We start from the raw sequence: 57,671 nt of genomic DNA on the forward strand, positions 1-57,671 counted from the left end.
CGGTACCGAGGACATGCCGTGGGTGAACCTGGGCATCTTCGACGTCCGTCACGTGGGCATCACCAAGTAGTCGCACCGAACACCGACACCTGCCGAGAGGCCGAAGATGCTGCGCTATGCCGGAAAACGGTTGCTGGCGGCGATCCCGCTGCTGTTGGTCGTGCCGTTGCTGATATTTCTGTTGATCGATCTGGCGCCGGGTGATCCGGCGGTGATTCTGGCGGGGGAGGATCCGACGCCGGAGCGGCTCGAGCAGTTGCGGGCGACGTTGGGTTTGGATCAGAACGTGTTCGTCCGCTACCTGGACTGGGTCGGTGGCGTGCTCCAGGGTGATCTCGGGGTGTCGCTGCTGTCGGATCAGTCGGTCGCCGAGTTGTTGTTCCGGCGCATGGCGACCACGCTGTCGCTGGTCGGGTTCGCGATGGTGCTGGCCGTGGTGATCGGTGTGATCCTCGGGGTGTCGGGGTCGCTGCGCCCGGGCGGCGTGGTCGACCGCGGCATCAATGTGCTGGCGTCGATCGCGATCGCGATCCCCGCGTTCTGGTTCGGTCTGGTGTTGGTGTCGTTGTTCGCGGTGTCGAACCAGATCTTCCCCGCATTCGGCTATGTCCCGCTGTCGGACGGTGTGGTCCCGTGGTTCCAGCACCTGGTCCTTCCAGGTGTCGCACTGGCGTTGCTGCCGGCGGCGGAGGTGACGTTGCAGCTGCGGTCCGCGCTCGGTCAGGTGATGGGCAGCGACTACATCCTCAACGCGAAGGCCCGCGGGTTGGGGCGGGCCAGTGTGGTCCTCAAACACGGCCTGAAGAACGCCTGCATTCCGGTGGTCACCGTCCTCGGCTTCCGGGTCTCCGAGGTCCTCGGCGGTGCGGTGACGATCGAGATCATCTACAGCATGCCGGGGATGGGGTCGCTCGCAGTCAACAGTGTTCAGAACCATGACGTTCCGGTGCTGCTCGGGTTCGTGTTGTTCACCACGTGCGTGGTGGTGATCGTGAACCTGTTGGTCGACATCTCCTACGGTTACTTCAACCCGAAGGTGCGCGCATGACAACGACTGGAACGACACTGCCGTCCGAAATCTCCGCCGACCGTGCTCCCGGTGCTGTCGGGCGGGCATGGGGTGTGGTGCGGCGGCGTCCGGCTGCGGTAGTGGCCGGGGTGTTCGTGCTGCTGCTGGTCGTCATGGCGGTGTTCGCGCCGTGGCTGGCGCCGTACGACCCGTATGCGCAGGATTTGTTGACCAGGTTGCAGTCGCCGTCGTCGGCGCACTGGCTGGGTACCGACGACTACGGTCGGGATGTGTTGAGCCGTTTGATTTTCGGCGCCCGGATCTCGTTGTCGGCGTCGTTGCAGGCGGTCGCGCTCGCGTTGGTGCTGGGGTTGCCGTTGGGGGTGCTCGCCGGCTACATGGGCGGCTGGGTCGATGCGGTGTTGACGCGAATCATGGATGCGTTGATGAGTGCCCCGTCGTTGGTGCTGGCGATCACGATCGTGGCGGTGCTGGGGTCGGGGATCACCAACGCGATGCTCGCGGTCGGTCTGGTGATGGCGCCCCGCTTCTTCCGGGTGGCCCGGGCGTCGACGATGGATGTCCGGGGCGACACCTATATCGAGGCGTCGGTCGCTTTGGGTTGCACCACTTCCCGCACCATCGTCCGGCACATCCTGCCGAACGTGATGCCCCCGATCGTGCTGGTGATCTCGGTGTCGTTGGGTACGGCGGTCGCGGCCGAGGCGAGCCTGAGCTTCCTCGGGTTGGGTGCGAAGGCCCCGGCGGCGAGTTGGGGGTCGATGCTCTCGACCGCGGCGTCGAACATGCAACTCGCGCCGTATCTGGTGTGGCCGCCCGGCGTGATGATCTTCTTGACCGTCCTCGCATTCACCTACCTCGGCGACGGTGTGCGCCGTGCTCTGACGAGGAGTCGCAATGGCAGCAACTGACACCCTCACCCGTCCGGGCGGGGCGCCACTGGACCCGGCCGCACCTCTGCTGCGGGTCCGGGACCTGACGGTGCAGTTCCCGGCCGGCCGCAAGGACTGGGTCACCGCCGTGCAGGACGTCTCGTTCGACGTCGCTGCCGGTGAATCCGTCGCCCTGGTCGGTGAATCCGGGTCCGGGAAGACCGTATCCTCGCTCGCGGTGATGGGCCTGACCCCGGACACCGGGGGCCGGATCTCCCGGGGCAGTGTCGAATTCGACGGCCGAGATCTGACGAAGCTCCCAGGTAAGGCGTGGCGGGAGTTGCGCGGCACCGGGATGGGGATGATCTTCCAGCAGCCGATCCGGTCGCTGAACCCTGCCTATACGGTCGGCGATCAGATCGCCGAATCGGTGCGTAGACATCTGGGTCTGGATCGCAAGGCGGCGATGGCGCGGGCGGTGGAGATGCTCGAGTTGGTGCAGATCCCGAGGGCGGCGGAGCGGGTGCGGGAGTATCCGCACGCGTTCTCCGGTGGCATGTGTCAGCGGGTGATGATCGCGATGGTGATGGCGTGCAATCCGCGGTTGCTGATCGCGGACGAGCCGACCACCGCGTTGGATGTGACGGTGCAGGAGACGATCCTGGATTTGTTGCGTGATCTGCAGCAGCAGACCGGGGTCGCGCTGTTGTTCGTCACCCACGACCTCGGTGTCGTCGCGGAACTGTGCGAGCGGGTCGTGGTCATGTATGCCGGGGAAGTGATCGAGGACGGCCGCGCCGACGAGGTGTTCTTCCGCCCCCAGCACCCCTACACCTCCGGGCTGCTCGCCTCGATCCCGAGGCCGGGCCTGTCCGCCGACCGCCGCCTGACGGCGATCCCGGGCCGGATCCCCGCCGCCGGGGAGTGGCCGGCAGGCTGTCACTTCCACGACCGCTGCACCCACGCCCGGGCGGGTCTGTGTGACGTGACGCATCCCGCGATGACCGGCATCACGGCCGGGCGGGCCGCCCGCTGTCTGCTGACCGCTGATCTACAACTGCGAGGAATCGAGGCGCCGTGAGTCTGCTCGAGGTCACGAACCTGACCAAGTCGTTCTCCACCCGCCGCGACTTCCTCGGCCGGAAGACCGGGTGGACCCACGCGGTGAAGGATGTGTCGTTCACCCTCGAGGCCGGTGAATGCCTTGCCGTGGTCGGGGAATCCGGCGCAGGGAAGTCCACAGTCGGCCGGATGGTGTTGCGGCTGATCGAACCCGACACCGGCACCATCGTCTTCGACGGCGAGGACGTCCGCGCCGCGAAATCGGCCCGGCTACGCGAGATGCGGCGCGGCATGCAGATGATCTTCCAGGACCCCCACAGTTCACTGGATCCCCGGATGACCGTCGCGGACGCGGTCGCCGAACCGCTGATCGTGCACACCGACCTCGACCGCGCGGCCCGCGCCCGTCGCGCGCAGGAGTTGCTCGACAAGGTCGGTATCGGCTCGCGTTATCTGGGCCGGTATCCGGCCGAGTTGTCCGGCGGCCAGCTCCAGCGGGTCGCGATCGCCCGCGCGCTCACGCTCGAGCCGAAGATGATCGTGTGTGACGAACCCGTTGCCGCCCTGGACGTGTCGGTGCGTGCGCAGGTGTTGAACCTGCTGCGAGACCTCCAGGAAGAACTCGGCCTCGCCTACCTGTTCGTCTGTCACGACCTCGCGCTCATCGAGGTCATCGCCGACCGGGTGATGGTGATGAAGGCCGGCGAGGTCGTCGAGACCGGCACCGTCACCGACATCTACGACACGCCACGACAGGGCTACACCCGGACACTGCTCGAAGCCATCCCCATCCCGATCCCACGATCGGCACGCGTCGTCTGACCGTCACCCGCTCGGCGAGTTGTCGATCGAAATCGTAGTGTTCCGTGGATCATCCGGTGAAGACATAGAGACGGCGAGGAGCGTGGGAATGGGCACCGATGAGCGAGGGACAGGTCTTCCCTGGGTCGAGGCAATCGCGGATTCGTTCCCGCGGTACTCGTTTGCCGAGTTCCACGCGACCCGGCTTCCGGCACTGAATTCCCGGAACGCCGCGCTGCTGGTCGACGATCTGGCGGGTGTGCCGCCGTTGGCCTTCCGCGTTCCCGGCGGCGGGGCGTTCACCTGGACCGCCACGGCCGACGGCATTCGTGCGGCGGAGGGCGAGGAGAACGCCGAGACTATCGTCGAACTCGACGAGTCGACGTTCTCGGCGTACCTGAACGAGCTGTTGACGGCGAGTGGTTCCGTGCGCACCGAGCGCGCGAAAGTGGTGCGGGGCAACCTGGACGGCTGGAAGCGATGGCAGCCGGCCACCCGTTCGCTCGTCTCGGGACGACCGATCTACACCGTCGCCGTGTGGGACACGCTGATCGGATCGGACGGCGAGCCCCTCGACCTGTGTCGTAGCTTCCCGGCCGACGGTGATCACGACGAGATGAGGCATTTCCTCGACACTGCCGGATTCCTGCACATCAAGGGGGTCTACTCACCGGACGAGGTCGCCACGTTCCGCGACGAGGTGGAGTTCGTCCGGTCCCGGACGACCCCCGGTGATCCGTTCTCCTGGTGGTCGCTCAATGCCGGCGGAGACGAGGTGGTCACCCGGATCAACTACCTCGGTCGCCACTCGAAGGTGTTGCAGGATCTCTGTTTCGAACCCCGAATGACCGAGTTCGCACGCCTGGGCAACCCGGGCTTCCGTGTGTGCGACGACCGCCTGGACGGGCCGATGGTCTTCGTCAAGTCCTCCGACATCGTCAAGGGCGACGGCGACCTCGGGTGGCACACCGACGACGGCATCGGTGGTCACCCGGTCCTGTGCCCGCTCATCCAGGCGGGAATCCAGCTCGACCACGCGAACCCCGAGAACGGTCAGCTCATGGTCCTGGCCGGCTCGCACCGCTACACCAACCATTGGCTGCAGTGGGGCGAGGAGGGCAGCCTGCCGGTCGTCAGGATCGAAACCGAGCCGGGCGACCTCACCCTCCACTTCGGCGACATCATGCACAGCACCCCGCCACCCGTCGGTCCGAACGCGGGTCGGCGGGCCCTCTACTACAAGTTCTCCGAGGAGAAGACGTTCCGGCGGGTGCCCCGGGGATGCCACTACAACGACGCACTGTTCCACGCCGACGCGGCCGGCAAGGTGTCGGCGCGCGCCGCCACCCACTGAGCCCCGGGGCGGCGTCCGATCAGTCGACCTCGGCCAGCACGTCGGTGTGCGCGGGTTCGGGTGCGGTCGCGATGCCGCGTCCGCCCGGCGCCCACACACCGAGCACGACGGCGGTGACGAACAGGACGCCGGCGAGCACGAACGAGGCCTCCTGCATGCCGTGCAGGAAGGACTCCTTCGCGAAGTCGGCCAGCTGATCTCCCTGCGGGCCCGCGAGTTCGGAGACCTCGAGCGCGGCCGCGAGCGAGTCGCCGACAGGCTGCTTGGCCTGCTCGGGGACGGCGTCGACTGCGGGCTGGATGTGGCGTCCGTAGCCGGCTGCCAGGATGCTGCCCGCCAATGCCACGCCGATCGCGGCACCGATCTCGCGGGTGGCGTCGTTCACCGCAGATGCGACGCCCTGATTGGCGGTCGGGGTGTTCTGCACGATGGCCGTGGTCGCGGGCGCGGTGCACAGCCCGAGCCCGAATGCGGCGACCACGAGTGGCACCGCGACGTCGAGGTACGTGCTGGTCGCGTCGAGCCTGCCCAGCAGGACCAGCGAGGTCGCCATGACCGTCAGGCCGACGAACGTCATCGCGCGCAGTCCCAGCAGCGGGATCAGGACCGGCGCCAGCACCGACAGTGCGAGCACGACGACGGCGATCGGCGCCAGCGCGAGGGCCGACTGCAGCGGCGAGTAGTCCAGGACCAACTGCAGGTGCTGGACGATGAGGAAGAACAGCCCGAACGTCGCGAAGAACTGCAGCAGCAGGGAAGTCGCGCCCACACCGAAGGTGCGGTTACGGAACAGTCGGACGTCGAGGAGCGGGTGTGCCACCCGCAGTTCGACCATCGCGAAGACAGTTGCCGCGGCAAGTCCACCGACGATCGCGGCGAGCACCAACGGGTCGAGCCAGCCCCGCTGCGGTGCCTCGATGATGCCGAGCACGAACAGCCCGATCGCCCCGACGATGAGCACTCCCCCACGGATGTCGAACGCCGACGGATGTTCGTCGCGGGACGACGGGATCGTGAAGGACAGGGCGAACAGGACGGCCGAGACGACCGCGAGCCCGATGAAGATCGAGTGCCACGACCACTGCTCGAGCAACAGCCCGGAGCCGATGAGGCCGGCGATGCCACCGGATCCCGCGACACCGGACCAGATGCCGACGGCCTTGGAGCGCTGCGCCGCCGGGAAACTCGCGGTGAGGATGGACAGCGTCGCCGGCATGACGAATGCCGCGCCGATGCCCGCGGCCGCGCGGGCGCCGATCAGCCACTCGGGGGCGTCGACCAGGATCGGCACAGCGGAGGCGGCCGCGAACACGAACAGGCCGAACACCAGTACCCCGCGGCGGCCGTAGTGATCGCCCAGCGCGCCGGCCGGCAGGAGCAGGCACGCGAGGGTGAGGGTGTAGCCGTCGACGATCCAGGTGAGCTGGGACTGGGTGGCACCGGTGTCGCGGGCGAGGTCCGGCAGCGCGGTGTTGAGGGCGGCCATCGCCGCCACGACCAGCGCCACCGCCGCGCACGACACGGTGAGCGTCCAGATCTGGCCCCATGTCATCCGCCCGGCGTTTCCGGTGTACTTTCCAGCCATGCGGGCCTCCCCGTAGGAAACAAGACTGTAAGTATCGTAGGTGAACCGACGGTTCCACAAGAGGTGATGACGGATGGGTAGTGACGCAACCGAAGTGGCGGAGCCGGACCAGGATCCGCGAAAGGCGCGTTCACGTGCGCGGTTGCTCGACGCCGCGACCACGCTGCTCGCGAAGGGCGGCACCGATGCCGTCACGATCGATGCCGTCACGAAACTCGCGAAGGTGGCACGGGCGACGCTGTACCGGCATTTCGACAGCGGCACGGAATTGGTGGCCGCGGCCTTCGGACGGTTGATCCCGCCGGCCCCGGCGGTCCCGTTGTCGGGTGATCTGCGGACGCAACTGATCGAGTTGATGGTCAGCCAGGCCCGGTTGATCGAAGAGGCGCCGATGCACGTGACCGCGCTGTGCTGGCTCGGGATGGGACCGGCGCTCGACGACTACTCCAGTGCATCCGATCTGGAGGGTGTGGACCAGCCCCACACGGACAAGCCGGAGCTCAGATCGCTGCGCGAGCACGTCGTGGTGCAGTACCGCACCGCCTTCGATCGCGTGCTCGGGACCGACGAGGCGCGAAAGATACTCGGCGACTTCGACTACGACCTCGCTCTTGCACAACTGGTCGGTCCGCTCGTGTTCACCAAGCTGGCAACCCTCGCCCCGCTGGGGTCGGATGCCTGCGTGCGGATCGTCGACGACTTCCTCGCCGCCCGGGGTGCGCGGGACGTGGACAGCTCGTCGGCTGTCGGCTGACCCGCGTCACGCAGTGTCCGGGCCCCGGACGGGCCGCAGCGCGAACGCCCGCAGCCGCGAGTACCCGCGGACTCGGAGCGGCCGCAACGACCTGAGGGTGACGTCCTCGTCGTCGGCGAGCATCGCAGCCAGCTCCGCGTCGACCAGGACCGTCCCCGGTCGGGCCGCGCTCGTCAGTCGCGCCGCGATGTTGACCGCCTCGCCGAACAGGTCGCCGAAGCGCAAGAGTACCGATCCCGCCGCCAGCCCCACCCGGAGATCGGGCCGATCCGGGTCGGTGTGCGCCGCGTGCTGCAGCGCGAGTGCGATCCGCGCCGCCTCGGTCGCCTTCTCCGCCGCGAACATCACCTCGTCGCCGACGTTCTTGACCACCCATCCACCGCCCTGCGTGATGATCGACGTCGTCTGCGATTCGAACTCCTCGAGCAGCTCGCTCAGGTCGTCGACGCGGATACGCCGCGTCAGGCTCGTGTACCCGACCATGTCCGCGAAGCCCACGACGAGCGCCCGGTTGCTGGTGTCCTCGCCGACGCTGCCGGCCCGGCGCGCGGTGGCCGCCGCCAGGTGCCGTCGCCACACGTACGACTGCAGTTCCTCGACGGTGGGCAGCAGTTCCGACGTGAGCGTCCCGACCGCGGTCCGCAGGGCCTGCTCGTCGAGCGCGCCGGACCGTGCGTGGGCGGCGGCCAGTTCGTCGGCGAGGTGCGAGTTGAGTACGGCAACCTGCCACTCGGCCAGCCTGGACATGGACTGCCCCAGCGCCCGGGTGGCGGCGACCGCCGCATCGGGTGCCAGCGCTCCGCCGTCGACGAACCCCACCAGAGCACGCAGGGCGGCGACGTCGCCGTCGGTGAACATCACGGCGTCGGGATCCGCGTCGATCGCGAAGCCCATCGACACCCACAGCCGCTGTGCGCGCTCGAGCGGCACGCCGGCGAGCTCGGCGATCCGGTCCCGGGTGTACCGCCGCGGGCCACCGAGCAGTGTCTGCTCGACCTCCGACTGGATCACGCCGAGCACACCGGTATCGAGATTCTCGGAGATCTCCACGGCAGACACCTTTCGCGACGATTGGTCCCCAGAGTGAATCACCGATCCGGGGCGAGTCGTCGCTTCCGCCGGACTGCGGGTCGTGGGGGCTGTCGGAGGCCTGTGCCAAAGTAGCGGGGTAAGAATTCTGTGTTCTTGTAGGTATTCAGGAGGACCCTCATCATGCCGCCCCGCAGACGTTCCGGCACTGGCTCGTCACCGGAACACCTCACCGCGGAGAACCTCGAGGCGCTGGCCGCGGCCGTCGCCGAAGGCAAGCGCGCCACCGTATACCTCAATGAAGCCACGCCCAGCCTCGGGATCGAGGCGGGATGCTCGGCCAAAGTTGTTTCGGTGGAAGGAAATACGGTCATCATCCGCCCCAAGGGGGTCAACGACGAACTGCCGTTCGAGGCGGAGGAACTACGCATGACACGCAAGGCTCCGGAGCCTTCCGCCAAGGCGGCAGCCAAGCCGGCCGCCGCCCGCAAGGTCGCGGCGGCCGCTCCGACCCCGGTCTCCACACCGCGCCCCACTGCGCCGCGACCCACACCGGCCACGGCAACCGCCCCGGTGCGCGCGACCGTGTCCTCCGCGCCGTCGGTGTCGCCGGCGTCGCGAGAGCCCGCGTCGGCCCCCGCGGTCGCTACGGCTCCCGCGCCGTCGCCCAGCGCCGCACCGGCTCCTCGGCGCGCCAAGAAGGTGGCGGCGGGCAGTGTGAGCGTGACGATTCACGCCGGCCTCGAGAACGAATGGACGGTCACCGTCGCGCACGGTGCGAAGCGCCCGAGCAAGGCGGTTCCGGTCAGCCCGGACGCGGTGGATCGCGCGGTCCGCGAACTCGGGGAGCCCAACGCTCTCGAAGCGGTCCAATCAGTCATCTCCGCTGCTCGGGAGGCTGCGGAGCAGCGGATTGCGGCATTGAGCAAGGAACTCGAGGATGCCCGACGGGCGCTCGAGGCGTTGGGCTCCACCACCTAGTCGGCGATTCGGTGACGATCGGGTCAACGCGGCCCGTCGGCATCGACGACGGTGGGAAGGTTGCCGATAGAGTGTCCCGCCGACTCGTTCGCGCATGATCGCGCCGAGGGCGTGCATGCGGGGTAGTGCGCAGGCATGTGGCGGTGATCGACCGATGGCACATTTGTAGCGCCAACCGGGAGGGCAACATGCTCAAGCGACTTTCCTTGATCTTCGCGGCGTTGGCGGTGATCGCTGCCATGCTCGGAGTCGGCACCGCCACCGCAGCGCCGCCGAAGACGGTTCTCGGCGGTGGGTCCGGAATCGTGATCGACAACATGTACGAGTGCACGCTCACCACCATCGGACACGACAACGCCGGCAGGCTGGTCGGCATCACGGCGGGCCACTGCGGTGATGCGGGGGCGGCGGTGGTGTCGGAGTCCGCGCCCGATGCCGGGGTGGTGGGGCAATTCGTGGTGTCCAACCACGACTACGACTACGCGGTGATCGAATTCGACCCGACGAAGGTCGATCCGGTGAACACGATCGGGCAGGTCACGATCACCGGGATCGGGATGCCGGCACAGTTCCCCGCGGTCGCATGCAAGCAGGGGCGGACCACCGGCCACACGTGCGGCGTCGTGTACGGAGACCTGCTCCAGTCGCAGGAAACCTGGACGCAGATGTGCGTCATCGAGGGCGATTCGGGCTCACCGGTCGTCGTCGGCACGACCTTGGTCGCGATGGTGAACGCCTATCTCGGCGTCGCCTGCCTCGGCCCCGAACTCGGCACCAACATGACGGCGATCATCGACAGCATCAACGCGACCGGTGGCCCCGGCGCCGGCTACAGACCGATCTAGCTGCAGTTCCAGTCGCGCGATGTGCCGGATCCTCGTCGAGGGTCCGGCACATTCGCGTGGGCGAACACTGCCACCTTTCAGGGCTTGTCGCCGCGCCGATGCACCTGCGCGAGATCGGACCGCACGTTCCCATTTGACACATCAGGTGTGACAAGCAACACTCCCTCTACCGAACGATCGATCGGTCGGTCGGTCTGGCGGGCTTGCCGGGGTGACTCCCTCCCGCCCCGAGTCCTGCTGCTGTCAACTGCTGAAAGGGGGCTGGTGCAATGCCCGACGCACGCCCTTGGACGTCGCTGTATCCGACGGGGACGGTCACGAATCCTTCGATCCCGTACGAGTCGCTCGTCGACGCCTGGAATGCCCGCGTCACGGCGAATCCCGACGGTGTGGCGCTGCGCTACTTCGACGGTGTGCTGACTGCCGCGCAGGTCGACGAACTGTCGGACGCGCTCGCGGTCGGGTTGTCCGAGAGAGGGGTCCGACCGGGTGACCGTGTCGGGATCTACCTGCAGAACATCCCGCAGTACGCGATCTCGATGGTGGCCTTGTGGAAGCTCGGCGCGGCCGCGCTGCTTCTCAACCCGATGTATCGCGGATCCGAGCTGCGGCACCTGGTGCACGATGCGGGCGCCGTCGGTGTCATCTGTTCGGACCGTTCTGCCGGGGAGACGGCGGATACGTTGCGGGACAGCTCGGTTCGATGGCTGATCACCACGAGTGACCTCGACTTCCAGAGCCGGTCGGATCCGAGGGTGTTCGCCGATCCGGTCCGGGCGACAAGCGGGGTGGGCGCGGACCTGGTCGACGTGGTGACCCGTCACCGCGGTGCGCGTCCCCCACGGCACGACGTGTCCGGGGGCGCCGCGGCAATCGTCGCCTACACCTCCGGAACGACGGGTACTCCCAAAGCCAGTCTCAATTCCCATGCGAACGTGCTCGCCGTCGCCACGACGTTCGGTGACTTCGTCGGCATCACCGAGGGCGACGCCGTCTTCGCGATCGCGCCGCTGTTCCATATCACCGGTGCGGTGATCAACGCGGTCGTCGCCCTGATTCGTGACTGCGCGCTGGTCTTCGCGAATCGGTTCCACCCCGAGGTGGCGCTCGAGACGTTCGTCGAGCACCGGGTCACGTTCACGATCGGATCCATCACGGTCTTCAACGCTCTGTACCGGATACCCGACGCCTCGCCGGGGCACTTCGCGTCGGTCAAGGCGCTGTACTCGGGCGGTGCGCCGATCCCGCCGGCGACCGTGCGGAAGTTCGAGGAACGGTTCGGGCGGTACATCCACAATGCATTCGGGATGACGGAAACGTCCTCCGGGGTGATCGCGGTTCCGCCCGGGTCCCGTGCGCCGGTGGATCCGGACAGTGGGTCGTTGTCGATCGGGATCCCGCTACCGCTGCTCGACGCGCGCATCGTGGATCCGGACGGGAATCCGGTGCCCGCCGGGACGGCCGGCGAGCTGACTCTCGCTGGGCCCCAGATCATCTCCGGATATCTGGACCGGCCGGAGGACACGGCGAAGACACTCCCCGGAGGCCGACTGCACACCGGCGACGGGGCGATCATGGATGAGCACGGGTGGGTCTATCTGGTTGATCGACTCAAGGACCAGATCAACGTGTCCGGCTACAAGGTGTGGCCGCGTGAAGTCGAGGGTGTGCTGCACGAACATCCGGCCGTGTACGAGGCAGGGGTCACCGGCGAGCCGGACGACTATCAGGGCGAGCGTGTCGTTGCCTACGTGTCACTCAACGCCGGAGCCCGCGTGTCCGAAGCGGAGCTCGTCGCCTTCGTCGGTGACCGGTTGGCAGCCTACAAGCGACCCCGGCGAGTGCACGTCGTCGACTCGATTCCCAAGACCTTGACCGGCAAGATCCGTCGGACCGAACTCCGCGAGCGTGCCGGCACAGCCAAGTGAGTTCCCTTCCGTGACAAACCAACTCTGACGAAAGCTGAAGAATCGTGACATCTCATGTTGTCGAGAGTGAACACCCCGTCCAGGGGATCGCGACGGGCATCGGCTCGAAGAAGAAGTCGCTCCTGGCGAGTGCGGTCGGGAACGTGCTGGAGTGGTACGAATGGAGCGCCTACGCGGTGTTCGCGCCGTTCATCGCCGCGGTTGTCTTCGACAACTCGAATCCGGTGTCGGCACTGCTGTCCACGCTCGCCGTCTTTGCTGTCGGGTTCCTGATGCGGCCGCTCGGCGGCATCGTGTTCGGTCGGATCGCCGACCGGCGGGGCCGGAAGTTCGTCCTGATCACCACCATGCTCATGATGGCGGGCGGCAGCCTGGTGATCGGCATCATGCCCACGTACGAGTCCGTCGGCGTCTGGGCCTCGGTGATTCTGTTGACGGCCCGCATCGTTCAGGGGTTCGCGCACGGTGGCGAGTCCGCGACCGCGTACTCGTACGTCAGCGAGATCGCGCCTCCGAATCGTCGAGGCATGTGGGGCAGCGTCGCCTTCATCGCGATCTTCGGTGGGTCCGTGCTGGCCTACTCGGTCGGCGGTGTCGTCACCTCCACGCTCTCCGAGAGCGCGGTCGCGCAGTGGGGTTGGCGTATCCCCTTCCTCATCGGCGCGGTCCTGGCGTTGGTGGCGCTGTATCTCCGCCGCAGCATGGAGGAGAGCGAGGTGTTCGATACGCAGGACACCTCGGACGACACCCGCATTCCCCGCCGGACGGTGGTCCGTGCCGTGCTGCTCATGATCGGTATGACATCCGGCATCACCGCCGCGCACTACACGTGGACGTCGTACATCTCGACCTACGCGATCACCCAGGAGGGCATGAACCCCGACACCGCCTACTGGATGCTCGTCGTCGCGCAGCTGATCGCGCTCGTATCGCTTCCGTTCTGGGGTCTGTTGTCGGACCGCATCGGTCGCCGGCCCATGCTGTTCGCGTTCGCGGGGCTGATGTTCGTGCTGCAGATCCCGCTCACCGCGATGATCACGTCGTCCGGATGGACACTGCTTCTGGCGACCACCGTCGCGCTGCTGGTCGTCTCGATTCCGGCGTCGGTCCTGTCCGCCACGCTGTCGGAGAGCTTCCCCACCAAGCTCCGGACGCAGGCCATCGGATTCGCGTACTCGATCTCCGTCGCGGTGTTCGGTGGATCCTCGCCCTACCTGAACCAACTCCTGGTGGGCCGGGGGATCGGCTGGGCCTTCAGCGTCTACATCATGGTGCTGTGTGTCTTCACCGGTATCGCGTGCCTGTTCATGAGGGAGACCAAGGGAATTCGACTCGAGAACGTCTAGGTTCCGGCCGGGGGTCAACCGCACACGGCGCCGTCGGACGCCGACCCGACGAGCTTGGTGTACTTGGCCAGGACGCCACGGGTGTAGCGCGGAGGCAGGGGCTCCCATCCGCTCCGGCGGGTGGCGAGCTCCTGCTCGTCCACCAGGAGGTCGAGTACCCCGTTCGCGACGTCGAGGCGGATCCGGTCGCCGTCGCGGACGAACGCGATCGGTCCGGCGTCGACCGCCTCGGGAGCGACGTGGCCGACACACAGGCCGGTGGTTCCGCCGGAGAACCGGCCGTCCGTCAGCAGCAGCACGTCCTTACCGAGGCCCGCACCCTTGATCGCCGCGGTGATCGCCAGCATCTCCCGCATCCCGGGTCCGCCCTTGGGACCCTCGTAACGGATCACCACGACGTCGCCGGCGGTGATCGTCCCGTCCTCGAGAGCATCCATCGCCGCACGCTCGCGGTCGAAAACCCGTGCAGTTCCCTCGAACACGGACGAATCGAACCCCGCCGACTTCACCACGGCACCGCCGGGCGCGAGCGTGCCCTTCAGAATCGTGATGCCACCCGTCGGGTGGATCGGCGAGGACAGGGCGCGCAGGACCTTGCCGTCCGGATCCGGGGGAGCGATCTCGGCGAGGTTCTCGGCCAGCGTGCGTCCGGTGACGGTGAGGCAGTCTCCGTGCAGCAGTCCGGCGTCGAGCAGGGATTTCATGATCACCGGGACGCCGCCGATCCGGTCGACGTCGATCATGACGTGCCGGCCGAACGGCTTGACGTCGGCCAGGTGTGGGACGCGAGCCCCGACGCGGGCGAAGTCGTCGAGCGTGAGCGCCACCTCGGCCTCGTGCGCGATCGCCAGTAGGTGCAGCACCGCGTTGGTGGAGCCGCCGAACGCCATGACGACGGCGATCGCGTTCTCGAACGCCTCCTTCGTCAGGATGTCCGACGTGGTGATGCCGCGGCGCAGCATCTCGACGACGGCCTGCCCACTGCGCCGGGCGAACCCGTCGCGGCGGCGGTCGGTGGCGGGAGGAGCGGCGCTGCCGGGCAGCGACATCCCCAGCGCCTCGGCCGCGCACGCCATCGTGTTGGCGGTGTACATGCCGCCGCAGGCGCCCTCGCCGGGACAGATCGCGCGTTCGATCGCATCGACGTCCTCGCGGCTCATCAGTCCGCGCGAGCAGGCGCCGACGGCCTCGAACGCGTCGATGATGGTCACTTCCTTCTCGGTGCCGTCGGACAGCTTCGCGATGCCCGGCAGGATCGAGCCCGCGTAGAGGAACACGTTGGCGAGGTTCAGTCGCGCGGCCGCCATCAGCATTCCGGGCAGCGACTTGTCGCAGCCGGCGAGCAGCACCGAGCCGTCGAGTCGCTCGGCCTGCATCACGGTCTCGACGCTGTCGGCGATCACCTCACGGGAGACGAGTGAGAAGTGCATGCCCTCGTGGCCCATCGAGATGCCGTCCGAGACCGAGATGGTGCCGAACTCGAGCGGGTAGCCGCCGGCCGCGAACACCCCGTCCTTGCACGCGTCGGCCAGGCGGTCCAGCGACAGGTTGCACGGCGTGATCTCGTTCCACGACGAACCGATCCCGATCTGCGGCTTGTCCCAGTCGTCGTCGCCCATGCCCACCGCCCGCAGCATGCCGCGCGCGGCGGTCTTCTCGAGTCCGTCCGTGACATCCCGGCTGCGCGGCTTGATGTCCGGTCCGGCGGAGTCCTTCGAAGTGGTCACGGCGCTTCTCCCAACGATCGATCGTCACGGATGGCGGTGCTTTCGTCCATGTAACCACGCTGCATCCATCCGAGTTCGGTGGTTGTGGAGAACCCTCGGTAGCCGTCCGCCGCGATCTGCGCGCACAGGTTGCGGTAGTTGCCGACGCCACCCAGGTAGGGCATGAAGATGCGGGGTTTGCCCGGAACGTTCGCACCCAGGTACCAGGAGTCGGCCTGCATGTAGAGGCTGGTCGCGGCCACGCCGGTGACATGCTCGACCCACCGGTCCTGCGCGTCGGGAGTGGCCTCCGCGAATCGCGCGCCGGTGGCCCGCATGTGGTCGAGGTACGCCACCACCCACTCGACGTGCTGCTCGATCGAGACCACGACGTTGGAGAGCACCGACGGGCTGCCGGGACCGGCGAGGACGAACAGATTGGGGAACCCGGCCACGGCGACGCCGAGGTACGAGCGCGGGCCGGCCGCCCAGGCGTCACGGAGCGCGACGCCGTCGCGGCCACGGATGTCGATGCCGTTCAGTGCCCCGGTCATGGCATCGAATCCGGTCGCGTAGACGATCATGTCGAGTTCGTGGCGGCCGGCATCGGTGTCGATCCCGTCGGGACCGATGCGCCGGATCGGTGTCGCCCGCAGGTCCACCAGCCGGACATAGTCACGGTTGAACGTCTCGTAGTAGTCGGTGCCGATGCACAGGCGCTTCGATCCCAGCGGATACCCCTTGGGGCACAGCATTTCCGCGGTCTCCTGATCTGCGACCGTCTCCCGGATGCGCGCACGGACGAACTCCGCGGCTGTCTCGTTCGCCGCGACGTCGAGCATGATGTCGCCGAACGTGTTCTGGAACGCGATGCCGCCCGCGGCCCAGCGGCTCGCGTACTCCTTGTCGCGGACCTCCGGCGCGGTTTCGAGTGCCAGCCCGACCGGCGGCGGCAGCAACCAGCCGCCGTGCGACTCGCGCAGCCGTTGCCGTCGCGCCGGGTAGTCGGCCTTGATCTCCGCCAGTTCGCCGGGCGCGAGTGGCCGGTTACGGGCAGGGATGACGAATCCGGGGGTGCGCTGGAACACCGTCAGATGGGCGGCGTGCTCCGCGATGACCGGGATCGCCTGCACCCCGGATGATCCGGTGCCGATCACACCGACCCGCTTGCCCGTGAAGTCCACGCCGTGCGTGGGCCAGTGCCCGGTGTGGTGGATCTCGCCGGCGAATGACTCCTGCCCCTCGAGGGCCGGCATCCGCGCCGACGACAAGGCGCCGGTCGCCATGATCGTCCAGCGCGCGGTCACCGCGTCGCCGCGGTCGGTGCCGATCGTCCACAGCCCGGTGCCCTCCTCGAAGCAGGCCGACGTCACCCGGGTGCCGAAGGTGATGTCCGCACGCAGGCCGAACCGGTCGGCGACGTGCTCGAGATAGCGCAGGATCTCCGGCTGGGCGGGGAAGCGCTCGGTCCACACCCACTCCTGCTGCAGGTCGTCGTCGAAGGAGTACGAGTAGTCGGCGCTGTCGACATCGCATCGGGCGCCCGGGTACCGGTTCCAGAACCACGTGCCACCCACGCCGTCACCGGCCTCGAACAGTCGCACGGTCAGGCCGCGACGGCGCAGGCTGTGCAGCGCGTACAGACCGGCGAATCCGGCGCCCACGACGACGACATCGTGGGTGGGCTCGGCGCATTCGTCGATTCCTCGCGGTTCGCGGAACGTGCTGTCGGGCATCGCGGTCGACCTCGTTTCGTGGTGGTTGGTGGGGGTCCCAGTAACATCGGTGCAGCTGTCCCGCCGATCAGGCGGGTGCGACGGGAGGCGTGCGAACGTGGATGCAGGGGTGCCGGACCGGCTGGGCAAGCCGTCGCTGCAGGACCCCGCGTCGCTGCCGAAGGGGCAGCGGGAGCGCCGTCAACGGATCGTCGACGCGGCCGGCGAACTTCTGGTGGACGACGACTTCGAGCGCATCCAGATCCGCGACGTCGCAGAACGGTCGGGTGTCGCCCTCGGGACCGTGTACCGGTACTTCACCTCCAAGGAACACCTGTACGCCGCCGTCCTGCGGGACTGGTCGGCGACCGATCCGATCACGCACGGTGGTGCGCCCGATCCGGAACTGCCTCCGGCCGAACGGATCCGGATCCGACTGCACCACTCGGTCCACCGGTTCGAGGAGTATCCGACGTATCTGCGCCTGCAGAACGTGTTGCGCCAGTCCACCGATCCGATCGTGTGCTCGTTGTTCGCGGAGTTCTCGGCGCAGGTGCTCGACTCGTACCGCGAGCAGCTGTTCGATCTGCCGGACGAGGATGCCGCGGACGTCACCGCGGTCGTGACCGCGGTGCTCGCGCACGAGCTGATCCTGTTCGGGCTCGGTCGCCAGGACGTCGCCGAGGTCCACCGACTGCTCGACCGCACCGTCGACATGATCTTTCCGCCCGCGCCGCCGCGCTGAGCCGATTCCGCCGCTGCGGTAGTTGCCGCCGGTTCCGGTGTGACCGTTGTCATGGCCACAGACTAGAGTTAGATTCTAGTTCATGACAAGAGTGGTGCAGGACAACCGAACTGAAATGGATCCCGCCCTCCAGGCCGTCGCGAATGCGGTCGCCGGTGCCGGGTTCACCCCGATGGTGGAGCTGGACCCGGACGGCGCACGTCTCCGGGTCCGCGGCGCGCTGCGGTCGTGTGCCCCCGGGCCCGAGGTCGCCTCGGTCACGACGCACACGGTGGACGAGCACGTCACGGTCCGTCTCTACCGCCCGGTGGAACCGCGGATCGCGGGGACGGTCGTCCACTTCCACGGCGGTGGTTGGGTCACCGGGGATCTCGACTACGCCGACGCCTTCTGCCGGCTGATGGCGGAGGCGACGGGTGCCGCGGTCGTCAGCGTGGACTATCGCCTCGCACCCGAGCACCCGTTCCCGGCCGCGATCGACGACGCGATGACCGCGCTGCGCTGGGTGGCCGGTGCCGCCGAGGGCCTCGACCCGCGGATCGTCGTCACCGGTGACAGCGCCGGCGGCAACCTGGCCGCGGTGTGCGCCAACCTCGTCGCCGTCGACGGTGGTATCGACCTCGTCGGACAGGTGCTCGTCTATCCGGTCGTGGATTCCGATCTCACGCGTGAGTCGTACCAGACCAGTTCGGGAGTGTTCCTCGGTGCCCGGGAGATGGAGTGGTTCCTCGACCACTACTGCCCGGATGCCGCCGAGCGGACGTCGGCGCTGCTCGCCCCGATCCGCGCCGCCGATCTCTCGGCCGTCGTCTCCACCGTGGTCGTCGTCGGAGGCCACGATCCGCTGCTCGGCGAGGGAGTCGAGTACGCCGAACGCCTCGCGGCCTCCGGTGTCACCGTGGATCTGCTGGACTACCCATCCCTCCCACACGGATTCCTCCAGTTCACCGCGGTCTCGGCCACTGCACGCGACGCGGCGGACAGGATCGCGGCCGTCGCCGCCCGGCTGCTCGAAACCGATGACACCGAGCAGGATTCGATCGGAGGTGAAGAGCATGCATGATCTGGTGATCCGGGGAGGTCTCGTGGTGGACGGGACGGGGACGCCGCCCCGTACAGCGGACGTGGCCGTCGACGCCGGCCGCATCACGCTGGTCGGTGCGGTCACCGAGCCGGGACGGCGCGAGATCGACGCGTCCGGCCGGCTCGTCACGCCCGGCTTCGTCGACATCCACACACACTACGACGGCCAGGTGACCTGGGATCCGCTGCTGACGCCGTCGTCGCTGCACGGTGTGACCACGGTGGTGATGGGCAACTGCGGTGTGGGATTCGCGCCCGTCGCCCCCGAACAACGAGACTGGCTGATCAGCCTGATGGAGGGCGTCGAGGATATTCCCGGAAGCGTTCTGGCGGAAGGGATGACGTGGAACTGGGAGACCTTTCCCGACTACCTCGACGCGATCGACACCCCGCACGCGATCGACTTCGCGGCGCAGCTGCCGCACGGCGCGCTGCGCACGTACGTGATGGGCCGTCGTGGCGGCGACCACCTCGCCCGGCCCACCGATGCCGAGATGGAGCGGATGCGCGACCTCGTGGCCGAGGCGGTCGAGGCCGGCGCGCTGGGCTGGTCGACGTCCCGGTCCGCGGTCCACAAGACGTCCAACGGTGAGCCGACACCCAGCCTGACCGCGTCGCGGGAGGAACTGACCGGTCTCGCACTCGGCCTCGCGAAGGCCGGCGGCGGCGTCATCGACTTCATCTCGGATTTCATGGACGAGCCGGAGGAGATGGAGCTGGTCGGGGCGATCGTCGAGGCCTCCCAGCGGCCGATGTCGGTGTCGGTCGTGCAGAGCGACCGGGTCCCGGACAAGTGGCGTTCGCTGCTCGACGGATTGGCAGAAGTGTCCGCGCAGCACAATGTTCCGATCACCGGACAGGTCGCTCCGCGGGCCGTGGGGGTGATGTTGGGCTGGGAACTGAGCTGGCATCCGTTCATGGCGCATCCCGGCTACACGCCACTCGCGGACCTGCCCCGTGCGGAGCGGGTGGCACAGTTGCGGCGTCCGGAGGTCCGCGCCGCGCTCCTCGCCGAGCGCCCGGTAACCGACAGTGAGTTCGTCGAGCGGCTCTCCACCCGGTTCGATCAGGTCTATCTGCTCGGTGATCCGCCGAACTACGAACCGGGGCCGGGTGACTCGGTGGCGGCGCTCGCGGAGCGGGCCGGCCTCGCGCCCGCCGAAGTGGCGTACGACGCGATGACGGCGCAAGGCGGCAGGGGGCTGCTCTACTTCCCGATGCTCAACTACGCGGCCGGCAATCTCGACGCGGTGCGGGAGATGATCGCCCGCCCGGACACCGTGCCCGCGCTCGGCGACGGCGGCGCACACTGCGGCGCGATCTGCGACGCGAGTTTTCCGACGACGCTGCTCACGCACTGGGGACGAGATCGTAAGCAGGGTGGTCTCTTTCCCGTCGAGTGGCTGGTCAAGAGGCATACCGCCGACACCGCCGCCGTCGTCGGCCTGCTCGACCGCGGACAGGTCCGGCCGGGCTACCGTGCCGACCTCAACGTCATCGACTTCGACCGGCTGCAGGCCGACCATCCGGAGGTGCTCTACGACCTGCCGACGGGTGGGCGTCGTCTGATGCAGACCGCCAGTGGTTACGTCGCGACGGTCGTCGCCGGCGAGGTGGTGGTCGAGAACGGCAAGCACACCGGTGCGCTGCCGGGACGGCTGGTGCGCGGTGGGCGACCGGCGCCGGTCGCGGCCGTCTGAACCGGCGCACACGGCGAAGGCCCCGCCGCTCGAGATCTCGAGCGGCGGGGCCTTCGCCGTGTCCGGTGCCAGGTCGTGGAACCGATCAGTTCTTCTTGAATGCCTTGTCGAACAGGATGATGCCGTCGACGGTCGGGTTCGCGCGGTACACGTTCTCCGACCACCCGACGAAGTTGGTTCCGGCGCCCCAGGAGAGGAACGGCTGGTCGGTGTTCACGAGGTTCTGGATGTCGTTCACCGCGGCCAGCTTGGTGGGCTGGTCGGGAGCCGAGAGCACCTTGCCGAGCAACTCGTCCATCTGCGGATTCTTGTAGCTCAGGATGTTGTTCGTCGATGTGCTGGACAGCGAGCTGAACAACCGGATCTCGGGTGCGACGTCAGAGATGCTGTAGGCGCCGAAGCTCATGTCGTAGTTGCGGTCGACGTAGAGTCGCTTGACCATGTCGGTGATGTTGCTGGTGGTCTCGAGTGCGACGTCGAAGCCGACGGCGTTCATCTGGGCCTGTACGGCCAGCGCGATCTGCTGCGCGTTGGGCTCGTTGACGCCCACGTAGGTGATCTTTCCGTCGAAGCCGTCGGCCTTGGCCTGCTCCACCAGTTCCTTGGCCTTGGCCGCATCGGTGGTGACGCCGTCGGTGTCGCCGTGCCACTCCGACCACGGCTGGAACATGTCCGTACCCGGCATGCCCTCGCCGCTGCGCGCACGCTGATCCAGGACCTCGGGATCGACGGCGTAGGCGATCGCCTGGCGAACCCGAGGATCGGCCGCGGGACGGCCCTCGGCGCCGTTGAGCTGGCCGACCATCGACATGCTCACCGTCTCGATGTACCCCGGGAACTGGTCCTTGGCCGCGTTCACGGTCTCGGCGTTGCGGAGATAGATCATGTCGACACCGTTGGTCTTCAGGGCATCGACCTTGGGTTGCTCCGCCGCGATGGCGACGAACTTCAGGCCGTCGAGATTCGGCGCGCCACCCCAGTAGTCCGGGCGGGCCTTCAACTGGAGTTCCTGCTGCGGCTGCAGGCTCTCGACAGTGAAGGGGCCGGCGCCGATCGGCGTGAACTTGTCACCCTGCTGCGAGGACGGCGCGACGATCATGCCGTGCCCGTACGCGAGCATGGCCGGGAACGTCCGCCACGGCTGGTTGAGCGTGAAGACGACGGTCGACGGATCCTTGGCCTCCGTGTTGGTGACCATCTGGGTGTACACCTGCGAGTTGGCACCGCGGCGCTGGTTGTAGCGGTTGATGCTCGTTACGACCGCGTTCGCGTCCAACGGTGTGCCGTCACTGAACGTCACGTTGTCGCGGAGCTTCAGCGTCCACGTCAGGTGATCGGCACTCTCCTCGAACGACTTCGCGAGCTGCGGCTCGAAGGTCTGTGTCCCGGTGTCGTAGCGCATCAGCACGTCGTACACCGCGGCCATCTCGGTACCGCCCGTCGCGCCGGCGGGCTGCGTCGCCGTCGGATCGAGACTCGACACCGGTGCGTAGACGGCGTAACTGAGGGTGCCGCCCGCCACGGGGGTGCCGCCGTCGCCCTGGTCGCCCAGGATGCCGAAAGCGGTGGTCGTCGTGCCGGAAGACCCGGCGTCGTCGGATCCCTCGGCGCTCGCGCAGCCGGCCAGTGCGACCGCGCTGACGACGGCTACTGCCAGCGTGCGGCCGAGCCTTCTCGAATACTTACTCATGAACCAACCTCCACGCTTTCGGGGTCGACGCTTGCCCGTCGGTACGAGCCAGGGACGCGTCCGCATGATCGAGTTGAATCTCGGGACTCGACAGGGCTGCGTGCCCGGCCGCCGAGTGCCGGTCGCATCAGAATTCGATGCAACCGGGGTCGTTGCAGAATCGGACTCTAGCCTCCCGAACGGACGGCCACAAGGAATCGAACGAACTGATGATTCCGCAGCGTTGCAGCGGTATTCGGCGGGTCCGAGCAGTCGATGGGTGGACGCATGCGCACGGAACCTGGGGCAGCGAACGAGCAAACCGAAATGAATTCCAGCGAAAACCTTGTGGAATTCAGAAGCGTGTCCTAGATTGGCCAGGCGCAGGTTTGTATAGACAAAGTTCTCGTACCTTTCACGAGGGTGTCCGGCGGGTTGTGGCCGGGTCCCCGCGTGACCGATGGCGGCTGGCGTCAGACGGGAGGTTTCTTCCGATGTACCAGGTAGTGAGTGCGTTACCCGCGGCCCGCGGCGGTCGGAGAGCCTCCGTTCCGTGACGGACCCGCAGCACGTCCTGCTCGCGCAGGAACTGATCTCGCGGATCCAGTCCGGAGAGTTCGGGATCGGTGACAAACTACCGACCGAGCTCGAGTTGTGCGAGAGCAGGTCGCTCGCGCGAGGGACCGTGCGGCAGGCGCTCAGGCATCTCGAGGACGCGGGGATGATCAGTCGCCGCCGGGGTGCCGGCACGACCGTCGAGTCACCTGCCCCCGTGACCGGGCACCAGGCGTTCGTCACCAGTGCGGTCGGTCTGCTCGCCTTCGTCCAGCGCACGAAGATCGTGGATCCGGTTGCCAATGAAGTTGTGGCAGACGGAGAATTGGTGGACCGATTGGGCGTCCCGCTGGGATCGCAGTGGTACCGCGTGGTCGGCGCCCGCGTCGTGCGCGGGTCCTTGTTGCCGCCGGTTTGTTGGAGCGAACTCTATCTCCGAGCGGACCTTCCTCACCGCCGGATGATTCTCACCGGCCGGTTCGACATCGGCAATCTCGTGCGGCAGCGCATCGAGCAGCTGGTGACCGCGTCGGTTTTGGCGCCGCCTATCGCTCGTGCGCTGGGCGCGGAGAACGGTAGTGCGGCTTTGGTTGTCACGCACCGGCACGTCGATTCGAGTGGCACGCTCGAGGCCGTCGGGCAGCATACGCATCCCGCGGACCGGTACCGCATCACGACCTACGTGGGTGCGCACCTGTCGACCGATTGACAGGTGCGGACCCACTCGCACGGCCTTCGCGAAAGCTACTCGGGAGTATGTCGGCCCCGGATGATGACATGAATTCTATTGTGCGCTAGCCTCTTCGAAACGCATGTGACGCACATCTCACCAGGGGGTCCAGTGTTCGACCGTAGATCGACGACCACGGCCCACACAGGCGTCGACCGCATCTACACCGCTGGGGTCGTACGGCCGATGACCGGCTCGGGTTCTGTCACGGCCTTCGCGGTCACGGATGGGCGGTTCGTGGCGGTCGGCTCGGACACCGAGATTCTCGCGCTGGCCGGATCCGATACCGAAAGGGTGGATCTGCAGGGCCGCACGGTGGTTCCGGGGTTCATCGAAACCCATGTGCACCCGCATATGTCGGGCATGAACAGCGCCACCGTCGATGCCGGCTCGGATGCCTGCCCGGACATCGACTCCCTCCTCGGGGCACTGTCGGCGCGTGCGGCGGAGACGGCGCCGGGTCGACCGGTCGTGGCGTCGGGCTTCGACGACAGCCTGGTCGCGGAGGACCGTGGATTGACCGTCGCGGACCTCGACCGCGCGAGCGACGACCATCCGATCGTGGTGCGGCACCTGTCCGGACACGGCGTGTACGTCAACTCCTTCGTGCTCCGGGACAGAGGAATCGGCCGCGCCACGCCCGACCCCGAGGGCGGTGTCGTCGTGCGTGACGCCGCGGGCGATCCGACCGGAGAGTTCCGGGAGATCCCTGCGATGCGACTGGTCGTCGCACCGGAGGAGACGATGCCGACCGGGGAGGAACTCGACCGCGGACTGCGGCTCGCGCTGGATCGGATGGCGGCCGTCGGTGTCACGAGCTTCCACGACATGTTCGTCACGCCCGTCATGAGTGACTCGTATCGGCGACTGCTCGCCTCGGGTGAGCTCACGCTCCGCGGCCGGTTGTATGCGGGATTCGGCATGCTCGACGGTTTCACGGTCGAGGACGACGCGGACGTCGCCGACGACGACCGACTCGCCGTCGGGGGCGTGAAGCTGATCTCGGACGGCTCGATCCAGCTGCACACGGGCGCACTGTCGGAGCCCTATCACGATCTCGGCGGGTGTCACTGCGGTGAGATGGCGATTCCGCCGGTCGATCTCGACGACATGGTGACCCGCTGCCACACGGCGGGGCGTCAGGTCGCGATCCACACCAACGGTGATCGCGCCATCGACCTTGCCCTCGATGCGATCGAGAAGGCGGTGGCCGCTTCGGGAGGCGCGTCGCTGCCGGGCGGTCTGCAACATCGACTCGAGCACGTTCAGACGCTTCGCAAGGACCAGATCCTGCGGATGCGTGAGCTCGGCGTCTCGGCGTCGGTGTTCGTCAATCACGTGTACTACTGGGGCGATCGGCACAGGGACCGCTTCCTCGGTCCGGAGCGGGGCAGCAGGATCAGCCCGCTCGCGTCCATTTGCGCGGCCGACGTGCCGTTCGCACTGCACTGCGACAGCCCGGTCACCCCGGTCGATCCGTTGTTCACGATCGACACGGCCGTCAACCGGACCACGCGCGGTGGAGTTGTCCTCGGTCCCGAGGAACGTATCGACGCGACGACCGCGCTGGCGGGGTACACCTCGTCGGCTGCCCGGCTCGGAGGCGAATCCGCCGTGAAGGGTGCGATCGCGCCCGGCCTCGTCGCGGACTTCGTGGTTCTCGACGACGATCCGACGACCTGCGACCCGGCACGGATCAAGGACATCACGGTGCTGGCGACGGTCGTCGCCGACCGGATCGTGTACTCGTGCGACCCGGACTTTTCCCAGTCGCACAGCGACTTCGACGGAAGCAGGCAGGCATGACGCGTTCTTCGCTCACTCGGGCCGGACGGCTGGTCACCGCGCTCGCCGCCGCGACCGCCCTGCTGGCCGGTTGCGCCGGCGGCGGGTCGGGTTCGGCGACCGACGCCTCCGAGGTGCGCTCCGGGATCGTGGGGGAGCAACCGGACGGTGGCGATCCGCAGTCCGGGGGCACCGTCTCGTACGCCACCTACAACGGGGTGAGCAGTCTCGACCCGGCGGACCGTCAGGACGGCGGTGCCACCGGCGGTAGCGAGATGGCGGCGATCTACGACCTGTTGGTGCGCTACGACGCCGAAACGAAGGAGTACCAGCCGCAACTCGCGCAGTCGCTGACCGCGAACGCCGACAACACGGTGTGGACGTTGACGCTGCGGCCGGGCGCGAAGTTCAGCGACGGCACACCGGTGGACGCCGCCGCGGTGCAGTGGAGCATCAACCACTACCTGGAGAAGAAGGGCACCCACAGCCAGGTGTGGAAGGCGAGCGTCGCCGACGTCCGGTCGCCGGATCCGGCCACGGTGGTGTTCACACTGAAGCAGGCGTGGAACGAGTTCCCGATCATGTTCACCACCGGGCCCGGCATGATCGTGGCGCCGTCGTCGATGGCGACCGGTACCTTCTCCCCGGTCGGCGCCGGCCCGTTCCGGGTCGAGAAGTTCGCCTCCCAGGACGAACTGGTGCTGGCGGCGAGCCCGTCGTACTGGAACGGCAAGCCGCACCTGGACAAGCTGCGCTTCCCGGCGATCGTCAGTGAGCAGGGCAAGCTCGACGCCCTGCACACGGGCGGCGTCCAGGTCGCATATCTCCGTGGTGCAGAAGCGGTTCACAGCGCCCTCGACGCGGGCGATACCGGTTTCGTCTACACCTTCAACATGGGCGGCGTCGGACTCATCAATCAGCGTGAGGGCCGCGCAGGCTCGGACGAGCGGGTGCGCAAGGCGATCGTGGCCGGGGTCAACCCCGAGACCTTCAACCAGCGGGTCGAGGCCGGACAGGGACTGCCCGGTAGCGACATGTTCCAGACGGGGTCGCGGTGGCACGGCGATGTCGCCGGCACCGGTTACGACCCGGAGGCGGCGAAGAAGTACCTCGCCGAGGCCAAGGCCGACGGGTACGACGGCAGACTCACCTACGTCGGGCTCAACGATCCGCAGACGCAGCGCAGCGCCCTCGCGTTCCAGTCGATGCTCCAGGCGGTCGGATTCACCGTCGACATCGTGTACGCGACCAGCATCAACGATCTCGTGAAGAGGACGTACGCGCAGTTCGACTACGACATCGCCTATTCGGCGTTCAACGTCCTCGACGAGTCACCGTTCGTGCGCCTGTACGGCAACCTCTTCAGCGAATCGCCCTCCAACGCCCTCGGCTACAAGAACCCGGAGATGGACGCGCTGCTCGGCAAGCTGCAGACCGCCCCGACGGACGAGGCCCGCCTCGGGGTCGTCGAGGAAATGCAGACCCTGGTGAACGAGACCTCCCCGATGGTCACGGTCAGCACCGGGAAGTTCTTCATCCCGTGGAGCAAGAACGTCCACGGCATCACGCCCAGCGCCGACGGCATCATGCTCTTCGGAAGTGCTTGGCTCACGGCAGATTCGGCTTCCTAGCCGTCGATCTGCCCATACCGACAGCAAGGATGCTCATGTACTTCAGGAAGGAGGCGGTGCGAAGATGGCGAGAACAGTGATCAATAAGATCGTCGAGTTGATCGTCGTGCTCTTCATCGTCAGTCTCGGAACGTTCGCGCTCGTGTCACTCATTCCGGGTGACCCCTCCGTTGCGATGTTGGGCGAGGGGCGCACACCCGAGGAGTACGCGCAGGCGCGGCAGGACATGGGGCTGAACGACCCCTTCCTGACTCGATACTGGGACTGGCTGTCCGGCGCACTGCAGGGCGACCTCGGGAACTCGATGGTGCCACCGCAGGGACCGGTGACCGAGAGCATCGGTGCCGCTTTGCCGGTCAGTATCCAGCTCGCCGTGATGGGACTGTTCATCGCGATCGTCGTGGCGGTGCCGCTGGCGATGTACTCGGCCCGCCATCAGGGCGGGTGGATCGACCGCGCGATCAGCGCATGCACGTTCGGTGTGCTGTCGATCCCGAGCTTCCTGTCGGGTCTGCTGCTGATCATGGTGATGGTCAACTACCTCGGCTGGTTCCCGCGTTCGCAGTGGGTGCGGGTGTCCGAGGGGCTCGGCGAGAACCTCTACCATGCGATCCTGCCGGCGATCACGATCAGTCTGCTCGAGATGGCGATGTTCATCCGAATCCTGCGCAGCGACCTGGTGATGACGTTGAAGGAGAACTTCATCCTCGTCGCGAAGGCGAAGGGCATGTCGAATGCGCGGCTGCTGTTCAGCGACGCCCTGCGGCCGTCGTCGTTCTCCCTCATCACGATGCTCGGCATCGTGCTCGGGTCGATGATCGGTAGCACCGTGATCGTCGAGACGCTGTTCTCGTTGCCGGGCATGGGTTCGCTGATCGTGCGCGCGGCCCAACAGGGTGACATGCCGATGGTGCAGGGTGCGGTTCTGGTGATCGCCGTGATCTACGTGGTGGCCAACGGCGTCATCGACATCGCCTACGGATACCTCGACCCAAGGAGCCGACGAGTCCATGTCTGAGATCAAGACCGACGACATCGAAATGCCGGCCGTCACCGGCCGGGTGCTCGACGATGCGAACGCGGAAGAGCTGGCGAACGCGTCGGATCTCGCCGAGCGCCGCAACCTCTACCGGATCGGGACGATCCTCACCGTCGTGGGCGTGATCGCGGCGGGTGTGGGTCTGGCGCCGATGCTGATGATGGGCGCGCGGGTCGCGATCTTCGTGATCGGGCTCATCGCGCTGTACATGGGCGTGCGTCGGCTCGGGCTCGCGCGGTTCGGATCCGACTTCGACCTCACCTTCGTCCTGTCGTGTGCCTGGTTGACAGTGCTGATCGTGGCCGCGATCGCGGCTCCGCTGCTGCCGCTGGCCGAGCACGAGGACACCACCAAGACGCTCAGCGCGAAGAGCTACGCCGAGCCGAGCCTGTTCTCGGCCCACCCGCTGGGCACCAACAACTTCGGGCTCGACATGCTCGCCCGTTCGATCTACGGCGCCCGGTCGTCTCTGATCGTCGCGGTCGCCGCGGTCGCGATCGGCATCCTGGTCGGCGGCGCGATCGGCATCCTGGCCGGCTACTTCGGTGGCAAGGTCGACCGGATGATCGGGGTGTTCACGAACTCGCTCCTCGCGGTGCCGGCGCTGATCCTGCTGATCGCCCTCGCTTCGGTCCTCGAGCCGAACCTGCGGAACGTCTCGTTCGCCCTCGCGGTGCTCGCGATTCCGAGCATGGTCCGAATAGCGAGAGCCAACACCCTGGTGTTCTCGCAACGCGAATTCGTCTTGGCGGCACGAGCGATGGGCGCCACCAGATGGCGGGTCATGGTCCGGGAGATCGCACCGAACGTCGCGCTACCCCTGCTGTCGCTCGGCATGGTCATGATCTCGGTCATGATCGTCGCGGAAGCATCGCTGAGCTTCCTCGGACTCGGCATCCAGCCCCCCTCTCCGACGTGGGGCAACATGATCTCCGAGGGGCAGGGCAACGTCTTCGAACAGCATCCGTACATCGTGCTGGTGCCCGGTCTGTTCCTGTTTCTGACGGTGTTCGCTTTCAACATGGTCGGCGAGAAGGCCCAGAAGAAGACCGGCGGCGCCCGGGAGGTGAAACTGTGAGCAGCAACGAACCGATCCTGACGGTCGACGACGTGTCCACCAGGTTCCGCACCAAGCGAGGACAGCTCCGTGCCGTGGAAGGAGTGTCTCTCGAGCTCGACGCCGGGGAGACACTCGGCCTGGTCGGCGAATCCGGTTCCGGTAAATCCGTTCTGGGGCAGACCATCATGGGTCTGGTCTCCAGCGGAGGCGGCACCACTGTCACCGGCAAGGTGCAGTTCATGGGCCGGGACATGCAGGCGCTGACTCGTAAGGAACAGCAGCAGATGTGGGGCAAGGACATCGCCATGGTGTTCCAGGACCCGATGTCGGCGCTGAACCCGTTCAAGCGGATCGGCACGCACATCACCGAGTCGCTGCGGGCGCATCTCGGGCTGGACAAGGCCCAGGCCCGCGAACGGGCGATCGAACTGCTGCGCAAGGTCCGGATCCCCGAGCCGACCCGTCGGATCGACCAGTACCCGCACGAGTTGTCCGGCGGTATGCGTCAGCGCGTGGTCATCGCGATGGCGCTGGCGTGCGATCCGAAACTGACGATCGCGGACGAACCCACCACTGCACTGGACGTCACGGTCCAGAAGCAGATCCTCGAGCTCCTCGACTCCCTGCGCACCGAGATGGGCATGGCGGGCATCCTCGTCAGCCACGATCTCGGAGTCGTTGCCGGACAGACGGATCGGGTCGCCGTCATGTACGCGGGCCGGATCGTCGAGACCGCACCGACCCGGCAACTGTTCGCCGGCCCGCGCCACCCGTACACCGAGGCGCTGCTCGCCGCGGTGCCCCGGCTCGAGCAGGAACCCCACACCCGACTCGAATCCATCGACGGTGGCCTGCCGGACATGACGAAGCCACCGACGGGTTGCTCGTTCGCGTCCCGCTGCAAGTACACGCAGCCCAAGTGCCGGGAGGTCGTGCCGACCCTCACCGCCGCCCCGGACACCGTCGGAGCACGCCATCCACACGAAGTGGCCTGCCATTTCCCGCTGGACGGCGTCGCGGACCTCGGAGTGCCCCGAGTCGTGAGCACAGCAGATCGTGAGCTTGAAGTGGAGACCATCTGATGGCCGGTAGTGGAGTTGCGCACCTGCGCAAGGACGACAAGCCCGTGCTCGCGGTGGAGAACCTCGTCGTGGAGTTCCCCGCCGGACGCGGCCAGACGGTGCACGCCGTCTCGAACATCAGCTTCGACCTGCTCCCGGGCGAAACCCTCGGCATCGTTGGCGAATCCGGCTGCGGCAAGTCCACTGCCGGCCGCGCCGTCCTGCAACTGCCTGCGCCCAAGTCGGGCAGCGTGGAGATCGACGGCATCGAGCTCACGACGCTCGGTCCGTCCGCGCTGCGCAAGATCCGGGCACAGATGCAGATGATCATGCAGGACCCGATCTCGTCGCTGAACCCGCGCCGCAAGGTCAAGCATCTCGTCACCGAGGGGCCGCGCATGTGGGGTCAGCGGAACAAGGAACGCCTCGACAATATGGGGCGTGAACTCCTCCAGGCCGTCGGGTTGGACCCGGACATGGTCTGGGAACGGCTCCCGGGTGAGCTGTCGGGCGGCCAGTGCCAGCGTGTGTGCATCGCCCGCGCGATGATGCTCGAGCCGAAGGTCCTCATCTGCGACGAGCCCGTCTCCAGTCTCGACGTCTCCGTCCAGGCGCAGATCCTCAACCTGCTCGAGAAGACGAAGACCGAGTTCGAGCTCACGATGATCTTCATCGCCCACAACATGGCGGTGGTCAAGAACATCAGCGACCGCGTGATGGTGATGTACCTGGGCAAGGTGTGCGAGATCACCCCGAGCCGCGACATGGAACGGCAGGCACTGCACCCGTACTCGAAGCTGTTGCTGGCATCGATCCCGGACCCGGACGTGCACCGCGGCGACGCCGACACCACCCCACAGATCGAGGGCGACCTACCCTCGCCCCTCGATCCGCCGTCCGGCTGCCGATTCCGCACCCGCTGCCCGCTGGCCACCGACCGCTGCGCGGCAGAGGAACCACTGCTACGCGAGGTGAACGACGGCCACTACGTGGCCTGCCACAACGTCTGACACATACATCATCCGCGGATTGCGCACTTGTCGCCGGAAAACCGGCACCCGGACGGCGACAAGTGCGCACAACGCGCCGTCGTGAGAGCAGAGATGTCGATGGAGAGCTTGTTCGACGATCAGGACATGACCGGACTCGCGGCCTCGATCCGGCGCGGTGACGCGTCGGCCCGGGAGGTTGTCCAGTTCGCGCTGCGCCGCCTCGAGGAACGCAATCCCGCGATCAACGCGGTGATCGCCCACCGTGTCGAGGAGGCGCTCGCCGAGGCGGAGGCGGTCCCGGCCGACGCTCCGCTGCGCGGAATCCCGTTCCTGATCAAGGATCTTCACGCCGATGTCGCCGGCATGCCCACCAGTAACGGATCCCGCCTGTTCGCCGGTCGGGTGGCACACCGGGACACCGAACTGGTCTCCCGGTACCGGCGGGCGGGCCTGGTGGTCATCGGCAAGACCAACACACCCGAGTTCGGTCAGAACGCGAGCACGGAGCCCGTGCTGTTCGGTCCGACGCGTAACCCGCGCCGGCTCACCCACGGCGTGGGTGGCTCGTCGGGTGGCGCGGCAGCGGCGGTCGCGGCGGGAATCGTGCCCGGCGCGCACGCCAGCGACGGCGGCGGGTCGATCCGAATTCCGGCGTCCGCCAACGGACTCGTCGGGCTCAAGCCGTCCCGGGGCCGGATGCCGTCGAGTGCTCCGCTGTCCGGGCCGCTGTCGGTGGAACACGCTGTCACCAAGAGTGTTCGGGACACCGCACTGCTGCTCGACCTCACGTCGGGCCCCGCGGTGGGCGCGCCGTTCGGCATCGCGCCGCCGGTGCGGCCGTACGTCGAGGAAGTGGGCGTCGATCCCGGCACGCTCCGCATCGGCATCACCACCACCATGCCGGGCGGCGAGCCTGCTCACTCGGATTGCGTTTCTGTCGCAACGGAGGTCGGCGTTCTCCTCGAGAAGCTTGGCCATCACGTCGAGACCGCGGCTCCCGTGTTCCATCCGGAGGCGCTGGGGGCGGCGATGCAGTATCTGATGGCCGCTCCGATGGCGGTGGAGATCGACCGGCGTCTGGCCGAACTCGGCCGGGAACTGCACGACGACGATCTCGAGACGATGGCCCGCGTGCAGTACGAGCGGTGCAAGTCGGCATCGGTCACCGACCTGGCCGCCGCCTACACGGCCCTCGAGTCGACGGCCCGCGAGATCGGCCGGTACTTCACCGAGTACGACTTGTTGCTGACCCCGACACTCGGCGCTCCCACGCCGGAGTTGGGACTCCTCGACGCGATGAATCTCGAGGCCATGTGGCAGCACGCCGGCAAGTACGGTGCCTTGACGTCGCCGTTCAACAGTGGTGGACAGCCGGCGATTTCGCTTCCGCTGGGCAAGGATTCGACGGGGTTGCCGCTCGGCGCACAGTTGGTGGCCGCCCACGGGCGCGAGGACCTGCTGATCCGGGTGGCCTCGCAGCTCGAGGCCGCGTATCCGTGGAGCACCGCTGCGGTGTGGCCGGCCGTCGAGGGCTGATCGGAGGTCAATCGGACGGCGGCTGGACGGCGGGCGCGGTGACGTCGCAGTGCGGTTGGCACGCGACGGACTCGCCCGTCTCCGTCTCCGCCGCCGCCGGTTCCTCGGCCGCGGTGCGGCGGGGGATCATCGCCGCCGAGATCGCGGCACCGATCAGCAGGAGGGCCGCGCAGATCAGCATCGCTGTTCGGAAGCCCGACCCGAATGCGTCGGGATCGGTGAGGGCCGCGGTGCCGATACCGGCGAGGCCGGGCAGGGCAGCGACCGCGAGCAGCTGACTGGTGCGGGCCACGGCGTTGTTCACGCCGGACGCGATACCGGCCTGATCCGACGACACCGAGCCGAGCACGGCCGCGGTGAGCGGCGCGACGAGTGCGGACAGGCCCAGGCCGAACACCAGGACTGCGGGCAGCACCTGCGTCGGATAGGACGCGCCCGGGCCTATCCGCAACATCAGCAGCAACCCGGCGGCGCCCAGTAGCGGACCCACGGTCATGGGGATCCGCGGCCCGTGGACCTGCGCCCACCGACCGGCCCGCGACGACAGGAGCAGCATCAGGATCGTGATCGGAAGCGACGCGACACCCGCCGCGAGGGGCGAATACCCGGACACGATCTGCAGCTGCAGCAACAGCAGGAAGAACACGCCCCCGAGCGCGGCGTACACCGCGAAGGTCACCAGGTTGGCGGCCACGAACACCCGTGACGCGAACAGCGAACCCGGCACGAGGGGATACCGGGCACGGCGCTCGACCAGTACGAACGCCACGAACAGCGCGATGCCGGCGACGCTCATCCAGATCGTTTTCTCGATCAGGCCGTACGTGAGGGCACCGAGCGCGAGCGCCGCCAGAATCGATCCGGCAAAGTCGAGTCGCTCGGGCGGGTGGGGGTCCCGGGTCTCCGGAACGTGCCGCGCCGAGACCCACACGACCGCGACCGCGAGCGGCAGGTTGATGAGGAACACCGACCGCCAGCCCGCGACCTCGACCAGCCAGCCGCCCAGCAGCGGTCCGACGGCCGCCGCGACTCCGCCGAGCCCGGACCACAGTCCGATCGCGGCGCCCTGGTCGTCGTCCTCGAACGACGCCGAGATGATCGCGAGACTGCCCGGCGTCAGCAGCGCCGCCCCGACCCCCTGCAGAAGTCGGGCCGCGACGAGCGTCGTGACGTCCGGAGCCAGCGCGCACAACCCGGATGCGACGGCGAACCACACCGTTCCCCAGACGAATACGCGACGGCGCCCCCATCGGTCGCCGAGCGCACCGCCGAGCAGGATCAGCGACGCGAGCGTGAGGGTGTAGCCGCTGAGTGTCCACTGCACGCCCGCGACCTCGGCCCCGAGGTCCTCGGCGATGCGGGGAAGGGCGACGTTGACGACGGTGCCGTCGAGCATCGCGAGCGAGGATCCGAGGACGGTGGCCGTCACGACCCACCGGCCCCGCGCCGACTTCAGGTGAAGCGCCGGAGCGGTCATGTCTTCGATGGTGCGCCGCGAAGCGGGGCGGTGGGAACCCCGGACCGGTGACTGTGGTTCGTGCGCGGTTCGTGAGGGGATTGTGAGAGTTCGCCGGCCGCCCGCCCGGATTGCCGTATCCGGCGCTTCTGCCGGGATACCGTGCGCCGATCGGATGTACGGACGAACGAGGGGGAACGGCATGAACTCGACGCGGCGCGAAGCGAAGAGGGTCGGGCGGGCGGCGGTAGTCGGAACGATGTGTACCGCGGCCCTCCTGCTCTCGTCGTGCTCAGATGAGGCGGACCCGGAGCCGCCCGTCCCGATCACGACGACCCCGGAAACGTCGGTACAGTCGCCGCTCGCGGCGCCCACGCCGGCGGAACTGAACGCCAACCTTGCCCGGGCGTTCGAGGCCGGCATCCCGGCGGCCGAGAAGAACGCGCTCGTCCAGGGTGCTCAGGCCGATCCGCAACTGATCGACGAGGTGGTCGCGGCCGCGAAGGTCAACAAGGTCGGTGTCGAGGTCGTCGACGTGACAGATCTCGGGGGCGGCCTGGTGGCCGCAACGGTGGCCATGAGCTTCGACGGTCAGCCCGGCCCGGACAGCATGATGAACTTCGTTGCGGAAGATGGAGTCTGGAAGCTGTCGCAGGAGAATGCGTGCGGCATCGTCCGCATGGCGGGGTTGACGTCTCTCGCCTGCGGGTGAGCGGTGAGAGCACCTCGGATTCGTCGAATCAGGTGATCTGACAAGCACTCGATCAGGTCCGCCACCGGCGTACCGTGAAGAAGTCGGGGCAGCTGACGGAAGTGACGGTTCGCTGACGCTCGCCGTACCGGGCACGGTCGGGAACCTGCCCGTGGCGTTGACCAGTTTCGTCGGACGTCGTCGGGAGTTGACCGAGGCGCGGCGACTGCTCTCGACTGCGCGTCTGGTGACGCTGACCGGGATCGGCGGTGTCGGCAAGACCCGGCTCGCACTACGCGTAGCGGAGGATTCTCGAAGGGCCTTCGGCGACGGGGTCCAACTGGTCGAGCTCGCCGACGTCCACGACCCGGAGTCGTTGAAGGACGCGGTGGCGATTGCCGTCGGGTTGCGGGTCCGTGCCGCACGTCCACCGTTGGACATGCTGGTGGAGTATCTCGCCTCGCGTCGGCTGCTGTTGGTGATGGACAACTGCGAGCACCTCGTGGAGGCGGTCGCGGCGCTGTGCGATGTGCTGTTGCGGAGTTGTTTCCAGCTTCGGATTCTGGCGACGAGTCGGGAGCCCCTGAACATCGGCGGGGAGGCGATCCTGCGGGTTCCGCCGTTGACGGTCCCGGATCCGCAGCACACACCATCGTTGGACGGGCTTCCCCAGTACGAGGCGGTCACGTTGTTCGTCGAGCGCGCCTCGGCCGCCGTTCCGGAGTTCGAACTGACTGCGGATAACCAGCGCGACGTTGTCGGGATCTGCCGCCAACTGGACGGTCTGCCGTTGCCGATCGAACTCGCGGCGGCGCGGATGCGGGCGATGTCCGCAGCTCAGATCCTGGACCGGCTGACCGACCGCTCTCGGTTGTTGAACCGGGGCAGCCGTTCGGCGCCGACTCGGCAGCAGTCGCTGCGTGCGTGCGTCGACTGGAGTCACGACCTGTGCTCCGAGCGGGACCAGAAGCTGTGGCGCCGATTGACGGTGTTCGCAGGCAGCTTCGAGATGGATGCAGCCGAGGGCATCTGCTCCGAGGGCTCCGTCGAGGAGGATCTGTTGGACGGCGTGGCCTCCCTGGTCGACAAGTCGATTCTGATCCGAGACGAACCGGGGACTGCCGTGAGGTACCGGCTGTTGGAGACCATCCGCGACTACGGACAGGAGAAACTACGTGAGTCCGGCGAGTATCTGGCGTTCGTGCGGAGGCACCGGGACTTGTACGAGCGGCTCGTGTCGAGGGCTGCGGACGAGTGGATCAGCCCCCCACCAGGTGGAATGGATCGCCCGCCTGGAACGCGAACAGCCGAACCTGCGCGACGCACTGACGTTCAGCATCGCCGGGCACGAGGAGGATGCCGCCGCCGGCCTGCGGATGGCCACCGCGTTGTATCCGTTCTGGCTTTCTCGCGGTCGACTCAGCGAGGGACGGCGCTGGATCGAGCGCGCGCTGGCGCGCCCGAGCGCGGCAGAGACAGCGGAGCGTGCCAAGGCGCTGTATGCGTGTCCGACGCCTTCATCACGCATGTCGAGGGACTGCTGGCCCTCGCTGCTGGTGACTTCGATCGGGGGTCGAATGTTTGTCGTCCAGCCTCGAGATCTTCCGTGCGAAGGGCATGAGACTGCAGGTCGTCGAGGACTTGGCGGGTCTCGGGTTGGCCACTGCACTACTCGGTGAGGCGGAACGGGCGGCAGCGTGGCACGGCGAGGTGGTGTCGAGCCGACGGATCATCGATCGAATGACCGTTCAACGGGAGGATCTCTGGAACAGCGGCTTTCGCGGCGCGAGATTGGAGGGTCGAGCGGGGTGCACGCACAGCCCGTATGCGTGCCCCGCGCAACGAAAGGACTGACCATGACCCCAGTGCCCTCAGCGGCTGCCGGCATCACCGACGAGATCCGCATCATCGAGACCGGCGCGCCCCCGGCGCGCTTCGCGCGCGGCTGGCATTGCCTCGGTCTCGTTGCCGACTTCAAGGACGGCAAGCCGCATTCCGTCGAGGCCTTCGGCACCAAGCTCGTCGTGTTCGCCGACAGCAAGGGTGATCTGAAGATCCTCGACGCGTACTGCCGTCACATGGGTGGCGACCTGAGCCAGGGCGAGATCAAAGGCGACACCGTGGCGTGCCCGTTCCACGACTGGCGCTGGGCCGGCAACGGCAAGTGCACCGACATCCCCTACGCCCGCCGGGTCCCGCCGGTCGCGAAGACCCGCGCATGGACCACGATGGAACAGGACGATCTGCTGTTCGTGTGGAACGACCCCGAGGGCAATCCGCCGCCGCCGGAGGTCGCGATCCCCGCGATCCGGGCGGTGGACGCCGAATGGACCGACTGGCAGTGGAAGGCGATCGTCATCGACACCAACTGCCGCGAGATCATCGACAACGTCGTGGACATGGCGCACTTCTTCTACGTGCACTACTCGTTCCCCACCTACTTCAAGAACATCTTCGAGGGCCACGTCGCGATCCAGGAACAGAAGGGTGTCGGCCGCGACGACGTCACCGAGTGGACCGATCCGGATGTCCCGAAGTTGGTGGGCAACACCTCCGTTGCCGCGTACCACGGGCCCTCGTTCATGATCGACGACCTGATCTACCACTACGACAAGTACGACGTCGAGTCCGTGCTGATCAACTGCCACTACCCGATCTCCCCGAACCAGTTCGTGCTCATGTACGGCATCTCGGTGAAGAAGACCGAGCAGGTGCCCGCCGAGATCGCCGACCAGCTGGTCGACGCGATGATCGGCTACATCGGTATCGGGTTCGAGCAGGACATCGAGATCTGGAAGAACAAGACCCGCATCGACAACCCGCTGCTGACCAACGAGGACGGCCCGGTCTACCAGCTGCGCCGCTGGTACGAGCAGTTCTACGTCGACGTCGCCGACGTCACCCCGGACATGGTGGACCGCTTCGAGTTCGAACTCGACACCACCAAACCCGTCGAGGCATGGAAGCGGGAAGTCGCCGACAACCTCACCCGTCGCGCCGCCGCGGAAACGGTGTAGCCGTGCAGCCCGTCGATTGCGACCGGTGCGGCGGCCACGTGCTCGTGACGAAGAACAGCTGGCAGCACACTGCGGTCCAGTGGACCGCCGAGGCGCGGGCGGCGTGCCGGGAACTGGGTGGGGGTGCCACCGATCCTGCATCGCTGGCGCGCAGTTGCCCGGCGATGCAGGACTCCATCGCCCGCGCCGCCGTCGAGGGGCGGATCTCGGTCGTCGACGAGTGATCTGGTGTGCCCGGGCCGGATCACCGGCCCGGGCACACACAGGTCGCCGTCACCGCTTCGTCAGCTGCGCGACGATCTCCGCCGTCGTCGGGTCGACGTACCGGCCGTCGCGCTCGTACCGATTGAACAGCGTGGGGCGGTACGCCGGGTAGTTGTGGGCGAGCAACTCCCGGTACCAGTCCGTGAGGTAGATGCCGAACGTGCCCGCGAAGTCGTCGGATATCTCCAGGGAGGCCACCCGGGCTCGTGCCAGGAGTTCGGTGAGTTCGGCGGCGTCGATGTCGGAGATGCGGCTCGGCGCGGGCAGACAGGTCCGGAAGGCGAGAACCTCCGGTCCCTCCACCTCGAATGCGAACTCGATGGCGTGGGCCGTGATCGCGTTGCCGGTGATCGCCGTGATCTCGTCGACGACGGCGCGGCCGGCTGCGCCGTCCGGGTCACCGTCCGCGTCCAACAGTCCGAGGTGGCCCCGGATCAGGTCGAGTACCTGCGGATAGAGCCTTTCGGCCGTCGTCATATCCGGCTCGAGTTCTGCTCTCATGCCCGAATGCTATCTGCGCACTCGATCGCCCCGAACCGACCACCACTGTTTTCCTGCCGGACACCCTGCCGTTCTCGGGCCGTTGCCGGGTCACGTGAATATTACTCACGGAGATTCGAGCTGGTCGGAAGCGAAATCGGCTGTCTCACAGAATCTCTGCCCGGCTGCGTTGCGTACTGTCGTGAGCGCCGTGCAGCACATCGGACGCGCAAAGGGCGCGTACATACACATTCACTGTGAGGAGTTTTGTCATGGGTTCTTCCGACGCTGATCTCGCCCTGATCAAGCAGATCCAGCCGGTCATCAGCGGCATCGGTGGCGTCCTGTCCGGCGCCGCGGCCATCCTCGGCCTGGTCGGCGCGCTGAACGCCTTCAGCTGATCGACTGCCGAACCACACCTCCGCTCCACATCCCGGCCGGGTCGCCGGGAGTGGATCGGAGGTCGTTCGCGTTGGTCCGGACGGCCCAGCTGTCGACTGGGCTGCGTAAACAGAAAGCGCCCCAACGCCTTCGGGAGGCGATGGGGCGCTTATCCGGCTGAGGACTACTTGTAGCTGTAGAAGCCCTGGCCGACCTTCTTGCCGAGGTGTCCGGCGTCGACCTTGCGGCGCAGCAGGGCCGGCGGGGCGTAGTTGGGCTGGCCGAACTCGGCGTACAGCGACTCGGCCGCGGCCAGTGCCACGTCGAGGCCGACGGTGTCGAGCAGCGTGAGCGGGCCCATCGGGTAGCCGCAGCCGCCCTTCATCGCGTCGTCGATGTCCTCGGCGGTCGCGTAGCCCGACTCGAGCATGCGGACGGCATCGCACAGGTACGGGATGAGCAGCGCGTTGACGATGAAGCCGGCGCGGTCACCGGCCCGGACGGCCTTCTTGCCCAGGGTGTCGCGGGCGAACTCCGTCACGGCCGCAACGGTTTCCTCCGACGTGACCAGGCTGACCACGATCTCCACCAGCGGCATGACCGGCACCGGGTTGAAGAAGTGCACACCGACGACCTGCGACGGACGCTGCGTGGCGTTCGCGATCTTGATGACCGGGATCGAGGAGGTGTTGGTCGCGAGGATGCCCGACGGCTTCACGATCTTGTCGAGCTTGCCGAAGATCTCGGCCTTGAGCGCCTCGATCTCCGGGGCGGCCTCGATCACCAGATCACGGTCCGCGAAATCCTCGATGTCGAGGGTCACCCGGACGCGGGCGACAGCAGCGTCCGCCTCCTCCTGGGTGATCTTGCCCCGGGCGACGCCGCGGCCGATCGAGTTCGCGATACGCGCCTGCGCCGCGTCGGCGTACTCCTGCTTGGTCTCGAGGACCAGGACCGAGCTTCCGGCCTTGGCACAAACCTCGGCAATGCCGGCACCCATCGTGCCGCCGCCGATCACACCCACTAGCTCCACAGTCGAATCTCCACTGTCGTCTCTTCACGTCGCCCGTCGGTCGACGTGCTCTGTCCGGGGTCATTCTGCTATCCACGGGCCCGTAGCCCTCACCCCGCATCCGTCACCCCGGCGCCGGAAGCTCCGATGCCGGGGTGACGGATGTGGGTGGAGTCGAACCGTCAACTGCCGAGGCTGCCACCTCCGAGGCCGCCACCGCCGAGACCACCACCCCCGAGGCCGCCCAAGCCTCCGGTCCCGCCGTTTCCTTGACCGCCCATGAGGGCCATCAACTGGGCCAACACGTCCACCAGTTCCCCGAGAATGCTGATCGATCCCATGTGAACCAACTCCTCTGCGTCGGTCACGGCACCGGCCCCCGAACGGCGTGCGTGCAGCAGCTCCCGGTTCGAACCGTGCTGTCACCTACTGCGGCACCGAAGGTGCTGCACCCCCATTGAACGCCGGGGATCTCGGGCTGGAAACCGTCGCAGCGGAACTGTTCGTCACTTGAGCAGTGCGCGTGACATCACCACTCGCTGGATCTGGTTGGTGCCCTCGTAGATCTGGGTGATCTTGGCATCGCGCATCATGCGCTCGACCGGGAAGTCGGTGGTGTAGCCGGCGCCGCCGAACAGCTGGACGGCGTTGGTGGTGACCTCCATTGCGACGTCCGAGGCCAGGCACTTCGCGGCGGCGGAGATGAAACCGAGGTTCTTCTCGCCGCGCTCGGCACGGGCCGCCGCGGTGTAGACCATGAGACGGGCCGACTCGATCTTCATCGCCATGTCGGCGAGCATGAACTGGGTGTTCTGGAACGACGCGATGGACGTGCCGAACTGCTTGCGGTCCTTGGTGTAGGCCAGTGCCGCGTCGAATGCGCCCTGCGCGAGACCGAGTGCCTGTGCACCGATCGTCGGCCGGGTGTGGTCGAGGGTCTCGAGCGCGGTCTTGAAGCCGGTGCCCGGCTCGCCGATGATCCGGTCGCCCGGAATGCGGCAGTTCTCGAAGTACAGCTCGGCGGTGGGGGAGCCCTTGATGCCCAGCTTGTGCTCGAGCGGTCCCACGACGAAGCCCTCGTCGTCCTTGTGGACCATGAACGCGGAGATGCCGTTGGCGCCCTTGTCGGGATCGGTCACGGCCATGACGGTGTACCACGTGGACTGGCCGCCGTTGGTGATCCAGCACTTGGAGCCGTTGAGGACCCAGCTGTCGCCGTCCGCCTTCGCACGGGTGCGCATCGCGGCGGCGTCGGAGCCGGCCTCACGCTCGGACAGTGCGTACGACGCCATCTTGCCGCCGGCGATGTCCGGGAGCACCTGGGCCTTGAGCTCCTCGGAGCCCTTGAGGATCAGGCCCATCGTGCCGAGCTTGTTGACGGCGGGGATCAGCGAGGACGAACCACAGACGCGGGCGACCTCCTCGATGACGATGCATGCGGCGACCGAGTCGGCGCCCTGGCCGTCGTAGGCCTCGGGGACGTGGATGGCATTGAATCCCGAGTTGACGAGGGCGTCGAGTGCTTCCTGGGGGAAGCGGGCCTTCTCGTCGACTTCCTTCGCGTAGGGAGCGATCTCCTTCTCGGAGAGTGCGCGGATCGCTGCCCGCAGCTCGTCGTGCTCCTCGTTCAGCTGGAAGAGGGGGAAATCGGGATTGCCGGCCATGGGGACGCTCCTCGGGTGTGCGGGACGGTCGGTTCCGACGGTCAGCTGGCACCGAGTGACTGGGGCACTCAGTGCCAGGTTCGCGTCGTCGTGCTGTGGCGTACCTCTCGGCGTATTTCGGCCGATCGCGCACGTCTGTCCACGAATGACCCCAGTCAAGCATGGCACTAAGTGCCAGTCAAGGGGTGGTGGAGGGAGGCCGGTTCTCGGTGGTCTCGAGCTGCATGCGCACCCGGCGGGCCACCTCGGCGGGCGGCGTCCCCGGCGGATAGGTCACCACGGTCACGGCCTCCGCCGGGCGGGCGTCCGCCGACTCCGGGGAGAGCGCGGCCTGGACGGTGTCGTCGCGGGGGGCGGCGCCGAACTTGCGGCGGATCTCGACCAGCGCGCGCTGGAGTTCCTTCGAGGTCGCTTTCTCGTCGCCGCGGATCATCGCGCGCAGCAGATAGTTGTGGCACGCCGTCACGCTGGCCGCGAACCCGACGACGTCGAGCGGCTCCGCGGACGGGACGGCACCGCGTAGGTAGTCGGTGAACAAGCGCTCGTAGCGGTGCCCGGTGACGAGTTCCCGGTCGCGAAGCGCGGGCACCCGCTGGACCACCTGGTAGCGGCGCACCGACAGCTCACGGTTCTCCCGGAACCGATCGAAGACCAGTCGCGCGGCCTCGCACACCGCCACCCACGGATCCTCGGTGGTGCGCGAGAGATGGTCGGCTGCCTGGTCGAGCAGCGATTCGTGATCGGCGAAGATCACGTCCTCCTTGGACCGGAACTGCCGGAAGAAGGTGCGCCGCGAGACGCCCGCGGCCGCGGCGATCTGGTCGACCGTCGTGGCCTCGTAGCCGTGCTCGGCGAAGAGCCGGATGGCCTGGGTCGCGACGTGGACGCGGAAGTCCGCGGCATCGCCGTTGCTGTCGGGTCCGGTGCCCTCGACGCGCTCACTCATGCGTGCCAGTATCCATGCCCGATTCGCGCCGGCCGATCGTCCACCTGCGTGCGAGGCGGGTCCGCCACCTCGCCTGACCTGCCGATCTGGACCGCACCACGAGGCGGGCGGATACTGCACATAGGCGCTGCCCGTTGTCGGACGGCTTCCGCCCGAGGGAGTGTTTGTTCGACGACGGTGGCGCGAGCCGCCGCGGCGAACCAACCTCTCTTGGGGGCGATACGTGGATTCTGCTGAACCTCATCCCGAACCCCGCACTGAGTCGAGCGCTACCTCGCGATCGGTCCCGGCGCGGACCCCCGACCGGTTCCCCGACCGGTTTCCACTGTCGGAGGCGCAGCGTGCTCTGTGGTTCGCGCAGCAGCTCGCGCCCGACGTCCCGCTCTTCATCGCGCAGTACGTGGAGATCGACGGCCCCCTCGACATCGACGTGCTGCGTGCAGCGAACGTTCGAGCAGCCCGTGAGTTCCAGTCGCCCTTCCTGCGCGTCGTCACCGTCGACGGCGAGCCCATGCAGTACGTCGACCCGGAGCGGGACACATCGATCGCGTTGCTGGACCTGCGCGCCGAGGCCGATCCGGTGGCGTCCGCGCACGCGTGGATGCAGCGCGAGGCGGCGACACCGCTCGACCTGTCCGTCGACCGCCTCGTCCAGACCGTGATCCTGCAGGTCGGAGATCGACATTTCCTGTGGTACAGCAGAAGTCATCACATCGCGCTCGACGGGTACGGTGCCGCGACCATGCTCTACCGCATCGCCCATCTCTACACAGCCGCGGTGGAGGGGTACGAGCCGGATCCGCCTGCTGCAGCAGATCTGCTTACCCTCCACGAGATCGACGAGCGCTACCGGGCGTCGGACCGTCACGACACCGACCGCGCGTACTGGGCGCATCGGCTCGACGGGGTTCGCGGCGTGGCGCTCGTCGATGCGAGCGCGCCCGCGGTGGCCGAAAGTCGGCTCGCGACTGCGGTGTTGTCCGATGCGACGATGCGGCGAATCGAACGATCGGCGGAGGTGCAGGGGACCGATGCCTCGGCTGCGGCTCGGATCATCGCCGCCTTCGCGTGGTTCCTGAGCCGGGCGACCGGCCACCGCGACGTGGTCGTCGACATCCCGGTCTCGGCCCGCACCACCGCCGTGCTGCGGCGGTCCGGCGGGATGACCGTCAACCTGGTGCCGCTTCGGGTCGAGATCCGCGACGACGACACGATCGGTGACCTCGTCGATCGAGTGCAGCTCGAAATGGTTGCGGCACTGCGGCATCAACGTTGCAGCCGCGCCGATATCCAGCGTGACCGCGGTGGCGACGTTCCGGCGCCGATCGTGAACGTGATGTTCTTCCACCCCGAGATCGTGATGGGTCCGCTCTCGACCGAGTTCCACATCATCACCTCCGGACCGGTGGACGACCTGCTGGTCAATGTCTATCAATCCGGAACTCCGGTGCGGACTTTCGTCGACTTCCGGGTGAACCCGCGCCGGTACTCGGAGGAGGCCGAGACATCCTTCCATCGACGTTTCCTGGAGTTCCTCGAACAGTTCGTCGTCGCCGATCCGCAGTCGCCGCTCGCGGACATGCACGTGGCCGCGCCGCCGTCTCCCGTGGCGGACGCATCCGCCGTAGCGGCCTCGGCGCCGCCACCGGGCGCGGAACCCGAGCCGCCCCTCGAGGGCTTCGAGGCCATCGAGCAGGTGATCGCGGAGGTGTTCACCGATGTCCTGGCGACGACCCGGCCGGTTCTTCCCGACGACAGCTTCTTCGATCTGGGGGGCGACTCGCTGGTGGCCACGAAGGTGGTGGCCCGGCTGAACGCGGCCCTGCGCGTGACGCTGACCGTGCGGGACCTGTTCGAGATGCCCACCGCGCGCCGCCTTGCGTGGCGCGTCGGCACGATGGTCCGTCCGGACGGCACGCCGGCCGGTCCGGCGCCGCCACCCGCCCGCGGTGACCGACCGGATCGTCTGCCACTCTCGCCGGCGCAGCAGCGGATGTGGTTCGTCAACCAGCTCGACACCGATTCGCCGGTCTACAACATCGCGTTCGCGGTGACGTTGACCGGACAGCTCGACACACCGGCCCTGTGTACCGCGATCGCCGACGTCGTCGAGCGTCACGAGGCGCTGCGCACGGTGTACCCGGCGGACCTCGGCGGGCCCCACCAGATGATCGTGCCCGCCGAGTCCGCCGTGCCGGACGTGACGCCGATCGTGGCGGGACGCGATGAGGTGTGGGATGCGATCCGGGCGGATGCACTCGTGGGATTCGATGTGCGCGAACAGCTTCCGCTGCGTGTCCGCCTGTTTCGGATCGGTCCGGACGAGCACGTACTGGCCGTGGTCGTGCACCACATCGCGGCGGACGGGCAGTCGGTGCTGCCGTTGGCCCGTGACGTGATGGTCGCGTACGGCGCGCGGCGAGCAGGGGGTCCGCCGGTCTGGACTCCACTGCCGGTCCAGTACGCCGACTACGCGCTGTGGCAACGCGAGATGCTCGGCGACGATCGCGATCGCGACTCGCTCGCCGCCCGACAGCTGCGGTTCTGGACGACCCGGTTGGCGGACCTGCCCCCCGCGATCGCACTGCCGCACGATCGTCCGCGCCCGTCGGCGGTGACGACACGCGGGGGGACGATCACGTTCGAGATCGCCCCGGACACGCACCGACGGTTGCTCGAACTGGGCCGCGAGCGCGACTGCACGCTGTTCATGGTGCTCCACGGCGCGTTCGCGGTGCTGCTGTCGCGCCTGGGGGCCGGTCGTGACGTCGCGATCGGCACCCCGGTGGCCGGCCGGGCGGCCGCCGAGCTCGAAGACCTCGTGGGTATGTTCGTCAACACTCTCGTGCTGCGCACCGACATCGATCCCGCGTCCACGTTCGTCGAGGTGCTGTCGGGTATCCGTGACACCGATCTGGGTGCGCTCGCCAACGTGGAGCTTCCGTTCGAGCGGCTCGTCGAGGAACTCGCAACCGACCGATCGCCGGCGCACGCGCCGCTCGTCCAGGTGATGCTCGAACTGCAGACCTCCGAGATCACCTCGGTGGCGCTGCCGGGTGTCGTCGCCGAGGTGCGGGAGATCGACACCGGGGTCGCGAAGTTCGAACTGCAGCTGAGCGTGCGAGAACACGTCGACGAGGGCGGTCGACCTCACGGACTCTCGGCGGCATTGCATTTCGCGTGCGATCTGTTCGATCACGCGACGATCGCGGGCTTCGCCGAGCGCCTGAAGCGCGTCCTCGCAACGATCGCCGCGGACGGGGACGTCGTCGTCGGTGACCTCGAGACGGCCGACGAGACCGAACGCGCTATGTCCGCGCTGCAGCCGGACGTGGTCGGCGTGGCCGCGACGCTGCCGGACCTGCTGGCTCGGGCGGTCGCGGCGGATCCGGCCGCGGTCGCCGTCGTCGCGGGTCCGACCCGGCTGGCGTATCGGGCGCTGTCCGAGCGCGCGAACCGGCTGTCCCGCTGGCTGATCGGGCGCGGCGTCGGGCCTGAGTCCAGGGTGGCCGTCGCGATGGCGCGGTCGGTGGACCTACCCGTCGTCCTCGCCGCGGTCGTCGGTGCGGGAGCGGCCTACGTGCCGGTGGACGTCGACTACCCAGACGAGCGGATCGCGTTCCTGCTCGCCGACGCGCGCCCGGCCTGCGTGCTCGTCGATTCCGTGGGTGCCCGCCGGTTGTCGTCGGTGCCGGCCGGCGTCCCGCTCGTGGATCTCGATGCCGCGCCGGTGCGGTCCGGGGTCGCCGAGATGTCGGCGGACCCGGTCACCGACGCCGCCCGCACGTCGCCGCTGCGACCCGACGCGACCGCGTACGTGATCTACACGTCCGGCTCGACCGGCCGGCCCAAGGGCGTCGCGGTCCCGCATCGCGCCGTGGTCACGCTGTTCGAGCGCACAAAGCCGCTCTTCGGGTTCGACGCGACCGACGTGTGGACGATGTTCCACTCGTACGCATTCGATTTCGCGGTGTGGGAGATGTGGGGCGCCTTGCTGCACGGCTCGACCGTTGTGGTGGTCGACCGTGACACGGCCCGGTCTCCCCGGGACTTCCTCGCGCTGTTGCGGGACGAGGGTGTGACGATCCTGAGCCAGACCCCGGGCGCGTTCGGTCAGCTGATCGACGCGGACCGGGCGTCGAGCGACGGGGAGCGGGCACTGCGGCTGCGGCACGTGATCTTCGGTGGTGAGGTGCTGGATCCGGGGCAGCTGTCGGCCTGGTTCGAGCGCCGCGGCGATGCACCAGCGCGGCTGTCGAACATGTACGGGATCACCGAGACGTGTGTGCACGTCACCCACAGCCCGGTGACCGCAGACCCGACCACGCACGGGATCCCGGGTGGGATCGGATACCCGCTGCCCGGGATGGTGGTTCGGGTGCTCGACGGGCGGCTGCACGCCGTACCGCCCGGGGTGGTCGGCGAACTGTACGTGGCCGGCGCCCAATTGGCGCGCGGCTACCTCGACCGGCCCGGGTTGACCGCGGGCCGCTTCGTGCCGGATCCGTTCGGCACCGGCACCCGGATGTATCGGACGGGAGATCTGGGCACCTGGACGGCCGACGGCACGCTTCGCTTCGCGGGACGCGCCGACTCCCAGGTGCAGGTACGTGGGTACCGCGTGGAACTGGGTGAGGTGGAATCGGTCCTGGCCGCGGATCCGGGGGTCGGCTCCGCCGTCGCGATCGCGGGCGAGGGTCCGGCCGGTGTCCGGATCCTCGGGTACGTGGTGCCGTCGGAGGGAGTGCCGATCGATCCGGACTCGGTGAGAGAGACTGCAGCGCGGTCGCTTCCGGGATACATGGTGCCGTCGGTGGTCACGGTCCTGGATCGGCTGCCGATGACGGCGCACGGCAAGCTCGACCGAGCCGCGTTGCCCGTTCCCGAGGATGCCGAGCGAGCGCTCGTGGCCCCCCGCGATCCCGTGGAGGAGGCCGTCGCGTCGGCGGTCGGCGCCCTCCTGGGACTCGAGCGGGTCGGCGTCGACGACGACTTCTTCGCGCTCGGCGGCAACTCGCTGGTGGCCGCGCAGTTGGCGGCCCGCGTCGGCGACGCGACGGGCGCCGACCTCGGCATCCGGGACGTGTTCGACGCACCCACCGTCGCGGGGCTGGCACGCCGGGTCCGCGGGACGGACACGGTGGGTCCGCGGGCACGCCCACCGCTCGTCACGCGACCTCGGCCGGCGCGGATTCCGCTCTCGCCCGCCCAACAGCGGATCTGGTTCATCAACCAGTTCGACACGGACTCGGCGGCGTACAACATCTCGCTCTCGCTGCGACTGTCCGGGGTGCTGGACCGGGACGCGCTCGTCGGGGCGCTCGGTGACGTGGTTGCGCGGCACGAGTCGCTGCGCACGATCTACCCGCTCGACGACGCCGGCCCCCGCCAGGTGGTGCTGTCCGTCGACCGGTCGGACCTCCTGGTCGCCGACGAGGACGTCGCCGACGAGGACGACCTCCGGCGCCGGATGCGGGCAGTGATGTCGAGGGGGTTCGACGTCACGGTGCGGGTGCCGCTGCGCGCCGGTCTGTTCCGGATCGATGACACCGAGCATGTGCTCACCGTGGTCCTGCATCACATCCTGGCCGACGGGTTCTCGCTCGGGGTGCTCGCGCGCGATCTCGTGACGGCCTACGCGGCCCGGGTCGTCTCGGGCGCACCGGCGTGGCCGCCCCTCGACGTGCAGTACGCGGACTACGCTCTGTGGCAGTCGGATTGGCTGGGCGACGTCGACGACTCGGAGTCGCCGCTCGCCCGCCAACTGGACTACTGGACCACGACGTTGGCGGGTCTGCCCGCCGTGCTGGACCTACCGTGCGACCGACCCCGACCCGACGTGCGATCCCAGCAGGGCGACCGCATCGAGCTCGAGCTCCCGGCCGATCTGCACGCGCGCATCGTCGAACTTGCGCGCGAGCACGATTCGAGTGTGTTCATGGTGATGCACGCGGCGCTGGCGGCATTGCTGGCACGGCTCGGTGGGACCGACGACGTCGCCGTCGGCACGCCCATCGCGGGCCGGGGCTCGGCGGCACTGGACGACATGGTCGGCATGTTCGTCAACACCCTGGTCCTGCGCTGCGAGGTCGGCGGGAACCTGTCGTTCGCGGACCTGATGCACCGGGTCCGGGAGGCCGACCTGGGTGCGTTCATGCACGCCGACACCCCCTTCGAGCGGGTGGTCGAGGCGGTGGACCCACCCCGGTCCACCGCGCATTCCCCGCTGTTCCAGGTGCTGCTCGAGTTCCGGACGATCGCGCGCCCGGACGTCGAACTGCCCGGGGTCCGGGTCCGTGCGCTCGACCACGGCGACGAGGTCGCCAATTTCGATCTCCAGGTGAGCGTGGCGGAGGAGTTCGACGCCGACGGCGAAGCCGCGGGCATGTCGGCCGGGATCGTGTTCGCGGCCGATGTGTTCGACGCCGGGACGATCCGGGGGTTCGCCGACCGGTTGGTGCGGATCCTGCGGGCCGCGGCGACCTCCGCCGAGACGATTGTCGGGGACATCGACCTGCTGGATCCGGCCGAACATGCGGCACTGGTTCCGGTGCGGGGGGATCCGGGCATCGCGCCGCGGACGCTCGCGGATCTGCTTTCGGTGGCCGCGGCATCGGATCCGAGGCGGCCCGCGCTCCGGTTCGAGGGTGCCGACATCACCTACGGCGAACTCGATCGGGAATCCGACGAGCTGGCCCGTGCGTTGATCGACGAGGGGATCGGCCCTGGGTCGGTGGTGGCGTTGGGGATGCCCCGATGCCCCGCCTACCTCACCGGGGTGTGGGCGGTCGCGAAGTCCGGCGCCGCATTCCTCCCGGTGGACCCGGCGCATCCACCGGACCGGATCGAGTTGATGCTGCGGGACTCCGGCTCGGTACTCGGGCTCACCACCGGGGCACTGCGCGACTCGTTCGCCCGCACCATCCCCTGGTGGGTGATCGACGAGAGTCGTTCCATCGCGGCCTCTCCTCCGCGACCGATACGCGACGCCGACCGTGTCGCACCGCTCGACCCGGATGACGTCGCCTACCTCATCTACACGTCGGGGTCCACCGGTATCCCCAAGGGCGTCTCCGTCACCCACCGGGGACTCGCGGATTTCGCCGCAGACCTGCACGAGCGGTGTAGGACCACGCCCGAGTCCCGGATCCTCCAGCTCACCTCGCCCAGCTTCGACGTGTCGGTCCTCGAACTTCTACTCGCGGTCGGCGTCCGCGCGACGATGGTGATCGCCCCACCCACCGTGTACGGCGGCGAGGAGTTGCGTCACCTGCTGGCGTCCGAGCAGGTGACGCATTGCATCATGACTCCGACCGCGTTGGCGATGACGCCGACGGTGTCGGACGGCGACGAGTCGCTCGGTCTCGACCACCTGACGTGCGTGCTCGCAGCCGGCGAGCCGTTGCCGCCCGACGTCGTCGCCCGCTGGGCGCCCGGCCGGGAGATGTTCAATGCCTACGGGCCCACCGAGACCACCGTCATCGGGACGACCAGTGCCGCGCTCGTGCCGGGGGCCGCGGTGACGATCGGCGGCCCGATCCGGGGCTTCCACGCGCTGGTGCTCGACGACCGGCTTCGGCCCGTTCCGGTCGGCACACCCGGCGAGTTGTATCTCGCCGGGCCCGGGCTGGCCCGTGGCTACCATCGCCGACCGTCGCTGACTGCCGCCCGGTTCGTGGCCGATCCGAGCGGGACCCCCGGCGAGCGCATGTACCGCACCGGGGACCGGGTGCGGTGGACCGATATCGGCACGCTCGAGTACTTCGGACGTGGAGACCGGCAGGTCAAGCTCCACGGCTACCGGATCGAACTCGGTGAGATCGAGGCCGTGCTGACACAACACCCGGACGTCGGACACGCCGTCGCCGACGTCCGCCGGGTGGGTCGGCTCGGCGATCGGTTGGTCGCGTACGTAGTCCCGGCCGCGGGCGCCGACGTCGACACCGCGGGCCTGCACGAGGCCGCGGCCGCCCGGTTGCCGTCGTACATGGTGCCGCGCCACATCACGGTGCTGCCGCGGATTCCGATGACCGTGCACGGCAAGCTCGATCGTGCGGCGCTGCCGGAACCGGAGGTCGGTGCCGAGGTACCGACCACTCGGCTACCGGGCACGGCGGCCGAGCGGACGCTCGCGGGCGTGTTCGCGGATGTGCTGGGGCTGGAGACGGTCGGTGTCGAGGACTCGTTCTTCGATCTCGGTGGCGACAGCATCATGTCGATCCAACTGGTGGCGCGGGCGAAGGCGGCTGGGCTGTCCGTCACGCCCCGTGACGTGTTCGACCGGCGTACCGTCGCGGCGCTGGCGGCGGTTGCGCCCTCGAACGAGGAAGCGGCCGAGATTCTTCCGGAGATCGACGGCGGCGGGGTGGGGGACGTACCGCTGACGCCGATCCTCGCGTGGCTGGTGCGGCGTGCGGGCCGCCGGATCGACCGCTTCGCGCAATCGGTGCTGCTGAACCTCCCGACGGGAGTCCGGGAGCCGGACCTCGTGACCGCAGTGCAGGCGGTCCTGGACCGCCACGACATGCTGCGCGCTCGGCTCGGACACGGTGAGTCCGGTTGGCGGACGGATGTTCTCCCCGCCGGTGCCGTCGATGCCGGTGACCTCCTCACCCGGTGCACGGTGCGGGCCTTCGACGACGGGTTCGAACGTCGCGCGGCCGCGGAACTGGCGACGGCGGCCGACCGATTGGACCCCGCGGCGGGCCGGATGGTTCGGCTGGTGTGGTTCGACGGGCCGGGTGGAACCGGGCGTCTGCTCGTCGTGGTCCACCACACCGTGGTCGACGGGGTGTCGTGGCGGGTGATCGTGCCCGACCTCGCCGCAGCGTGGGCTCGGGCCGCCGAGGGGCGGAGTCCCGACCTGGATCCGGTCGGCACGTCGATGCGCCGGTGGGCCTACGCGCTCCGTGACGTCGCGCCGGGCCGGACCGGTGAACTGCCGCTGTGGGAGAGTGTCGTCGCCGGAACGGATCCGCCGATCGGCCGTCGTGCGCTCGACCCGGACCGGGACGTGCACGCGACGACCGAGACGACGAGCGTCGACGCCCCGGCCTCCGATACCACGGCGCTGCTCACGACCCTTCCCGCCGCGATCCGCGGCTCTGCCCAGGACGTCCTGCTCGCCGCGCTCGCCATGGCGGTCGCACGGTGGGATGCCGTTCGCAGCCGCGACGACGGCGCCGTGTTGCTCGGAATCGAAGGACACGGGCGCGAGGAGGCTGCCGTTCCCGGAGCCGATCTGAGCCGGACGGTGGGCTGGTTCACCACCATCCGTCCGGTGCGCCCGGATCTCTCGCGGATCGACCTCGACGATGCCTTCCGCGGCGGACCCGCCGCGGGGGCCGCGGTCAAGCTCGTCAAGGAACACCTGCGGGCGGCACCCGACCACGGCATCGGATACGGGTTGCTCACCGAACTCGACGGCGACGAGGGACGCCGGCTGCGGACGCCGCCACAGGTGATGCTGAACTACCTGGGCCGGCTGACCGTCACGGACGGCGCCGCTCCCGATCCCGGACCGTGGATGCCGGTGGCGGCCGGCGGCCTCGGTCTCACACAGGATCCCGACATGCCGGTGTCCGCGGCCCTCGACATCGCCGCGGGTGTGCGCGGTGGACCCGGTGGCGGGGCGCTGCAGGCGTCGTGGACGTATCCGACGGGGGTGCTCGACCGGGCCGACGTCCACCGGCTCGCGGATCTGTGGCTGGAGGCGTTGCACGGACTCGCCGCGTACGCCCGCACGCCCGGCGCCGGTGGACTGACGCCGTCGGACCTGGATCTCGTCCAGCTCGACCAGCGCGGGATCGACGCGCTGGCGGCGTCGCGGCGCCGCGTGATCGACGTGTGGCCGGTGACCCCGCTACAGGCGGGCCTGCTGTTCCACGCGCACCTGGCGGCGGGCGCGCCCGACGCGTACCTGATCCAACTCGTCATCGAGTTGCGGGGTGAACCGGCGCGAGACCGCCTGCGGGGCGCGGCCCGGACCCTGCTCGACCGGCATCCCAACCTGCGCGCCTGCTTCGTCGACGACATCGACGGCGAGACGTTCCAGGTGATCGAATCCGACGTCGCGGTGCCCTGGCACGAGGTCGATCTGTCGGGCGACGGACCGGACGACATCGAGCGCCGGTGGCGGGCGCTGCTGGCCGAGGACCGGGCCACACCGTTCGAGATGGACCGGGCGCCGCTGCTGCGATTCACGCTGGTACGCGTCGGACGCGGTTCGTATCGGCTGCTGCTGACGCATCACCACATCCTGCTCGACGGCTGGTCGACACCGCTTCTGCTGCAACGACTCCTGATGCAGTACGCCGCCGAGGGCGATGCGACCCCACTGCCTCCGGCCGGCGACTACCGGGACTACCTCGCATGGCTGGCGGCGCGCGACCGCGAGGCGTCGGTCGCGGAATGGTGCCGCGCCCTCGCCGGAGCAGAAGACCCGACGCTGCTCGCCGCGCCGGACGCGGTGGATCGCGCGGGCGAGTCACACGAGGTGGAAGTCGCACTGAGCGAGCCAGACACCGCTGAGCTCACTCGGGTCGCGCGCGACCACGCCGTCACACCCAACACCGTCTTCCAGGTCGCGTGGGCACTGGTGCTCGGAGTCCTCACCGGGCGAACGGACGTCGTCTTCGGTGCGACGGTGTCGGGCCGGCACGCGGACGTTCCCGGAATCGAGTCGATGATCGGCCTGTTCATCAATACCGTTCCGGTCCGGGTGCGGTTCGATCCACGTGAAACCGTGGGGGAGTTGCTTCGTCGTGTGCAGCGTGAGCAGGCGGCGCTGATGGAGCATCACGACGCCGGTCTCGCAGATGTGCAGCAGGCGGCGGGGGCCGGGGCCGTGTTCGACACCCTCACCGTGTTCGAGTCCTATCCGGTGGACCGCTCCGCGCTCGAACGCGGCGCCGACATCGCGGGCTTGAATGTGGTCGCGGTCCGCGGAATCGACGCCACGCACTACCCCCTGACCCTGCGGGCCGCGCTCACCGACCGGCTGCATGTGACACTGAAGTACCGGTCCGGCGCGTTCGAGCGGTCGGAGGCCGAGTTCCTGCGCCGGCGCGTGCAATCGGCGCTCGATCAGGTGATCCACCACCACGAACGGACCATCGCCCGCGTCGATCTGCTGACGAAGGACGAGCGGGAGACGGTGGTCGTGCGGGGCGGCCCCGCGTCGCCACCGGTGCTCCTCCCGCAGATTCTCGCGGCCGGTGCCGCCGCGAACCCGGCCGGGCTCGCGGTCGGCGCCGCCGAGGCGTCCTTGACGTACCGAGAACTCGACGAACGGTCGAATCGGCTCGCGCGGTTGCTGATCGGCGCGGGGGCCGGACCCGGCACGGTCGTGGCGTGCGCACTCCCGCGTTCGGTGGCGTCGGTACAGACGGTATGGGCCATCGTGAAGTCGGGCGCGGCATTCCTTCCGGTCGACCCCGCCTATCCGCGCGAGCGCATCGACCACATGCTCGTCGACGCCGCCGCGACAGTCGGGGTGACGTCGGCGGCGGACCGCTCCCGCCTCCCGGACACGGTCCGCTGGACGGTGCTCGACGATCCAGCAACGGCCGGTGCCCCCGAATCGCCGGCTCCCGTGACCGACCGGGATCGGACCCGGCCGGTACACGTCGACGACATCGCCTACCTGATCTACACGTCCGGCTCGACCGGACGACCCAAGGGTGTCGCCGTCACCCATCGCGGCCTGGCGAGCCTGGTCGACGAAATGCGTGGCCGCTACCCGATCCCGCGGTCGGCGCGGTGCCTGCACGTCTGTTCCCCGAGTTTCGACTTCGCGGTGCTCGAACTGCTGCAGGCGGGTGCGGCCGGCGCTGCGCTCGTGGTGGCTCCGCCCGACGTGTACGGCGGTACCGCGCTGGCCGAGTTGCTCGCCGCCGAGCGGATCACGCACGTCTGCATCACACCTGCGGCCCTCGCCACGGTCGAACCCGAGCGACTCGACGAGCTGGCCGTCGTGGTGGTCGGGGGCGACACGGTCGGGCCGGAACTCGTCGCCGACTGGGCGACCGGGCGAACGATGATCGACGGTTACGGGCCGGCGGAGTCGACCATCGTCACCACGTTCAGCGCACCGTTGGTTCCCGGAGCCGACATTCCGATCGGGACGCCGGTCCGCGGAACGGGTGTCGTGGTGCTCGATGCGTACTTGCGTCCGGTCCCGACGGGCGTGCCCGGCGAGCTCTACGTCGTCGGTGCCGGTATCGGCCGCGGCTATCACCGTCGACCAGGACTGACTGCCACCCGGTTCGTGGCCGGTGCTGCCGGGGCCGTCGGTGACCGCATGTACCGGACCGGTGACATCGTGCGCCGTCGGCCCGACGGCGCCTTCGACTATCTGGGGCGCAGCGACTTCCAGGTCAAGGTACGAGGCTTCCGGATCGAGCTCGGTGAGATCGAGGCCGTCCTGGTGGCGCACCCGGCCGTCGCCCACGTGGTCACGGTGGCGCGCCGGCGCGATGCGGGCGATCCGCTGCTCGCCTCGTACGTCGTGCCCGCGACCGACGGCGGCGTCGACGTCGCGGAACTGGCGGAGTTCGCGTCCCGGCGGTTGCCGCGCCACATGCTGCCGAACACGATCGTGGTCCTGGACGAACTCCCGATCACCCCGGTCGGCAAGCTCGACCGTGACGCACTGCCCGAGCCCGATTTCGTCCGGCCGACCGCGCCCTTCCGCGCCCCCCGCACTCCGGAGGAGGAGCAGGTGGTGGCCGTGTTCGCAGACATCACCGGCGCCGAACAGGTCGGATTGGACGACAACTTCTTCGGCCTGGGCGGCAATTCGCTCGGCGCGACGCGGGTGGTTGCCCGGATCAACCGATCGCTCGGCTCCGGGCTCGACGTGCGCGATGTGTTCGAGTGCGGGACCGCGGGGCGCCTCGCCGCGCGGGCGTCGGAGCGCGCTCGGGTCGATGCCCCGACCCGGTTGCGTGCCGCGGTGCGACCGGAGCGCCCACCATTGTCGTGGGCGCAGGAACGGATGTGGTTCATCGATCAGTTCGATCCCACGTCGGCCGCCTACAACGTGCCGATGGTGCTGCAGCTGGCCGGAACGCTCGACATGCCGGCGCTGCGAGCCGCACTCACCGACGTCGTGGAACGGCAGGAGTCGTTGCGGACGGTCTTCCCGTCCTTCCCGTCGGGTCCGTCGCAGGTAACCGTCGCGGCCGCGGACGTGGTGGGCGAACTCGAGCCCGAACCGGTGCGGCCCGCGGATCTCGACGCCCGCGTTCGAGAGCTGATCGGAGAAGGATTCGATGTGGCGCAGGATATTCCGGTGCGTGCCCGCATCCTTCGCCTGGAATCGAGCGTGCATGTGCTGGTCTTCGTGCTGCACCATATCGTCGCGGACGGCTTCTCGGTCGGCCCGCTGGCCCGTGATGTCGCGGCCGCCTATGCGGCGCGGGTCGCGGGCCGCCCACCCGACTGGGATCCGCTGCCCGTCCAGTACGCGGACTACGCGCTCTGGCAGCGGCGGGTTCTCGGCGATCCCGACGACCCGTCGTCGCGGCTCGCCCGCGAGGAAGCGTACTGGCTCGACCGACTCGCCGGTGCGCCGCCGGTCACGACGCTGCCGTTGGATCGCCCGCGGGACACGCGGCGATCGACACGCGGTGGGCGCGTTGCCCTGTCGGTGGGCAAGGACGTGCATCGTGGACTGTCCGAGCTTGCCGGGCAGCATGATTCGACGATCTTCATGGTGGTGCACGCGGCGTTGGCGGTGCTGCTCGAGCGGATAGGGCAGGACCGCGACGTGGTGGTCGGCACGCCCGTGGCCGGACGTGGTGAGGCCGAACTGGACGACGTCGTCGGCATGTTCGTGAACACGCTCGCGCTCCGCACGGAGGTCGATCCGGCGGCCTCGTTCGCGACGGTCCTCGCGCAGGTGCGTGACGTCGACGTCGAAGCGTTCGGGCACGCGGACCTGCCGTTCGAGCGCCTGGTCGTGAGGTCCGGCGCCGCGCGGAACACGTCGTATGCCCCACTGTTCCAGGTGTTGCTCGAATTCCGGAACGTAGAGTCGCCCCGTGTGCAGCTGCCGGGGCTGACGGTCGAATCCATCGACATCGACACGGGCGAGGCCAAGTTCGACCTGCAGTTCGGGATCGGCGAGCGTCGCGGCGAAGGCGGTGGACCGAGTGGGCTGTCCGGCGAGATCGTCTACGCGACCGACGTGTTCGACGAGTCCACGGTGACCGGGTTGGCCGACATGCTGTCCCGGCTGCTCGCGGCGGTCGCGGCCGACCCCGCCATCCCGGTCGGGGACATCGAGTTGGCCGAGACCCGTATGCCGGTTGCGCAGCCGGTGGCGGCGGCCGGCACCCTGGCGGACCTGTTCGCTACCGCGGCGACTGCGGTACCGGATGCGGAGGCCGTCGTCGGCGGCGACGCGCGGATCACCTACCGGGATCTCGATGCGCGTTCGAATCGTCTGGCACGATGGCTGATCGAGCAGGGGCTCGGACCGGAATCGGTGATCGCGGTCGCGATGGAACGATCGGTGGACCTCGTCACCACCCTGGTGGGCATCGTGCGGGCGGGTGCGGCATACCTTCCGGTGGATCCGGGCTATCCGCCCGAACGCATCGGATTCGTGGTCCGGGATGCGCGGGCGGTGTCGGTCCTCACCGACGCCGGGTCGGTCGCAGGACTCGGGGATTCCCTTCTACCGGAAGATATTCCGATCGTCTGTCTGGATGCCGCAGGCGTCCGGCAACGGATCGACAGCCAGCCGTCGGAGCCCGTGACCGACCACGATCGCACCCGTCCGCTGCACACCGACTCGCCGGCCTACGTGATCTACACCTCCGGGTCGACCGGGCAGCCCAAGGGCGTCGTCGTCACCCACCGCAACGTCGTGACGCTGCTGTCGGGCGCTCGCGACGTCCTCGACTTCGACCGGACCGACGTGTGGACGATGTTCCATTCGTACGCATTCGACTTCGCGGTGTGGGAACTGTGGGGTGCCATCGGGTTCGGCGGCCGCGTCGTCGTCGTGGACCGTCACACCGCCCGAGCGCCGGACGATCTGCTCGAGCTGCTGGCAGCAGAGTCGGTCACGCTGCTCAGCCAGACCCCGTCGGCCTTCCATCAACTGGCCCGCGCCGAAGCGGAGGTAGGCCGGGATCTCGCCCTGCGTCGGGTGGTG

At 68.3% G+C, this 57,671-nt stretch carries 37 protein-coding genes and 1 pseudogene (1 of these 38 running past the window's edge); 27 read left to right on the forward strand and 11 right to left on the reverse strand.

Features of this window, described 5'->3' with window-relative positions; all coding sequences use genetic code 11:
* Positions 1-106: 106 nt before the first annotated feature.
* From AC1RIF_RS26595 to AC1RIF_RS26615, 5 genes are all read left to right on the forward strand, one after another.
* Positions 107-1,048, forward strand: coding sequence for an ABC transporter permease (locus AC1RIF_RS26595; protein WP_492604384.1), 942 nt, complete (start codon positions 107-109; stop codon positions 1,046-1,048).
* On the forward strand, positions 1,045-1,941 hold the full coding sequence (locus AC1RIF_RS26600; RefSeq protein ID WP_492604385.1) for an ABC transporter permease: 897 nt from the start codon (positions 1,045-1,047) through the stop codon (positions 1,939-1,941). The genes AC1RIF_RS26595 and AC1RIF_RS26600 overlap by 4 nt, the downstream gene beginning before the upstream one ends.
* Complete coding sequence (locus AC1RIF_RS26605; RefSeq protein WP_492604386.1) at positions 1,928-2,983, forward strand: ABC transporter ATP-binding protein; 1,056 nt, start codon at positions 1,928-1,930, stop codon at positions 2,981-2,983. The genes AC1RIF_RS26600 and AC1RIF_RS26605 overlap by 14 nt, the downstream gene beginning before the upstream one ends.
* Entirely contained in the window at positions 2,980-3,786 is an 807-nt protein-coding gene (locus AC1RIF_RS26610) for an ATP-binding cassette domain-containing protein (RefSeq protein WP_492604387.1), read from the forward strand. The genes AC1RIF_RS26605 and AC1RIF_RS26610 overlap by 4 nt, the downstream gene beginning before the upstream one ends.
* 88 nt (positions 3,787-3,874) lie before the next feature.
* Positions 3,875-5,119: a phytanoyl-CoA dioxygenase family protein gene (locus AC1RIF_RS26615; RefSeq protein WP_492604388.1), complete on the forward strand. Its 1,245-nt coding sequence runs from the start codon at positions 3,875-3,877 to the stop codon at positions 5,117-5,119.
* A gap of 19 nt (positions 5,120-5,138) precedes the next feature.
* On the opposite strand, the gene AC1RIF_RS26620 is transcribed toward AC1RIF_RS26615, so the two are convergent.
* Positions 5,139-6,704, reverse strand: coding sequence for an MFS transporter (locus tag AC1RIF_RS26620; RefSeq protein WP_492604389.1), 1,566 nt, complete (start codon positions 6,702-6,704; stop codon positions 5,139-5,141).
* A gap of 73 nt (positions 6,705-6,777) precedes the next feature.
* Between AC1RIF_RS26620 and AC1RIF_RS26625 the strand changes: the two genes are divergently transcribed.
* Positions 6,778-7,458 (forward strand): TetR family transcriptional regulator, encoded by a 681-nt coding sequence (locus AC1RIF_RS26625; RefSeq protein ID WP_492604390.1) that lies wholly within the window; start codon positions 6,778-6,780, stop codon positions 7,456-7,458.
* Between the two features lie 6 nt (positions 7,459-7,464).
* On the opposite strand, the gene AC1RIF_RS26630 is transcribed toward AC1RIF_RS26625, so the two are convergent.
* Complete coding sequence (locus AC1RIF_RS26630) at positions 7,465-8,508, reverse strand: adenylate/guanylate cyclase domain-containing protein (RefSeq protein ID WP_492604391.1); 1,044 nt, start codon at positions 8,506-8,508, stop codon at positions 7,465-7,467.
* Between the two features lie 162 nt (positions 8,509-8,670).
* On the opposite strand from AC1RIF_RS26630, the gene AC1RIF_RS26635 reads away from it, so the two are divergent.
* The 4 genes from AC1RIF_RS26635 (at position 8,671) to AC1RIF_RS26650 (ending at position 13,587) form a co-directional block, all read left to right on the forward strand.
* Positions 8,671-9,468 (forward strand): DUF6319 family protein, encoded by a 798-nt coding sequence (locus AC1RIF_RS26635; RefSeq protein WP_492604392.1) that lies wholly within the window; start codon positions 8,671-8,673, stop codon positions 9,466-9,468.
* Positions 9,469-9,656: 188 nt separating this feature from the next.
* Positions 9,657-10,313 (forward strand): S1 family peptidase, encoded by a 657-nt coding sequence (locus tag AC1RIF_RS26640; protein ID WP_492604393.1) that lies wholly within the window; start codon positions 9,657-9,659, stop codon positions 10,311-10,313.
* A 269-nt stretch (positions 10,314-10,582) separates the two neighbouring features.
* Positions 10,583-12,241 (forward strand): class I adenylate-forming enzyme family protein, encoded by a 1,659-nt coding sequence (locus AC1RIF_RS26645; RefSeq protein ID WP_492604394.1) that lies wholly within the window; start codon positions 10,583-10,585, stop codon positions 12,239-12,241.
* Positions 12,242-12,285: 44 nt separating this feature from the next.
* On the forward strand, positions 12,286-13,587 hold the full coding sequence (locus AC1RIF_RS26650) for an MFS transporter (protein WP_492604395.1): 1,302 nt from the start codon (positions 12,286-12,288) through the stop codon (positions 13,585-13,587).
* 14 nt (positions 13,588-13,601) lie between these two features.
* Here the strand turns inward: AC1RIF_RS26650 and ilvD are convergent, their stop codons facing one another.
* Together ilvD and AC1RIF_RS26660 are read right to left on the reverse strand one after the other, a co-directional pair.
* The gene (ilvD, locus tag AC1RIF_RS26655) at positions 13,602-15,314 is read right to left on the reverse strand and encodes a dihydroxy-acid dehydratase (protein WP_492604396.1); all 1,713 of its coding nucleotides are present in this window, start codon (positions 15,312-15,314) and stop codon (positions 13,602-13,604) included.
* Positions 15,311-17,029 (reverse strand): flavin-containing monooxygenase, encoded by a 1,719-nt coding sequence (locus AC1RIF_RS26660; RefSeq protein WP_492604397.1) that lies wholly within the window; start codon positions 17,027-17,029, stop codon positions 15,311-15,313. The genes ilvD and AC1RIF_RS26660 overlap by 4 nt, the downstream gene beginning before the upstream one ends.
* 97 nt (positions 17,030-17,126) lie before the next feature.
* Between AC1RIF_RS26660 and AC1RIF_RS26665 the strand changes: the two genes are divergently transcribed.
* From AC1RIF_RS26665 to AC1RIF_RS26675, 3 genes are all read left to right on the forward strand, one after another.
* Complete coding sequence (locus AC1RIF_RS26665) at positions 17,127-17,753, forward strand: TetR/AcrR family transcriptional regulator (protein ID WP_492604398.1); 627 nt, start codon at positions 17,127-17,129, stop codon at positions 17,751-17,753.
* 82 nt (positions 17,754-17,835) lie between these two features.
* Entirely contained in the window at positions 17,836-18,816 is a 981-nt protein-coding gene (locus tag AC1RIF_RS26670) for an alpha/beta hydrolase (protein ID WP_492604399.1), read from the forward strand.
* A complete protein-coding gene (locus AC1RIF_RS26675) occupies positions 18,809-20,536 on the forward strand; it encodes an N-acyl-D-amino-acid deacylase family protein (protein ID WP_492604400.1) in 1,728 nt (575 codons plus the stop codon). Before AC1RIF_RS26670 ends, AC1RIF_RS26675 begins: the two co-directional genes overlap by 8 nt.
* 85 nt (positions 20,537-20,621) lie before the next feature.
* On the opposite strand, the gene AC1RIF_RS26680 is transcribed toward AC1RIF_RS26675, so the two are convergent.
* Positions 20,622-22,226: an ABC transporter substrate-binding protein gene (locus AC1RIF_RS26680; protein ID WP_492604401.1), complete on the reverse strand. Its 1,605-nt coding sequence runs from the start codon at positions 22,224-22,226 to the stop codon at positions 20,622-20,624.
* A 532-nt stretch (positions 22,227-22,758) separates the two neighbouring features.
* Between AC1RIF_RS26680 and AC1RIF_RS26685 the strand changes: the two genes are divergently transcribed.
* From AC1RIF_RS26685 to AC1RIF_RS26720, 8 genes are all read left to right on the forward strand, one after another.
* Positions 22,759-23,469 carry a GntR family transcriptional regulator gene (locus tag AC1RIF_RS26685; protein ID WP_492604402.1) on the forward strand — a complete coding sequence of 237 codons (711 nt, stop codon included), beginning with the start codon at positions 22,759-22,761 and terminating at the stop codon, positions 23,467-23,469.
* Positions 23,470-23,727: 258 nt separating this feature from the next.
* The gene (locus AC1RIF_RS26690) at positions 23,728-25,296 is read left to right on the forward strand and encodes an amidohydrolase (RefSeq protein WP_492604403.1); all 1,569 of its coding nucleotides are present in this window, start codon (positions 23,728-23,730) and stop codon (positions 25,294-25,296) included.
* A complete protein-coding gene (locus AC1RIF_RS26695; protein ID WP_492604404.1) occupies positions 25,293-26,906 on the forward strand; it encodes an ABC transporter substrate-binding protein in 1,614 nt (537 codons plus the stop codon). The genes AC1RIF_RS26690 and AC1RIF_RS26695 overlap by 4 nt, the downstream gene beginning before the upstream one ends.
* Before the next feature lie 64 nt (positions 26,907-26,970).
* Complete coding sequence (locus AC1RIF_RS26700; protein ID WP_492604405.1) at positions 26,971-27,924, forward strand: ABC transporter permease; 954 nt, start codon at positions 26,971-26,973, stop codon at positions 27,922-27,924.
* A complete protein-coding gene (locus AC1RIF_RS26705; RefSeq protein WP_492604406.1) occupies positions 27,917-29,023 on the forward strand; it encodes an ABC transporter permease in 1,107 nt (368 codons plus the stop codon). The genes AC1RIF_RS26700 and AC1RIF_RS26705 overlap by 8 nt, the downstream gene beginning before the upstream one ends.
* The gene (locus AC1RIF_RS26710) at positions 29,020-30,087 is read left to right on the forward strand and encodes an ABC transporter ATP-binding protein (protein ID WP_492604407.1); all 1,068 of its coding nucleotides are present in this window, start codon (positions 29,020-29,022) and stop codon (positions 30,085-30,087) included. The genes AC1RIF_RS26705 and AC1RIF_RS26710 overlap by 4 nt, the downstream gene beginning before the upstream one ends.
* Positions 30,087-31,076, forward strand: coding sequence for an ABC transporter ATP-binding protein (locus tag AC1RIF_RS26715; RefSeq protein ID WP_492604408.1), 990 nt, complete (start codon positions 30,087-30,089; stop codon positions 31,074-31,076). The genes AC1RIF_RS26710 and AC1RIF_RS26715 overlap by 1 nt, the downstream gene beginning before the upstream one ends.
* An 81-nt stretch (positions 31,077-31,157) precedes the next feature.
* Positions 31,158-32,594 (forward strand): amidase, encoded by a 1,437-nt coding sequence (locus tag AC1RIF_RS26720; RefSeq protein WP_492604409.1) that lies wholly within the window; start codon positions 31,158-31,160, stop codon positions 32,592-32,594.
* Between the two features lie 7 nt (positions 32,595-32,601).
* On the opposite strand, the gene AC1RIF_RS26725 is transcribed toward AC1RIF_RS26720, so the two are convergent.
* The gene (locus tag AC1RIF_RS26725) at positions 32,602-34,071 is read right to left on the reverse strand and encodes an MFS transporter (RefSeq protein WP_492604410.1); all 1,470 of its coding nucleotides are present in this window, start codon (positions 34,069-34,071) and stop codon (positions 32,602-32,604) included.
* Positions 34,072-34,252: 181 nt separating this feature from the next.
* Here AC1RIF_RS26725 and AC1RIF_RS26730 point away from each other — a divergent pair, with 181 nt between their 5' ends.
* The 4 genes and pseudogenes from AC1RIF_RS26730 (at position 34,253) to AC1RIF_RS26745 (ending at position 37,982) form a co-directional block, all read left to right on the forward strand.
* Positions 34,253-34,762 (forward strand): WKL family lipoprotein, encoded by a 510-nt coding sequence (locus AC1RIF_RS26730; RefSeq protein WP_492604411.1) that lies wholly within the window; start codon positions 34,253-34,255, stop codon positions 34,760-34,762.
* Between the two features lie 151 nt (positions 34,763-34,913).
* A pseudogene (locus tag AC1RIF_RS26735) lies at positions 34,914-36,421 on the forward strand (ATP-binding protein); the annotation flags it as partial.
* A gap of 176 nt (positions 36,422-36,597) precedes the next feature.
* A complete protein-coding gene (locus tag AC1RIF_RS26740) occupies positions 36,598-37,758 on the forward strand; it encodes a 3-ketosteroid-9-alpha-monooxygenase, oxygenase component (RefSeq protein ID WP_492604412.1) in 1,161 nt (386 codons plus the stop codon).
* A gap of 2 nt (positions 37,759-37,760) precedes the next feature.
* Positions 37,761-37,982: a hypothetical protein gene (locus AC1RIF_RS26745; RefSeq protein WP_492604413.1), complete on the forward strand. Its 222-nt coding sequence runs from the start codon at positions 37,761-37,763 to the stop codon at positions 37,980-37,982.
* A gap of 49 nt (positions 37,983-38,031) precedes the next feature.
* Here the strand turns inward: AC1RIF_RS26745 and AC1RIF_RS26750 are convergent, their stop codons facing one another.
* Positions 38,032-38,523 (reverse strand): hypothetical protein, encoded by a 492-nt coding sequence (locus tag AC1RIF_RS26750; RefSeq protein WP_492604414.1) that lies wholly within the window; start codon positions 38,521-38,523, stop codon positions 38,032-38,034.
* Between the two features lie 251 nt (positions 38,524-38,774).
* Here AC1RIF_RS26750 and AC1RIF_RS26755 point away from each other — a divergent pair, with 251 nt between their 5' ends.
* Positions 38,775-38,903 (forward strand): hypothetical protein, encoded by a 129-nt coding sequence (locus AC1RIF_RS26755; RefSeq protein WP_031937808.1) that lies wholly within the window; start codon positions 38,775-38,777, stop codon positions 38,901-38,903.
* A 164-nt stretch (positions 38,904-39,067) separates the two neighbouring features.
* Here the strand turns inward: AC1RIF_RS26755 and AC1RIF_RS26760 are convergent, their stop codons facing one another.
* From AC1RIF_RS26760 to AC1RIF_RS26775, 4 genes are all read right to left on the reverse strand, one after another.
* Positions 39,068-39,916: a 3-hydroxybutyryl-CoA dehydrogenase gene (locus tag AC1RIF_RS26760; RefSeq protein WP_492604415.1), complete on the reverse strand. Its 849-nt coding sequence runs from the start codon at positions 39,914-39,916 to the stop codon at positions 39,068-39,070.
* A 161-nt stretch (positions 39,917-40,077) separates the two neighbouring features.
* Positions 40,078-40,236: a hypothetical protein gene (locus AC1RIF_RS26765; RefSeq protein WP_492604416.1), complete on the reverse strand. Its 159-nt coding sequence runs from the start codon at positions 40,234-40,236 to the stop codon at positions 40,078-40,080.
* 165 nt (positions 40,237-40,401) lie between these two features.
* Positions 40,402-41,559 carry an acyl-CoA dehydrogenase gene (locus AC1RIF_RS26770; protein WP_492604417.1) on the reverse strand — a complete coding sequence of 386 codons (1,158 nt, stop codon included), beginning with the start codon at positions 41,557-41,559 and terminating at the stop codon, positions 40,402-40,404.
* Between the two features lie 178 nt (positions 41,560-41,737).
* Complete coding sequence (locus tag AC1RIF_RS26775) at positions 41,738-42,505, reverse strand: TetR family transcriptional regulator (protein WP_492604418.1); 768 nt, start codon at positions 42,503-42,505, stop codon at positions 41,738-41,740.
* Positions 42,506-42,728: 223 nt separating this feature from the next.
* Between AC1RIF_RS26775 and AC1RIF_RS26780 the strand changes: the two genes are divergently transcribed.
* On the forward strand, positions 42,729-57,671 hold the 5' portion of the coding sequence (locus AC1RIF_RS26780) for a non-ribosomal peptide synthase/polyketide synthase (RefSeq protein ID WP_492604419.1). It continues 9,543 nt past the right edge of the window; 14,943 of the gene's 24,486 nt are visible here — the first part of the coding sequence; its start codon is at positions 42,729-42,731; the stop codon falls past the right edge of the window.

The organism is Prescottella sp. GW823-FHT02E09, from assembly GCF_058797375.1.

Bases quoted from the DNA above. Each gene is read 5' to 3' on its own strand.
- AC1RIF_RS26615 (WP_492604388.1), top strand. From the start codon at position 3,875: ATGGGCACCGATGAGCGAGGGACAGGTCTTCCCTGGGTCGAGGCAATC.
- AC1RIF_RS26765 (WP_492604416.1), bottom strand. From the start codon at position 40,236: ATGGGATCGATCAGCATTCTCGGGGAACTGGTGGACGTGTTGGCCCAG.
- AC1RIF_RS26725 (WP_492604410.1), bottom strand. From the start codon at position 34,071: ATGACCGCTCCGGCGCTTCACCTGAAGTCGGCGCGGGGCCGGTGGGTC.
- AC1RIF_RS26635 (WP_492604392.1), top strand. From the start codon at position 8,671: ATGCCGCCCCGCAGACGTTCCGGCACTGGCTCGTCACCGGAACACCTC.
- AC1RIF_RS26705 (WP_492604406.1), top strand. From the start codon at position 27,917: ATGTCTGAGATCAAGACCGACGACATCGAAATGCCGGCCGTCACCGGC.
- AC1RIF_RS26680 (WP_492604401.1), bottom strand. From the start codon at position 22,226: ATGAGTAAGTATTCGAGAAGGCTCGGCCGCACGCTGGCAGTAGCCGTC.
- AC1RIF_RS26770 (WP_492604417.1), bottom strand. From the start codon at position 41,559: ATGGCCGGCAATCCCGATTTCCCCCTCTTCCAGCTGAACGAGGAGCAC.
- AC1RIF_RS26675 (WP_492604400.1), top strand. From the start codon at position 18,809: ATGCATGATCTGGTGATCCGGGGAGGTCTCGTGGTGGACGGGACGGGG.
- AC1RIF_RS26695 (WP_492604404.1), top strand. From the start codon at position 25,293: ATGACGCGTTCTTCGCTCACTCGGGCCGGACGGCTGGTCACCGCGCTC.
- AC1RIF_RS26660 (WP_492604397.1), bottom strand. From the start codon at position 17,029: ATGCCCGACAGCACGTTCCGCGAACCGCGAGGAATCGACGAATGCGCC.
- AC1RIF_RS26775 (WP_492604418.1), bottom strand. From the start codon at position 42,505: ATGAGTGAGCGCGTCGAGGGCACCGGACCCGACAGCAACGGCGATGCC.
- AC1RIF_RS26625 (WP_492604390.1), top strand. From the start codon at position 6,778: ATGGGTAGTGACGCAACCGAAGTGGCGGAGCCGGACCAGGATCCGCGA.
- AC1RIF_RS26700 (WP_492604405.1), top strand. From the start codon at position 26,971: ATGGCGAGAACAGTGATCAATAAGATCGTCGAGTTGATCGTCGTGCTC.
- AC1RIF_RS26605 (WP_492604386.1), top strand. From the start codon at position 1,928: ATGGCAGCAACTGACACCCTCACCCGTCCGGGCGGGGCGCCACTGGAC.
- AC1RIF_RS26715 (WP_492604408.1), top strand. From the start codon at position 30,087: ATGGCCGGTAGTGGAGTTGCGCACCTGCGCAAGGACGACAAGCCCGTG.
- AC1RIF_RS26750 (WP_492604414.1), bottom strand. From the start codon at position 38,523: ATGAGAGCAGAACTCGAGCCGGATATGACGACGGCCGAAAGGCTCTAT.
- AC1RIF_RS26595 (WP_492604384.1), top strand. From the start codon at position 107: ATGCTGCGCTATGCCGGAAAACGGTTGCTGGCGGCGATCCCGCTGCTG.
- AC1RIF_RS26620 (WP_492604389.1), bottom strand. From the start codon at position 6,704: ATGGCTGGAAAGTACACCGGAAACGCCGGGCGGATGACATGGGGCCAG.
- AC1RIF_RS26730 (WP_492604411.1), top strand. From the start codon at position 34,253: ATGAACTCGACGCGGCGCGAAGCGAAGAGGGTCGGGCGGGCGGCGGTA.
- AC1RIF_RS26600 (WP_492604385.1), top strand. From the start codon at position 1,045: ATGACAACGACTGGAACGACACTGCCGTCCGAAATCTCCGCCGACCGT.
- AC1RIF_RS26740 (WP_492604412.1), top strand. From the start codon at position 36,598: ATGACCCCAGTGCCCTCAGCGGCTGCCGGCATCACCGACGAGATCCGC.
- AC1RIF_RS26670 (WP_492604399.1), top strand. From the start codon at position 17,836: ATGACAAGAGTGGTGCAGGACAACCGAACTGAAATGGATCCCGCCCTC.
- AC1RIF_RS26755 (WP_031937808.1), top strand. From the start codon at position 38,775: ATGGGTTCTTCCGACGCTGATCTCGCCCTGATCAAGCAGATCCAGCCG.
- AC1RIF_RS26640 (WP_492604393.1), top strand. From the start codon at position 9,657: ATGCTCAAGCGACTTTCCTTGATCTTCGCGGCGTTGGCGGTGATCGCT.
- AC1RIF_RS26645 (WP_492604394.1), top strand. From the start codon at position 10,583: ATGCCCGACGCACGCCCTTGGACGTCGCTGTATCCGACGGGGACGGTC.